Origin of the sequence: Bradyrhizobium sp. JR4.1 (assembly GCF_040548605.1) — a bacterium.
Taxonomy (GTDB): Bacteria; Pseudomonadota; Alphaproteobacteria; order Rhizobiales; family Xanthobacteraceae; genus Bradyrhizobium; species Bradyrhizobium canariense.
The window spans coordinates 55,062-109,537 of the sequence record NZ_JBEPRY010000017.1 but is presented as its reverse complement, the minus strand read 5'-3'; the positions used below and the strand labels follow the sequence as shown (position 1 = coordinate 109,537).

Below are 54,476 nucleotides of genomic sequence, written 5' to 3'. Positions count from 1 at the left end.
ACGCGTCAATGATCGCCTGATGTCGAGGGCGTCCTGAAGGTCTCGATCGCGAACGAGAAATTGACCTGCATCACGGGACCCCTGGCATCGCGAACGTCGATCGCCATCGACTGCCTAGCGCCCGCGGCAGGCGCGGAAACGATGGCGTCGCGCGCCATGTCCGCGACCGACTTGGCGGCCTCTGCCTGAACGGCGCGCGAGCTGGCCAGCTCAAGCCCTTCCTCGTCGAGCGCTACACCGGTGTCGTCGCGCAGGTCGAAATAATATCGGGGCATTGCAGCATCCTTTGCCCGTAATAGGTCCGAAGCGGACAAAGGGTTTCCGGGGCAGCGAAAAAATCTGTTGGAATCAATAGGTTCCGGGAACTCCGACGTCCCTCTGCCAGCGGCGCGGGAGCAGCTTGCCGCGCTCGCGCCCGGTTTTTCGTCAGGGAGCGAAGCGACAGGGCGAAACGACGCGGCCCCCTCACTCCTCCGCAAGCTTGCCGACGATATAGGCATCCACCGTTTCGGCGAACGAGCGCTGCACGCCGACCGCAGTGCCATGCTGGTCGAGCGCGTCGCGCTGGAGCACGCGCAGGCCGCGGCCGCGCATGCAGACCGGCGCCGTGTTCAGGTATTGGTCGATCGCGCCTGTCGCGAGCGGGATGGCCTTCGGATCGCCCCTTGCGATCAGAAGCCGCAAGAGGCTCTGGCATTCGGCCAAACCTGGCATGGGATCAGCGCCTCACGCCTGCCGCGATTTCGCCGGCCGCTTCACCGGCTGGGTGTGGGTGCCGAACAGCGCCAGCAAAAACGCGACTTCTTCCTTCGAACCGACCTGGATACCGACGTGGATACCGACTTGGATCATGATGATCTCCTTTTCGCTTGGTTGGTCGGACGCAGCCGGCGGGGCGTTCGAGACAATCTGGTTTCAGCACTGTTTCAGGCGTGTTTCGTCGCGGCGCGCCATGTCCATGGTCGCCTGAATAGGAACAGCTTTTGGGATCAAAAAGTTATTCGCGCGTCGGTCCGGATGCACGACCGGCGCCCCCCACGGCCTCAGCTCGCCCCCCGGGCTGGGGCCGTTTCTTTTCGACGCCTCAGTTTCGGTTTCGGTTTTGGTTTTGGTTTTGGTTTTGGTTTCGCCTGGGCGTCTCCCAGGACAGCTTGTTGCACCGGGAGCACCGGAAGATGGCGATCGCGCCATCCGGTGAAGCCACCGCGTCGATGAATGTCATGGGTCTGTTGCACGCAGCACAAATCGGCCGCTGCCTGGTGTCTTGATCCGTCATGCGCGCAAACGCGGGACAGAGCAGGAGGTTTCTATCGTTCTGGAGGTTCAGGGTGCCAGATCTTCGGAACGTTTTGCTGAAGCAGTGAGATCGATGCCGCAATCTGCTCCCGCGAACGGCGCAGCAATTGTCGTGTCGTTTGCCTTGCATCGAGCTGGTGCAATTTCTGCCGGTCGAGATCCGCCTCGAATTCCTCGCGGGTGAGCATGACAAGCTCCCGTGTTGCTGCCCATTCGCAGAGTACGTCGAGATACGATTGAGGACCGCTCAGAAGTGAACACACGGCGGGATGCCCGCCTGCGGGCTTTCGACCCAGCCGGTCTTCAGGGTCCGCGCTTCTGCGTAGCGAGGCGCAACGCGATGCCGTGCTGCCAGGCGCGCACTCTCACGGCGGCTTCGCTGCGACCAAGCTCGCCGGCGATCTCGTCCGGCCGCGAGCCGGCTTCGGCCAACGCCTTCAGCCGCTCGTGCTCTTCCGCTGTCCACTTCTTCAACAATGGGTAGCGTGATTGCATGGTCGTAAGCTGTCTCGCCTGCGTGGTCGATGCAGGCGACAAGCGAGCGAAACAGGCGAAGTTGCTATGCGATGCTGCTATGAGATCCGCGATGGGCGTCCCGGAGATGCGCCGACGACGGCGCTCGCTCAAATCCAGACGTCCTCCCGGCACGCGTCGCACCGATAGATCAGGATCGAGCAATCGCGCCTCACATCGAAGATCGAAGTCAGGCAGCGCGTATCCCTCTCGCATTTGGGGCAAGCCGGCCTCGGCTTGTAATGATCCGGCCTCGTTGCCGGGCCTGCTTGCTGTTCACTGCTCATCTCATTCCTCGTTGGAGGACTGAGTTCCTAAGTACCAAAGTGGACATTCGTTCCAATCACGCGGGCGGCGCTTCTCATGGAAGCGAGGGCCTAGACGCCCCATGATCGCGCGCGCTGATCATCGGCTTCGTCCTGAACCATCAAGCGGGTTTGTCCTGAACGATCAAACCGGCTTGGTGTTGGCGGCTCCCCCCCCCGCAGTTCGTCCAGGCTCTCGAGCGTGCAGATGCGCGCGGCGCGGCGCGCCAGCTCGTCGTAATTTTGCGCCACCTTGCGCAGCACGTCCCGCGTCTCGGGATATTCGCAATTGTCCGCCTTGGTGCGGAATTCTTCCGCCCGCATCCGCCAGTACCGCGGAGGGTGCATCCGCTCGGCTCCCATGGGCCACTCCCCTCAGTTGGTCCAATTGTTCCTGTTCATTAATGACGAGCACGTCCAGGAGTTCCCGCGCAGATGTTCCGGTTCCGATCACACGTCCCGATTGCGCAGGGATCGCAGCTGACGACGACAGCATCTCGCGGGAAAGATCGACTTTAGTTCAAATGCGGCAGGGCGGATTCGGCAGGATGCAACGGGTTGGCGCCATGCTGGAACATGTCCCTTGCGACAGACGCAACGGGGATAGCTCGGAGAGATCGCCGATGTATGTCGTCGCCGCCGCGTTGCTGGTGCTGTCCGGACTGTTCTACTCCGCGAGCCATCACGAGATCGGCTCGTTTGGCGTCACCATGTGCACCTATGGCGGCGCGTTCTGCGACAATCCGCTGATCGTCTTTTCCGGCGCCGCGCTGGCCGGCGCCTGGGGCATGTTCGTCAGCGTCAAATAGTCCCGACCGCACGCGCTCAGGGGACAAACGTCTCGCCGGTGTCCGTGCGCGGACTGCGCGACGGCCGGCCATGGCGGGCCGGCGCGCGCCCGGGACGCGCGCAAAGGCTGCACCGGGTATTCTTCGATGATGCACTTATACAGGTGTTTTGCCCGACGAGTCAAACGGAGATTCGCTTTATCAGAAATTGGCGAGGAGCCCGTTACGCGAAGCCCGGGAACCTTGTTCCCTCCTTGGCATTTGTGAAGGACGCGCCCCGACCGAGACCCCTCCTGCCATGACCGACAATGCTCTCGCCCCCACGAAATCCGCGCCGTCGCTGTTGCAGAGGTTGGGGCCGGGTCTCGTCACCGGGGCGGCGGACGACGATCCGTCCGGCATCGCCACCTATTCGCAGGCCGGCGCGCAATTCGGTTACGGACTGCTCTGGACGGTATTTCTGACCACGCCGTTCATGATCGCCATCCAGCTCGTCAGCGCCCGGATCGGCCGCGTCACCGGCAAGGGGCTGGCCGCCAACGTCATGCAGATCGCGCCGCGCTGGGCGGTGCTGTCGCTCGTCGCCATGCTCGTCGCCGCCAACACCTTCAACATCGCCGCCGACATCGCCGCGATGGCGGAGGCGCTCTCGCTCGTGATCGGCGGCCTCAACCACGAGCACGCGCTGATCTTCGCGGCGGGCTCGACCCTGCTGCAGGTGTTCCTGCCCTATCGGCGCTATTCGCCGGTGCTGAAATTTCTCACCTTGGCGCTGTTCGCCTATGTCGCGACCGCCTTCACGGTCGAGATCCCGTGGAGCACGGCGCTGCTCGCGGCGGTGTGGCCGAAGACGAATGTCAGCGCCGATTATTTCATGATGGTCGTCGCCGTGCTCGGCACCACGATCAGCCCGTATTTGTTCTTCTGGCAGGCCTCGCAGGAGATCGAGGAGATGAACCAGGGCAGGCGCGACAAGCCGCTGCGCGAGCTGAAGCACGGCGGCAGTCCGGAGCTGGCGCGCATCCGGGCCGACACCATCTCCGGCATGCTGCTCTCGAACGGCATCGCCTTCTTCATCATCCTCACCACCGCGTCGGTGCTGCACGCGAATGGGGTCACCAACATCAATTCGGCGACGGAGGCCGCCGAAGCGCTGCGGCCGCTCGCCGGCGACTTCACCTTCGCCCTGTTCGCGATCGGCATCATCGGCACCGGCCTGCTCGCAATTCCGGTGCTGGCGGGCTCGGCCGCTTACGGCGTGGCGGAGATCTTCGGCTGGCGCGCGACGCTGGAGGCGAAGCCCGACGAGGCGGTCGGCTTCTACACCATCATCGCCGCCGCCACCATCATCGGCTTCGGTCTAGGGTTCACCGGCATCGACTCGATCCACATGCTGGTCTGGAGCGCCGTGCTCAACGGCGTCGTCGCCGTTCCGATCATGGCCATGATGATGCTGATCGTCTCGAGCAAGGCGATCATGGGTCGCTTCAAGGGCCGGTCATGGCTCGTCGCGCTGGGCTGGCTCGGCACCGCGCTGATGGCGCTGGCCGTGCTCGCTTTGCTCGGCTCGTCATTGATCGGCTGACTAACCTTGCGACAAGGCTGCCGATATCTGCGAGGCGATGATGACGGCCGCGAACACCGCCGGCACGCCGATGAAGCGCAGGAATTGGTCGATCGAAAGCATCGCTGTCTCCCCTAAGACAAAAAATGTTTGCGCCCGCTGCGCTATTCCACCCCGTGCGCAGCGTGCTGATCGGCCGTCAGAAACTGATCGGAAATGGCGGCTCCACTCATCGTGAGCAGCGCCAGGATCGAAATCACAGCCAGAAATTTCATGGCCGGAGGGTCGATCCCGATTGTGGCCAAAAACGTCAAAGCATGGTCCCTTTTCAGGACAACCCCGGGAAAGATCATGGCTGTCCCCACCGGATTTTCCCTTAGAATGGCGGGAAGGGCCTTCCAGGCGCCCCTCGCCGGGCTTCACTGCGCAGGACCGTTCGCCTAACAATCCTGGCTGGAGCCGGGCTTGCGAGCCGGCCAAAGAAAAAAAGCGCCGCCGGGCGACAGGGAGCGACATGACCAGATCGTCGAAAGCAACAAGCCTCGAAATCCTCGCCTGCGATGCCGGCTGGAGAAACTACCATTTCGTCAAGCTGACGACCGAAGACGGCGTCGTCGGCTGGAGCGAGTTCGACGAGGGTTTTGGCTCACCCGGCGTCGGTGCTGCGATCCAGCGCCTGTCCGCCCGCGTCGTCGGGCAGAACGTTTTCCGGCACGAGCGCATCTACGCCGAGCTGTTCGCGGCCACACGTCCCGCCGCCGGCGGCGTGGTGGCGCAGGCGCTCGGCGCGATCGAGAATGCGCTGCTCGATGCCAAGGCGAAATGTCTCGGCGTGCCCTGCTACGAACTGCTCGGTGGCAAGATCCGCGACCGTGCCAGGGTCTATTGGTCGCATTGCGCAACGTGGCGGATCAATCACCCGTCCTGGTACAAGCCGCCGATCGAGAACCTCGACGGCGTCAAGGCAATGGGACGCGAGGTGCGCGAGAAGAAGTTCACCGCGCTCAAGACCAACATCTTCTCCTACGACGACGGCAAGCCAACCGGTTGGCGACCGGGTTTCGGCTCGCCCTTCGCCCCCGAGATCAACGTCGATCGCAAAATCCTGCGCGACCTGCGCATGCATCTGGAGGCGATCCGCGACGGGGCAGGCCCCGACGTCGACATCCTGCTTGATTGCAACTTCAACGCCAAGACCGAGGGCTATCTGGAGATCCTGCGCACCATCGCCGACCTCGACATGTTCTGGATCGAGATCGACAGTTTCAATCCGGAAGCGCTCGGTTACATCCGCAGGCAAAGCCCGCATCCGATCTCGTCCTGCGAGACGCTATTGGGCCTGCGCGAATTCCTGCCCTATTTCCGCGAGCAGGCCATGGACGTCGCGATCATCGACACGCCCTGGAACGGCGTCTGGCAGTCGATGAAGATTGCAGCCGCTGCGGACGCGTTCGAAGTCAACGTTGCCCCGCATAATTTCTACGGCCATCTCTGTTCGATGATGAACGCGCATTTCTGCGCCGCCGTGCCGAACCTGCGCATCATGGAGATCGACATTGATCGCCTGGCGTGGGACCGCGAGCTGTTCACGCATGAGCCGGATATTCAGAACGGCCATCTGGTCATTCCGGACCGACCCGGCTGGGGCACCGATCCGAACGAGGAAGCCCTTCGCGCGCATCCGCCGAAGACCAGCGGCGGATTGCTCAACTACGGTCGCAAGAACTAGACGTCTTACGGCGTCACTGGATTGACGGTCGGGGACGTCTTTGGCCCCGGCCGCGCCGGCTCGATCGGTGATTTCGGTTCGGTCGGGAGAATTTTGGCACCTGCGGCGCGTGCGGCCTCGCCAGTGGTCGCATACATCGCGACGTGAGCAGGCTGCGTCTTGGCCCGATTCCATGGTCCGTGATCGACGATGAGCATCGCAGCAATCGTCACCGCGGCCACAATCAACGCGATCACGCCGGGATGGCGAAGCGCCGAGGACATGGAATTTGCGAAGCGATCCGTTGCCATCGTGGAATCCATAGGTTTTTCCTCTCGCAGGTTAATGCAATTGCGTCCTGCGAGTTCCGCCCTTGCCGAGCCAAGTTCCAAGCCAATGCGGGAACCACAAGGCGCTCAGTGTTTCACATCCGGCCGCGCATCGCCGACGAACCGGTCGCGATTCGGCATCTTGACCGCCGCGAGCGATTTGGCATCGAGCGTCGCGTCCGCTCCGACCAGTCCATTCAGGTTCAGGATGTACGCGGACACCGCATAAACCTCCTCATCGCTCAGCGATTGCGGTGCGTTCTGCGGCATCGCACGGCGGATGTAATCGAACAGCGTCGGCGCATACGGCCAATAGCTGCCGACCGTGCGGATCGGCTTTGGTGTTGCGATCGTGCCCTGCCCACCGACGAGCCGGTCACCCAGCCCGCCCTCGCCCTTGTCGCCATGGCATGATGCACATTGCTGGGCGAACACCTCGCGACCACGACTGACCGAGCCACTTCCCTTCGGCAGATTGCTGCCGTCGCGTCCGACGTCGATATTCCACCCCGCGATCTCCGCAGCCGTCGCGGGGCGTCCGATGCCGTACAGGCTTTGCCCTTGCGCTCCGCTCGCGAACGTACACAGCACGATGCCGACAGCAATGCCGCAAGTCTCACGCCAGCGCATTGGTCACCTCGCCGTCGGCCGCGATGCGCCAGGGCCAGATCGCGTTGTTGTGGTAGAAATAGTTCTCGCCGCGCACCGCGAGCAACTCGGCCAGAGTCGGCTGCACATAGCCGGTTTCGTCGATGGCACGGCTCTGGATCACGGCAGGCTTGCCGTCCCACTGCCAGGGCAGGCGAAAGCGTGTCAACGCACGCGTCAGCACCGGCTCCTGCAATTGCGCGCTTTGCCAACTCTTTCCCTCGTCGACGGACAGTTCGACGCGCGCGATCTTGCCATGCCCGCTCCACGCGATGCCGGTGATCTCGTGGAAGCCGGGCGCGCCCAGGCGTTGGCCGCCGGAGGGCCTCGTGATGATCGACTTCGCCTCCATGTAGAACGAAAATTCACGCGCGGTGCCGTCTGGCAGTAGGTCGGTGTATTTCGAGGTCTCCTCGCGCGAATAAACCGGCTCAGCCGTCACATGCAGGCGCCGCAGCCACTTCACGCTCATATTGCCCTCGAAGCCCGGCAGGAACAGCCGCAGCGGATAGCCCTGCTGCGGGCGCAGCCGCTCCCCGTTCTGGCTGTAGACCAGCATGGCGTCCTCGAGGCATTTCTCGATCGGGATGCTGCGGGTCAGCGCAGCCGCGTCGGCACCTTCGGCGACGATCCATTTGGCATCCGGCTTCAATCCGGCCTCCTGGAGCACCAGCTTGAGGCTGACGCCGGTCCATTCTGCACAACTCACCAGACCTACAAGGTCCGACGCAGTCTTGCCGTAAGGCTTGCTGTAGCCGGGATTGCCGGAGCATTCGAGAAAGTGGACGCGCGATTCCGACGGGAAACGCCTGAGATCGTCCATTGTGAAGATCAGCGGACGCTCGACCAGCCCGTGCAGCATCAACCGGTGCTGGGCCGGATCGATGGTCGGAACGCCGCCATGATGACGCTCGTAAAACAGTCCGTTCGGCGTGATGATGCCATCGAGCTCCTGCAACGGCGTCCGGCTGGAGGCAGAGATGTACTGCTTGAGAGTCTTCGAGATGTTCTTGACGACGCCCTTCTCGAACGGCGATGGCGCGCCATAGAGCTGGCCCCCCGTCGGCTCGCCCGGCGCCTTCATCCATTCGGGAATGTTGGGTGGAAGGTTGTCGGTCTCGGCGGCAGCCGATGCGCCGGCGCCCAGGACAGTGCCACCCGCAGCCGCCGCGCCGGCGCGCAGAAAGCGACGGCGAGTCGTCCCCGCAGGTTTGTCGTCGGCGTCGCTCGTGCTGCTCATTTGCGGATCCTCGGCTGAAGCGCGACCCGCATGAAACATTCTGCGACGAGCATTTGCAATTCGCACCTGTTTCAAAAACAGGCGATTTCGACCTCGACTGATCTAAATCTGGCGTCCGCGACGGCAATTCTCTTCTTCGCAATGCACAAACGGCTCATCCATCACTCGCCCGGCGCGATCGCATTGCTGGGGGTTGGCCGGTCGGCGATCTGCTGGCCGAACAGGCTGCCGATCAGTTCGACCGCGGTGCGCGCGGTGCGGCCACGCTCGTCGAGGAACGGATTGAGCTCGACGATGTCGACTGAACCGACTACGCCGGAATCGTGCAGGAGCTCCATGATCAGATGCGCCTCACGATAGGTCGCTCCGCCCGGCACCGTCGTGCCCACGCCGGGTGCGACGCAGGGGTCGAGAAAATCGACGTCGAAGCTGACATGCAGTACGCCGTTGCTGGCCCTGACGCGCTCGATGACGCGACGGATCAGCACGGCGACGCCGAATTCGTCGATCTGGCGCATATCGACAACCCTGATCCGGCGCGTGCGCATCAACTCCTTTTCGAGCTTGTCGATTGAGCGCGCGCCGAACAGGTCGAGCCTGTTGGGATTGATCGAGGCGCGCGGATCATCGCCGAGCAAGCCGTCGAGGCCGGGTTCGCCGCAAAGGAATGCCGCCGACATGCCGTGCATGTTGGCGGTGATCGTCGTCTCAGGCGTGTTGTAATCGGCATGCGCATCGAGCCAGAGCACGAACAGCTCGCGTCCGCGCTCCTGCCAGTGACGGGCCATGGCATTCACCGATCCCATCGACAACGTGTGATCGCCACCGAGGAAAATCGGCAGCGCGCCGGTTTTCGCGATCTCGTAGCCTCTGCGGCTCAGCACGCGCGTCCAGCGCTGGATTTCGCGGTAGTGATTGGCTTTGTCGGGGGGCCTGTCTGCGAGGTCCCGGAGCTCGCCCACGGAGAGATCGCCGTAATCGACGACCTCGAAATCCAGGCTCTCTAGCAGTGTCGCAAGGCCGGCGGTGCGGAGCGCCGCAGGGCCCATCAGAGTACCGCGCTGCGAAGCCCCCATGTCGATGGGAGCGCCGAGCAGGGCGATGCGCCGGGCTCGATCCGTCGTGGTCCGGTCAGTCACAGCTGTCTCCTGAGATCAGCAAGATTGAGCCAGCCTAACAGAGATTCGCACCCGTCGTTTCACGGGGAAGGTCCACGCAGGGGCGCATCGTCCCGGAACAAAAGCCCGCGCGCCGAATTGCTCATCCAAGGCCGGTACCCGCCGTAAAAACCACGGCGCCTGTCGCGGATAGCCAAAGGTCATGCGACCCGCTGTTCAGAACGAGCGCTCGCGCGGATAGCCAAAGGTACCGGCCTCCGCCGCACATGATCAGCCTGGAGGTTGCGCACTTGAGCACGGAGATCCCGCAGTCCACTTCACATCCCGGCATGGCCGAGCGCGCCATCGATGCCGCGACGGACGTATCCCGCACCATCGGTGAAGTCGCAGGTGGCCTGCATGCAGCTGTCGACCGCATGACCTCCGCAATCGACGATGCGCGAAAGCCGGGCCGGCCCCTCGCGACCGTCGCTGCGATCACGCGCGAAGCGCCGCTTGCCAGCCTGTTCGTTGCTTTCCTGTTCGGCGTCGCGGTCGCGCGTCGGCGCTAAATCGTAACAGGTGTTCAGGCGGCGCTGACGGCCGCGCACTCGGACGCGAGGAATTGTCGCTCGAATGCCTCCGCCGGCATCGGACGGCCAAAGAAATAGCCCTGGCCTTCCTCGCATCCCATGCTCACCAGGAAGTCGGCCGTCGCGCGATTCTCGATGCCTTCGGCCACGACCGTGAGACCGAGCTGCTTGCTGAGACCGATGGTCGACCCGACAATCGCGGCATCGTCGGAGTTCGCGAGCAGACCGAGCACGAACGACCGGTCGATCTTGAGCCCATCGAGCGGGAACTTCTTCAAATAGCTCAGGCTCGCATAGCCAGTGCCGAAATCGTCGAACAGGACGCGGACGCCGAGCTGCTGGATGCGTTTGAACATATCGAGCACCCGGGCTTCGTCGTGTAGCAGGATGTCCTCGGTGACCTCGAGTTCGAGCAGCGACGGCGTGAGCCCCGTCGCTTCGAGCATCCCCGCAACCGAATGCGCGAGGTCGCCGGAGTGGATCTGCGAGGGCGACAAATTGATCGCGACGCGCACACTGTCGCCGGACAATTCCCAGGCGCGTGCCTGCCGGCAGGCAGTTTCCATCACCCAGTTTCCGATCCGCTCGGACAGGGCTGAGCTATTGACCACCGGCATGAACTCTCCTGGCGAAACGTAGCCGCGCACGGGATGCCGCCAGCGGATCAGCGCTTCGGCCCCGACCAGGCTGGCGTCGATCAGGCGAACCTGAGGCTGGTAGAACAGCTCGAACTCGCCGCGATCGGCGGCAAGCGCCAATTCACTCTCCAGCGTCAGCCGGTTCTCCAGCTCCTGCCGGATCGCGCTCTCGAAGACCACATAACCGCCGCGCCGCGTCAGTTTTGCCTTGGTCAACGCAAGATGGCCGTTGCTCAGGAGATCGTCGGCGTTGTGTCCGCCTTCTGGATGGACGGCGACGCCGATGCTGATCCTGACGCGATGCTGCCGCGTGCCGGTCGCAAGCGGCGCTTCGAACGCGCGCGCGATGCGCTCGGCGAACTCTGCGATCGGCTCGTCGCCATCTGCGCCTTTGCGCGCAATGGCGAATTCGTCTCCGCTGAGCCGGGCAACGACAGCGTCGTCGCCCGCTTCAGCTTTCAGGCGACCAGCGACCGCCTGCAGCACGAGATCTCCGGCGGAATGACCCAGCATGTCATTGATGCTCTGGAAGCCGTCGAGCCCGATCACGAGCAGCGCGACCTTGCAGGGGCGCTGCCCCGCATCCCCGATCATGACGACCAGTCCGGCATGCAGCGTGTTGCGGTTGACCAGACCGGTCAGCGCGTCGTACTCGGCGAGATATCTGACGCGTTCGGCCTCGCGCTTGCGGACCGAAATGTCGCGCAGGATGGCTCCGTATTGGAAGCCGTCCGTTCCCTGCCAGCCCGAGAAGCTCGCCTCGACCGGGAAAGTTTCACCGTTCTTGCGCCGCCCTTCGAACTCGACGACGACCGCCCCACCGGGGACCAGGAGTGCCTGGCGCGCGGCGTCGCGCATGGACGGCCTCGCGTCACCGTCCACTGATACGGCGCACAGCGTTTCGAACGGGCGGCCGATGATCTCGGCGGGCATATAGCCGAAGATCGCACTGGCGCCGGGATTCCACACGGCGATCAGCTGACCTTCGTCGGTGCAGACGAGGCCATCGCCGAGCGACATCGCGATACGATGAAAGCGGCTTTCGGCGATGCGCCCCAGGAGACCGCGGAAATCGATTTCGTCGAGTGCGATCGCCGTCAGATAAGCGACAATCGCGATGTGGAACAGCGATGTGTCGATGATGAAGGGCCATCTTGCCTGCACGAGGACCGCAACCAGCTCGAAGACCGCCCCGGCCGAGATCAGGATTGCAACGCGAATTCCCGGTCCGAAGCGGCGCCACGAATACACCATCAGCAGGCAGACCACAGCGAGACTCAGGATCATGCCGATATCGGAGGTCCAGCGCAGCATCCGGTTCTGCAGGATCGATTCCGCTGCCAGCGCCTGGAGCATGGGTCCGGAGATGATGCGGCCATTTGGAACGCTGAAGCGGTCCCCGAGTTCGAGCGCCGTCGCACCAATGATGACCTTCTTGTCTCTCAGCTTGTCGAGCGCGGCGGTTTCACCGCGGAGCACGTCGACATAGGAGACACTCGGAACCGAGCCCGCCCGAATACTAAAATCGATCAGGAACGGCGACCGCCGATTTGCGTCCTGCCCGGCCAATACGACTGCCATCGACGGCATCAAGGCATCGCCGAGCTTCTCGCCGAATGGATATCGGCGAACGAGCCCGTCGGATTCGATCGCGACATTGACCAGCGCCGGCCACGACTGGTTGCTGAACGGCTTTAAGGGGCGATTGATGTGAGCTGCGCCACCATTCGGCGTCGGCTGCTTGAAGGAGGGCAGGATGGTCGAGCCGCCGGCCTCACGCAGTGCGTTCACGAAGGCCTCGTCGGAGGCTGGATCGGATGGCGAGCTGAAATCGACGTCGAAGGCGACGTCCTGCGCCCCCGCGGCCTCTAACCTGTGCAACAATTCCGCGTGCAGCCGGCGCGGCCAGGGCCACACCCCGATCTGCTCGATCGAGGGCGCGTCGATGGCGACCACGACGACGTTGCCACTCGCTGCACGCGATTGCCAAGCGAACCGCAGGTCGGTCAGCGCGTTGCGAAGCGCACCATGCCACCCCGTGGACAGCACGATCGCCAGCGCGATCACGACCAGAATATGCGGACGATAGCGCTTCACTCCGATCCTCCCGCGCACCCGCTTCTGCGGTTGCGCCCCCTCATCCCCTAAGAAATCGCCTCAGTGCCTGTTGTGGCCAAAGGCATTGCCGTGGCCATCGCTGCCGTTGCCGCCGCCATTGCCGTTGCCGTTACCGTTGTTGCCCCTGCCGTTACCGGTGGCACCGTTGTTGCCATCACCGTTGCCGGAATTGCCGTTACCGGAGTTGCCCTTGCCGGGGTTGGACTTGCCATCGGAGTTTCCGCTGCCGGCGCCGGAGCCGTCGCTGGACGCACCGGCCGTGGTCGCGGCTATTGTCGTGCTCGCAGCCGAGGAGCTGGTGCTGCCAGCCGTCACGCCGCTGCTCGTGGTGACCGCAGTCTGGACGGTGCTGTTGGATGCCGTCGTGCTCGCTTTCGAGTCGCTCCAGACCGTCTCGGTGCTGGCGTGCGCGTTGCGCACCTGTCCGGGAGCACCGCCGCCGTGGGCGAGCCCGTGCGTGACCTTGTGGACGTTCAGCTTGACCTCGCCGAGCGGGCTCGAGATGCGCACGACGCCGGCCTTGGCAGCACCGCCCTTGGGCGCGCGACCGCCTGCCGCCTGTTGCGATGGCTTGAGTGCGCCGGCCGCCTTGGTGCCCTTGTCGATCGCACCGAGCGCATGGATCGCATGGCCGTTCGCCGCATTGCGCGGGGCCGACAGGCCCGATTTCGGCACGGGGACGCGCTCGATGCTCGAGGCGCGCGGCTTGCCGTGCTCGATCGGATTGAACGTTCCGGAGCCGCTCAGAGAGAGGCCGGGCTTGCCGTGCTCAAAGACGGTGGCGGCCTGCCCCGGCAGGACCTGGGCGATCTGTCCCGTCTTGAAGTCGGAGACCTCGACCTGGCCGCGAAGCACGCCGACCTTGGTGCTGCCCGCATTCACGGTGACGCTGAACTGTGTGCCCTTGACGACAGCGGCGAGATAGGGCGTCTCGACCTCGAAATGCTTGACGTTGCGCTTCTCGACTTCGAGCAGGATCGAACCTGCCTGCTGGATGATAGTGGTCGAGAGACCCTCCTTGCTCTCGGTGGGCAAGCCGACCACCGAGTTGGGAGAGATCAGGATCGTCTCCTCCCCGCGGACGAGGAGCACGCGGCCATTACGTCCGGTACGAATTGTGTCGCCGGGCTTGAGTGCCTCCTGCTGACTCAAGGACACCTGCTGAGCGCCGCTGGTGGCGACCCAGACCTCACCGGTGGCCTTGCCGACCGACCAGACGCCGTCGTCCGCGGCGGATGCGCCGGTAGCCGTTCCCAGGATCAGCGCAGCCGCGAAGGTGCACCGCATTCCAATTTTGCTCAGCATGACGATCCTCAGTCCGCGTTACAGCCAGCCTGAGGGGTATCCGAAATCACTCAACATAGGATTAGCGGGAAGCGGCCAGTGGAGCGCTCACGTTAACCGTTCATTGACCATAAAAAACTATGAAAAATCATGTGGCTAACGAACCCTCACCGCATCAGGGGCACATCTCCGTCGAACTACGGGGACGGGCGCGTCGCGCGCGCCGGGAAGCGGCATCTCATTACCACAATGGCGCTGTTGGCGCCGTTCTTCGCGGGAGTTCCTCAGGCTTTCGCGCAGCAGGCGAGCCAGCCTGGCTTCGATCCGCGCCAACCTGAGAAATATTTTGAAAACCAAACCGAGCGGGAATCGCTGAGCCGTCCTCCGGTCAGGCTACCAACAGTCGACCAGCCCAGCACCGGCGGCGATACCAAGCCTCAGTTCGTGCTGCGCGGCATCCACGTCAGCGGAGCCCGGGCCGTTTCCCCCGATCGCATCGCCGCGGTCTATCAGCCCTATGTCGGCAAGAAGGTTTCGCAGGCGGATCTCGCCGTGATCGCCGGCGCGATCAGCGATCTCTACCGTGCCGATGGTCTTCACTTGAGCCGTGCGATCGTGCCGCCGCAGGATATCGCCGATGGCCTGCTCCGGATCCAGGTGATCGAAGGCGCCATCGTCCAGGCCGAGCTGAAAGGCGATGGCGCCGAACAGTTCGGCGTGAGACCGATGCTTGGGCCGGTTCTGGCCGAGCAACCGTCGCGCCTGACGACGCTGGAACGCCAGCTCTTTCTCATTAACGGCAGACCTGGCGTCCGGATCACCGATACCGCACTGGAGGAGATCGGCGGGGCAACCGGCCGCTTCCGCCTCGTCGTCTATTTGAAGACCTGGCACGTCTTCTCGTCGTTCGGTCTGGACAATCTCGGCTCATCATCAGTCGGTCCGTGGCAGACATACGCGACCGGCGCGTTCAACTCCTATCTCACGCCCGGCGACACGCTGGCGGTCAACCTGTCGACCATCGCCAACGACCCCCGCCAGCTTGGCTTCGCACGGCTGTCCTACGATGCACCCGTCGGCATCGACGGCGTGCGCCTCGGCGGGTCCGTCCTATACAGCGCGGTCAGGCCGGGCGATGCCCGCCGCCTCGACAGCGACATCACCACAACCGAAGCGTTCGAGCTGCGTGCCAGCATCGTCCCACTGCAGTCGCGATTGTCCTCGCTGACCCTGACTGCGGCGACGACCTTCAGCAACGTGTCCGAGCATGACCTTTACGGCGCCTGGTACAACGACCACATCAGGACAGCGAGCCTGATCGCCGACTACCGGCTTCAGGATCATTTCGGCGGCACCAATTTCGCGACGCTGACCTACCGCCAGGGCCTCGACATCTTCGGTGCCTCGCATTTCGACGACGATCTGTTGTCGCGCGATGGCGCGTCATCGAACTTCTCGGTGCTAAACCTCTGGTTCACGCGCTACCAGACGCTCAACGACGTCTGGTCGCTCAAGCTTTCCGCTGCGAGCCAGACGGCGTCACGGCCGCTGTTCACCTCGCAGCAATTCTATCTCGGCGGCGCTGCCTTCGGGCGCGGCTATGGCGCAGCAGAGATCAGTGGGGACAACGGTCTTGCCGGCTCACTCGAGCTGCGCTTCGACCAGAAGCTCAATTTCCGTTACTGGACCGGCTATCAGCTCTATGCCTTCGGTGACGCCGGCGCAGTCTGGAACGACGGTTACCGCCTGAGCGACGGCCTGTCGCTGACCTCGGCCGGAGCTGGCGTGCGGTTCTTCCTGCCGGCCGATTTCCAGGCTGATCTCGGCGTGGCTGTCCCCCTGAGCTACCGGGCGCCCGACAACGAGCGCCGCAGCCCGCGCCTCCTTTTTACTTTGACTAGCGCGTTGCGGCTCTGCTCCGAACGCGGCAAGGGCGGTTGTCTGTAAATCCCTTGCCCTTCGCGCTGTGCCTCCGACATGCGGCCCTTTTTGGGGCGCGGCGCACAGGCTTGCCTAAATTTAATCCCGTAGCCTGCTCACGATCGCTCGATCCGGGAGTTCCCAATAGCCATGTTCAGTCAAAAGTGATTTGAGACGGAACCATGAAAAGGGTGTTTGCAGTTCTGGCGTTTCTCTGCGTCCTCGGCGTCGGCCAATATTTCGTGGTCAGCCGGTTCGCGATCCGCCATGAGGTTTTGACCCTGTTCGACGCCGCGCGCCAGCGGCCGATCGCGGTCGAAATCGCTGTACGGCGCGATTACGAGACCAAGGCCAATCTCGGCCTCTGGAAGCTCCCGCTCGCCATCATCAGCAACGGCAATACCGTCAAGGCCACCGAATATTCCTTCCTCGCCAACGTGCTCGCCGCACGCGGTTATCTCGTCGCCAGCATCCAGCAGGATCTGCCGAGCGATCCGCCCCTGGTGACCAAGGCCGGCCAGCAATATGTCGGCCGGCGCGAGGTCTATATCCGCTGCGAGGCCAACATCCTCTTCACCTTGGGCGAGTTGAAGCGGCGGCAGGACAACGCCGACTACGACCACATCACGCTCGTCGGCCATTCCAACGGCGGCGACGTTTCGATGTATGTCGCTCATCAGCACCCGGAGCTGGTGTCGAAAGTGATCACGCTGGACAATCTGCGGGTGCCTTTCGTGCTTAGCGACCACATGAAGATCCTGTCGTTCCGCTCGAAGGATCCGCATTTTGTAACCGATCCCGGCGTGCTGCCGACGCCGGAAGAGGCCAAGGCGCGCGGCATTGATATTATCCACACTGGCGCACAGCATACCGAGATGAGCGATCGCGGCCCCGATGCAGTCAAGGAGAAGATCCAGGCGACACTCGACCGCTTCCTGCGCGACAGTGCCAGCAGCGCGCTCGCGCCGGCCGATACAGGAAGCCCGATGATCATGAACCCCGGCGACTATTAGTCTGGCCCCTTTGCGGCAGATCAAGGCTGCCGCGAGCCGACCACGATAGAAAGAGCCTCGCCATCTCGGAGAGGCACGTGTCGCACTCCATCGAAAGCCTTGATACGAAAAGACTCGATACAACAAGCTTTGCCCTGCCTGCGGCAAGGACGCCGAGATTCGCCCGGCACCTCTATCGTTCGGCTCGCAAGCTGCTGCGGTCGATCATTGCCCGCATCGACCTCTCGCAGTATCCGGGTTCGTGCTGCGGATGAGGACGGCGTCGCGAGCCAACAACACACAGGGTTGCTCTATGCACCGGCATTTGAGACGAATTTGCCTGCTGGTTGCCGTGGCCTCGAGCGTGGGCACGTCGTCCGCTCTCGCCGCCGATGCAGATCACGGCGCCGACCTTGCGAGGCGCTGGTGCGCCAGCTGCCATGTCGTGGCGAACGGCCAAACACAGGCGAGTGCCGACGTCCCCTCTTTCGTGTCCGTTGCGCGCAGGCCTGACTTCAGTTCGGAAAGGCTCGCCTTTTTCCTGCTAGACCCGCACCCGAAAATGCCGAATTTCCCCTTGAGCCGGATCGAAGCCGGCGATATCGCGGCCTACATCGCATCGCTGCGTTAGCAGAGCGACCGATTGGTCAAAACACCTGCGACAGATGCAAATCCCTGCCTGAGAACCGACAAGGATTAGCGGAAAGGATGATGGGCGGCGAATGAGGTCCATTCGACAGCCCATCATGGACCGGCACCAGTATCGATGTGCAAATATTCACGCCGCGTAAGTCCAATCTGTGGACGCGCCGTGAACACACCGAGAATCAGGACTTGCCCTTCCCCGGCTGCATGAGACTGCCGGTCATCTGGCGCATGTGGTCTCCGGCACTGGTGAACTGGCTGCGCAGGAAATCCGATTGGATTCGCATCGCCTCCTGAAGGTCGGTGGCATGGACGAGCTTGCGAGCATGCTCGAACGCCGACTTCATGTTCTGCTCGGTGAAAGCGAGCGCTTGCTTCGACACGTCCGCCCCCGCGCCCGGAACGGTCGTCATCGATTTGGTGGCGGCTTCGAAAAACATGCCGAATGCCTTTTCCGCCTGGTCAATCGTCTTCTCGGCCAGGTCGCGCAGTTCGGCCGGAACTTCGAGCTTCGGTTCGATCATGGTCGCACTCCTCCCGTTTTCAGAACTGAATACCACACTTGCCGGATCGCCTGCCAGCGTCCAGCCGAAGGAAGACGTCGCCCGGCGGCCGGGTCTGGCAGGAAAACGAAGGGCAAGGCGTAAGGCCGGCGCGCAGGCAGGCTCAGGACAGGGGGTGTTCGGGGAGAGCTTCTTCGGTGGCGAGGTCTTCGACGAGCTTGATGACCTCGAAGCGCTGCCGCGGCGCGAGCTTCAGAAACGCGCGGAGCAGGCGCAGGCTTTCGACGGTGCCGCTTGCAGGCGCGCCGAGCTTGAGGTGCAGCTCAGCTGCGAAATTGAGGTTCTTCATCTCGCACCTATGACAAGCATCGGACTTCGTGATCCAACATCGAGATCCCAACTAAGAACCAAACGCCACACCCGGATGCCACAACCGGATGCAATGGCGACAGCTCGCTTTCGGCCGGAGGAGCCGGGTGTGTTCGCACGCCGAGCCACATGTGCAAGCAAGCACACCTAAGCAGGTTGCAACTATGTCAAGAAACAACCCCTCCGGCAAGCCTAACAGTTGGCGCAGCGATGCTCCGTCTGCATCGCACCACGGCAATTCCGGATAACAGGAATATGGCCCGCCGTCACCCACCTGCGTCAAGAAGCGTCATCGATCAGCATCCAGCCTCGATCGCCGTCAATCGACGCTGCAATTCGTGTTGTTTCGGATGTGAATGGATGTTGGTGGACGCGAATTAGTGCTTCTTCAGCGTATACACGTAATTGTTGAGTCCGGCATCGGCGGTTGTATCGTCGACGAAATAAACGTCGTGAACCGTTTTCGAGGAACAAACGACAAAGCGGTGGCGGAACAGTCACGCAGATCACGGGCGCCGTGGCCGATGCATTGATCGATTCTGGCGCCCCAGCACCAAAGGACGACGGCATGCTTTCTCGCTGCGATCTCATCAAGGGCGCCGCAGTCGCGCTTCTCACCTTCTCGATGCCAAGCGCGTGGGCGCAGGAGACCAGGATGAACCTGTTCAAGATCGTCACCATCAAGGACGAAATCGTCGTCGGATTGTCGACGGAGGAGCTTCAGGCCCTCGGCGGCAATGATGCCAGCGCCGTTGCACACGCCTTGGCGCAGAAGGGCGATCTCACCGTCTGGCAATACAACGTGCATCGCGGTCCGAACGGCGAATTGCAGCAAGCGCCGACCGCCAGAATCGGGCTTTTGGCCAACGCCTCACTGCGGGTCGAGCCCTATGCCACGACCTACCAGATCCTACCGCATCCCTAAGCAGGAGACCGGCGGGGGGGGGGGGGGGGGGGGGGGGGGGGGGGGGGGGGGGGGGGGGGGGGGGGGGGGGGGGGGGGGGGGCGGCCGGGGGGGCGGGCCGCAACCGCACACGCCCCCCCCCCCCCCCCCCCCACCACCCCCCACCCCCCCCCCCCCCCCCGCGCCCCGGCCCCCCCCCCCCCGGGGGGCCCCCCCCCCGCCGGTCTCATTTGTGTTGCCCTGAACGCCGTGTCCCCGTTTCCGTGGCAAAGCCATAGATCAGTGCCAGCCGGTCCAGACATTCACGAAAACGCCGCGCAAAATAGTCGATCCAGCGCTGCGTACGGACGGCGCGACGCTGGCCGATCTCGTCCATGGTCAGGCCCAGCACCAACACATCGTGCACTAGCGCGGCACCGTCTGTGCCGAGTTCGCGCTCGATCCGGTTCAGCCGCAGCACCGCCTCGCGTTGGCTCTCGGTGACCGGCTCGCGCGTGCGCGCCCCATCGACATATTCGCGAGTCGGGTCCATTGCCTGAAGGCCTCGTTCGGCCCTCTCCCAATCGTTCTGGAAGGCGCGCCCGCCGCGATACTGTGCCTCGTCGATCTGATGGTGCGCGTGCAGCCGGCCGAGCGGATCGCAGCGGATCGACCGCACGGCCATGATCTTCTCGCCGGGGTCGAGCGCCAGCGGATTGTCCACCTCGACTTCCGCCACCTCCGCATTGAACGGTATCTCACGTGAGCGTCGGTCGTAGACATTCGCCAATTTATAGGACCTGTTGCGTCGGACACGTGCCACTCGGATACTCCTTGCGAAATTGACGATTGAACGGGCGGGCGTCAGGTCAGGCGGCAGAGACCAGCCTCAGCACGACGGGGCCGGCGACGCGGACGGATCCAGCTCCGGCGCGGCGCGTCAGGCGCGCATGCGGCGTGCAATAGCTCGAGCCCGGGTCCCGCGGATGGCCGCAGAAGGTGATCTCCTCCCCGTCCTTGTCGCCGCCATAGGGATAGCGACAGTCCTCGCTAGCGAGTTCGACCAACGGGACCAAGCGGGGCTGGACGCCGACGCAGCGCAACTTGACGGGCGCGGCAGGCTTCATCGCGGATTTCGGCGGCAGGGTCAGCCCCGTGGGGCGGTGCGGCAGGACAAGACAGGCTCCCGACGGCAACGCCGGGACGATCGACGGGCAGGTCGTCCGTATCTGCACGACCAGCCCGAGCCGCTTGGCGCGGCCGACCACCGCGTTGCGCGTGTAAGCCGTTCCAAACCTTGCGTTAATCCGTCTTCCGATCTCCGCATAAGACATTCCCTTGAGAAAATAGTCGCGAAGCGCGTCGGAGTGCTCCGACGACCAATGGCCCGGTTCCATGCTGCTGTCCTGTGATGCGCCTCCTCCGATCGCACGATCGCGAGGCGGAGCCCACATTCCGGTATTCCGAAGTCGAAGTCAAGCGACAATTCTGATATTCATAATTGCATCAATTCCGAATTTCGGATTACAAGAGGCGGGACGATGGACAATCGAGGGAATCACCATGTTGGACGCTGCAATGATCGAACGGGGCCTGGAAAAGACGGGCAAGAGCAAGGGCGGCCTGGCGGCTGCCATGGGCGTTCGCCCCGGCGCTGTCTCGGAGATCCTCGGCGGCGAGCGCCTTGTGAAGGCTTCGGAAATCATCCCGATCATGGAATATCTCGAGCTCAATCTCGCGCCGATCATGGGCCGCGTCGGGGCCGGTGCCGTGATCGAGCCGGATTATGAGCAGGTTCCCCCGGAAGGCCTTGGCGACATCGCGCTGCCCTTTCCGATCATGGAGGAGACCATCGCATTCGAGATCGTGGGCGATTCGATGCTGCCCAAATACGAGAGCGGCGACGTGATCGTGGTCTACAAGGACCAGCGCCATCCGCTGTCGAGCTTCTACGGCGAGGAGGCCGTGGTCCGGCTCAAGACCGGCGAGCGCTATCTGAAGACTATCGAGCGGGGTAAATCCCCCTCCGTCGTCAATCTCACCAGCTTCAATGCCAAGCAGATCGTCGGCGTGAAACTGGAGTGGGTCGGCGAGATCTGCCTGTCCATGCCCAAAGGGCAGCTGGAGCGGTTGCGCGCCAAGTCGGCGCGCCCTCGCAAGCGGAGCAAGTAGGCTCTAATTCCGTTTTTTCGAAATGCACCTTGACTTGATTCCGTTTTTCGGAAATACTCTGCCGTGCCCGACCATGGGGCACGGCAGGATCGTTTCATGCAGTATTTCGTCGTGATGATCGACTATGGGCGCCGCGGCCGGGAAGCGGTCGTCGACCCTGAAATCACCAGGCGCGAGGTCATTTCCCGCGTCGCCTCAGGTGAATATCGGAATATCTCGTTCATCCAGGAGATCGTGGAGAACTCGGTCGAAGACGTGACCGAGGCGATCCTCGCCGAGGCTGCCCTGCCCCGGATCCCGCCCGAAGAAGTCGACCTCCAGGCCCTGCGCCTCGATCACGCCCGCGATCTGCGCAAGCATGAGCGGACGTGACGCAGGCCCAAGCGGCTTGCGCCACAGCCCGTTCGGAGATCACACCGTGAGAACGGTTGATCCCGTGGTCTTGCGCGCGGCGAGATCGGCATGGGCTTTGGCGGCGTCCTTCAGTGGATAGGTCTGGTGCACCTCGATCTTGACCGCGCCGGACTTGACGACGTCGAACAGCTCGCCTGCCATCGCGACCAGGCTTTCACGCTTGGCGGCGTAGGTGAACAGCGTCGGTCGGGTGACGTAGAGCGAGCCCTTCTGCGCGAGCAAACCGAGATTGAGCGGCTCGACAGCGCCGGAGGACGCACCGAACAGCGCGGCGACGCCGAGCGGCGCGAGGCAGTCGAGCGACTTCAAGAACGTATCCTTGCCGACGGAGTCATAGACCACCGGCACCTTTTTGCCGCCAGTGATTTCGTCCACGCGCTTCACGAAATCCTCGCGGCTATAGATGATGACATGGTCGCAGCCATGCGCCTTGGCGAGCTTGGCCTTCTCGTCGTTGCTGACGGTGCCGATCACGGTCGCGCCGAGATGCTTGGCCCACTGGCAGAGAATCAGGCCGACGCCACCGGCGGCCGCATGGAGCAGGATGGTGTCGCCGGCCTTCACGCGATAGGTCTGCCGGATCAGATATTGCGTGGTGAGCCCCTTCAGCATCATCGCCGCCGCGGTCTTGTCGTCGATACCGTCCGGCAGCTTCAGCAGTCGGTCGGCCGGGATCAGCCGCGCCTCGGAATAGGCGCCGAGCGGCGAGGCGCCGTAGGCGACGCGATCGCCCGGCTTCACATCGGTGACACCGGGCCCGACCTCCTCGACGACGCCAGCAGCCTCGCTACCAAGCCCGCTCGGCAGTTGCGCCGGGTAAAGGCCCGAACGGTTGTAGATATCGACGAAGTTGAGACCGACGGAGGTATGGCGGATTCGCGCCTCGCCCGGTCCGGGCTTGCCGACACTGACCTCCTCCCAGACCAGCACGTCCGGACCACCGGTCTTGTGAAAGCGAATGGCATGCGTCATGGGCGTTGCTCCCTTATCGTTGAGGTCAGAGTCCGAATACCGGATCGGGCTTTTGAAATAGGTATTTGGTCCGCCCGTCACAGTACAGAGACGTAACAAGAATGTCACAGCGAACGACAAACCTCCGCTGTTCCGCCTCTGTTCGAAAGAGTTGATGTCGGCCTTGCGCCGGCCGGCAGTAGCCTTCGCGCGGGTTTGGAGGTCGTCTGCGAAGGAGAGCCGAGATGCCAGCTTATGTACAGCATCATCAGGATATCGAGATCGCGCCTGTGATTTGCCCTGCTTGCATGGGGTTCCTTCCGATGTATGTGCGCGAGGTCGAACCGCATTGGAGTCTTGCCAAGATCGACTTCGTCTATGAATGCGCAGATTGCGGCGCCGAGGTCAGACAGACGATCCGCAAGCCGGAGTTGCTGCGGCACTGATCGCGCGGCCGGTAGCCGCCCAACTATTTGCGTTGAGCGGAAAAAACGCCCATTGGCGCCGGTCTGGCCTCTCCCAAACGAGGCTTGTTCTTTGCCGTGAACGCAGGCAGAACAAGCCTCAATCAAGACCTTTGGGAGCGCCTTCTCGTGGCTGAACAGAAGCCCTCGACAGCGATCGAGGCAGTGGAGAGCGGCCTCGCCGCGCAAGGCTACATCGCGAGCCGGCAGATCGCGACCGCCGTGTATTTGTCGCAACAGATCGAGAAGCCGATCCTGGTCGAAGGGCCCGCGGGCGTCGGCAAGACCGAGCTTGCCAAGGCGATCGCGGCCTGGCGCGGCCTGAAGATGATCCGCCTGCAATGCTACGAAGGCCTCGACGAGGCCAAGGCGCTCTATGAATGGAAATACGCCAAGCAGCTTCTCTACACGCAGATCCTCAAGGACAAGCTCGGCGAAGTCCTGGGCGGCGCGCAGACTCTGCACGCTGCACTTAATCAGCTCCACGATTTCGGCGACGTGTTCTTCTCAAAGGAGTTTGTCGAGCCGCGGCCGCTGCTGCAAGCGCTGGAGCAGCCGGGCGGCTGCGTGCTCCTGATCGACGAGATCGACAAGTCCGATGCGGAGTTCGAATCGTTGCTGCTGGAAATTCTCTCCGATTTCCAGGTCACGATCCCCGAACTCGGCACCGTCTCCGCAATCACGCCGCCAACGGTGATCCTCACCTCCAACAGCGAGCGCGATCTCGGCGATGCCCTGAAGCGGCGCTGCCTGCATCTGCACATCGGCTTCCCCAAGCAGCGGCTCGAGGAGCGCATCGTCGAGAGCCGCGTCCCCAACATCTCGCAGACGCTGCGGCGGCAGATGGTCGGCTTCATCCACGAAATCCGCTCGCTCGACCTGAAGAAGCTGCCTTCAGTCAGCGAGACCATCGACTGGGCGCGCGTGCTGGTGCTCTTGCAGGCCTCGGAGCTCGACACCGAGATCGTCAAGGACACGCTCAACGTGCTCCTGAAATACGAGGCCGACATCGAGGCGGCTCAGCCTCAGATTACGACCTTCATTGCCAAGGCAGCACGATCCAACGTCTTCGGTTGACGCCGATGCGCGAGAATATTCATCGTTTTTTCCGTGCGGCACGGGGCGCCGGCGTCCATGTCTCGCCTGCCGAAAGCATCGATGCGATGCGCGCGGTCGCGCAGGTCGGCGTTTCCGACCGGACCATCCTGCGCGATGCGCTCCTTCTGACGCTCGCCAAGTCGCAGGACGAAAAGCTCGCGCTCGGTGACTGCTTCGACCTGTTCTTCAGCCAGCCGGAGCCGCGGCAGGAACAATCTGAAGCCGACAGCAACGATGTTTCGGAGGACGCGGATCAATCTCCATCATCTGGTGAGGCCAGCGATGCAAGCGGCGGTTCGCCTCCCGCAGAATTGGGCCCCCTCGCGCAGATGCTGCTGTCGCAGGATCGCAACGCGATCACCGCCGCGATCGCCAGCGCCTCAGGTGCGGCCTCCCTGTCCGACATCCGCTACTCCACCCAGCGCGGCATCTTCTCCAGCCGCATCCTCGACGCCATGGGGCTCCAGCGGCTACGCGACGATCTCGACGAGCTGACCCCGACCAATCCCGCACTGGCCGAGCGGCTTCGCGCCGCGCTCGATGCCTTGCGCGAAGCCGTTCGCGACACCGTCGCGCAGGGGCTTGCGCTCTATGCCCGCGAGGAGGCTGAAAACCTCCGCAACGAGATTCTGCGCAACGCGCCGCTTGCCCGCATCGAGCGGCGCCATGTCGCGGAGATGCGCGCTCTCATCCGCCAGATCGCACGGCGCCTGCGCGAGCGCTATTCGAAACCACGCAAGCGCCAACGGCGCGGTCATCTCGACGTCCGCCGCACGCTGCGCCGGAACGCCGCCTGGGGCGGCATCCCCTTTCTCACAGCCTGGAAGCGCAAGCATCGCGACCGGCCGAAGATCGTGGCGCTCTGCGATGTCTCGGGCTCAGTCGCGCAGGTCTCGGATTTCTTCCTGCTCCTGATCCATTCGCTGCACGAGGTCGTCGACGACGTCCATTCCTTCGCCTTCTCCTCGCATCTGATCGAAGTCAGCGACATCCTTGAATCGAAACCGCCGGAAGAGGCGATGGCCGAGATCATGTCCAAGGTCGGCTTCGGCTCCTCCGACTACGGCTCTTCGCTGGTCGATTTCGAGAAGGAGTTCATGAGCGCGCTGACGCCGCAGACCACGGTGATCGTGCTGGGCGATGCCCGCAGCAACAATCTCGATCCGCGCGCCGACATCCTGCGCCGCATCTCGGAGCGCTCGAAACGGCTGGTGTGGCTCAATCCCGAAGGACGTCTCGCCTGGGGCTTTGGCGATTCCGAGATGCCGCGCTATGCGACCTTCTGCAGCGTGGTGCGCCAGTGCGCGACCGCGCAGCAGCTCGAGCGCGCGGTGTCCGATATTGTGGCGACTTATCAGTAGGCCTTACCCACAGCCGACGTCAGTTTCGCACCAGCTCCGTCTGAGCCACATTGCACTCCCGGAAATGATAGGCGATCTCGTCAAGCGCGCGCTGCTCCCATTCTTGAGCTTGCGCAAGCCAGAAAACCCGGCGCTGGAAATCAAGCGCGGCGCGCTCCCGGCACAGGGATTCCTGACTGCGAATTTCGACCAGTCTGTTCATGCACTCCACTCCTGCCGTGTGAAGCTATTCCCCGCGAATCAGCGTAACAAAATCTCCAACCCTTCGTCTCATGATTTCTGTGCATATTGCGACGCAGAATGGGACAGCAGCGCTTCCCGTGCAGTGCGGTTGTCCGCGGACCAACATCAAGCCCACATCATCAATATGTGATCAAGGCCCCGGACGATCCTAGTGATCGAGCGGTCTTAACTCTTGTGGCGCAATGGCGTGCAGCAATTTGTGAAGAGAAGTTCTAAACACCTCACCGAATTCCCGACTCATTGTCGTCGCACGGTCTTCATGCAGCGCCACTAACAGAGGCGCACGAACGGCACTATGGCTTGAGGCAGCATGAGCAGCGACATCGACTTCGATCTTTCGCCAGACCAATGGGAGGTCCTGAAGGCGCTTCGCAACCCGGTGTCGAACGGTCGCCTTTCCAAGGCCAATCTCATCGAGAGCCTCGTCAAGCTCGGTCTTGTCGTCGTCTGCGACGGCGTCCCGGTCATGACCCCGAATGGACGCAAGGTGCTGGTACGCGGATCGTGTCGGCTGCTAGATCTCGCGGCGTGACGCGGCCACCCGCGTGCGGAACGTGACCGTAGGACCGCAAAATCGCCTGTCCAGTGACCGACGGTACCTCGAACGGTTTCCCGGTGCCGATGCGGATGCCCGGTCGCACCGCAAAAGCGACCAAATAGACCTCCTCCTCAGCGAAAACCGCGACAATCTGGCACGCTAGTTGCTCCTTTCGACGATCGAGACGTCGTCAAAACGGGGGAGTCACCATGTCGACCATTGCCGCGGCCCCGGCCGCCGAGCCAAAGCCGCTCTACACATCGCTGTTCGTCCAGGTCCTGGCCGCGCTGATCCTCGGCATCATCCTGGGTGTGGCCGCGCCGGATTTTGCCATCTCCCTCAAGATCCTTAGCGACGCCTTCCTGAAGCTGATTTCGATGATCGTGGCGCCGATCGTGTTCTGCGTCGTCGTGCACGGCATTGCCGGCGCGGGCGACCTCAAGAAGGTCGGACGGGTCGGCGTCAAGGCGCTGGTCTATTTCGAGGTGATGACCACAGTCGCGCTCGTGGTAGGTCTCATCCTGGCCTACACTTTCGGCCCCGGCCACGGCATGAACATCGATCCCTCGACGCTGGACGCCAAGGCCCTCAATACCTATGCCGATAACGCCCACAAGCTTCAGGGCGGCGGCATCGGCTCCTTCCTCCTCAACGTAATCCCGAGCACCTCGTTCGACGCGTTGTCGCGCAACGACGTGCTCCAGGTGCTGTTCTTCGCCGTGCTGTTCGGCGTAGGCCTCGCACTGGTCGGCGGCGAGAAAGGCAAGCTCGTCACGTCGATGATCGATGCCGCCTCGACCGTGCTGTTCCGCGTCATGGGGCTTATCGTCCGCGTTGCTCCACTCGGCGTGCTCGGCGCAGTCGCCTACACCGTCGGCAAATACGGCGTCGGCTCGCTCAAGCAGCTCGTCTCACTGGTGGCGCTGTTCTACGTCTCGGTCGGCATCTTCGTGCTGGGCGTGCTCGGCGGCGTCATGGCGCTCGCCGGCATCAACATCCTCAAATTCCTCGCCTACCTGCGCGAGGAGTTGACCATCGTGCTCGCGACCGCCTCGTCCGACGCCGTGCTGCCGCAGATCATGAAGAAGCTGGAGCGGATGGGCGTGAAGGATTCCGTCGTCGGCCTCGTCATCCCGACCGGATATTCCTTCAACCTCGACGCCTTCTCGATCTATCTCACGCTCGCAGTCGTTTTCATCGCGCAGGCGACCAACACGCCGCTGTCCTTCGGCGATCTCCTGCTGGTGCTCGGCGTCTCCCTGATCACCTCGAAGGGCGCGCATGGCGTGCCGGGCTCCGCGATCGTGATTCTGGCGGCGACGCTGAACGCGGTGCCGAGCATCCCTGCGATCGGCCTCGTGCTGGTTTTGTCGGTCGACTGGTTCATCGGCATGGCTCGCGCGGTCGGCAACCTCACCGGCAATTGCGTTGCGACCGTGGTTGTGGCCGCCTGGGAAGGCGACCTCGACCGCGCCAAGGCGGCCAAGGTGCTCGACGGTGGCGAGCTTGTGGACGTGACGGCGGGGTAATGACCGCCGTTCAGTCATTCCACTGGAGGAGCGGCGTTCCATGCGCCCTCCTCCAGACGGAGAGGAAACGCGGAAACCAGGAGTGGGCCACGGCCCCCTTGTAAGCCCAGGTGCGATATTTCAGGCCCTGTTCCGAGATCAGTTCCTGATAGCCGCCGTGGACCTCGGTCGCGGTGCGAATGTCCTTCAGAATTCCCTGGGCGCAGGATCGGTAGGTATCGCTCCCCGAGAATTCGTCATAATCCAGCATGCGATCCGCGAACTCGACGTTGAACGTCGGCCAGGAGGAACGTCCCTGGTAGGCGGGAGCCGCGATCTTGTGGATCATCTTGTTCCGCGGATTATCCGCGGACACCAGGAAGTGGAATGTGCTGGGGATGCGAAAGCGCGGCTCCGCAATGATCAGATCCGCCGTGGCCGCGAACAGCGCGCGCTCGGCCGGCTCGCTCATATCCCAGAAGCCGCGATGCACACTGGCGAAATCCAGCGCGACCGAGAACACCGGCGATTCCGTGGGGCCATCCAGGGAATGCCTGATATAGCCGCCCTTGCCGAACAGGCGGAGCAGGTCCCTCTTGTATTGCGCCAGGTCACGTCCGAGCCGCCGCTTCAGCTCGTTCTCGTCAACGATTCCGAGCTGCACGCCCCACACGAATGTCGTGTAGACGCAGGCATTGGTGACGAAACGCCTGCGCTCGGCGCGGGTGTCGGTTGCCGCGGAGCGCGGAGCACTGGCGTCGCACAGCAAATACGTGGAGCCATCATCATTGAACGGCTCAAGCTCGCTTGCGAGCTGGAGGATCGCGCGCTTCAGATCACCACAATATTCGGCCAGGAGCAGGCGGCCGGCATGCGCGCATTGCGACATCGCCAGATAGGATGACGCCCTCTCCTCGGCAGAGATCATCTGCCGCAGGCCGGCCAGAATGCCGAGCAGCGTATCCGAGGGGCGCGAGAAATAGTTCACGCCAAGATACCGGGCGCGCCCGGCCGGGACGATGGTCGTCGTGACGACGTTGGCGCGAACCGCTTCCAGCAGCAGGCGGACGCTCTTGTCGAGCAGACGAGCCCGGCGCACCGCATCCTGCGAATCCATGATGGTGTCGGGATCGAGGACGTCGGGATAGAACCAGGCGAAGTCGCGCGGATAATACGCAGAGGCGTGCGGCGCGCCGGTGACGAGAAAGGACTCAGATACCGCAAAGGCACTGTCCATCGAGTGCCGGTAAAGGTCCTCGATGGACGTGAACGGATGATGCGACTTCCTCAGGAATCGATCACCGAGAAAGTTCACCGCCTGAAGCGCGTTGGCAACGAAGGTCGCCGTCAGGCCTTGGTAAAACCGGTTTCCGCGATGGGATGGAGAAGAGATGCCGCTGTTCATAGGCGCCGTCGAATGGGTCTCGTGGTCCGGCGGGAGGCCGTCGCGGCTCCAGACCTGTCTGATTCGTGTCTCTATCCGGTGACGTGCGGAACCGATTTTACCCTTGCGGCCGAAAATTCTCGATCACGCGCAGCAGCACCCGCGCGCCGGCGTCGGCATCGGCGAGCTCGACATGCTCGTCCGGGTGATGGCTGATGCCGCCGCGGCAGCGGACGAAGATCATGGCGACATCGGCAATATCGATCATGGCCATGCCGTCATGCCCGGCCCCGCTCGGCAGCTCGAAGACGGAAAAACCTTCCGCTTTGATCGCCTGCGCGATCTGCTCCTTGAGCCAGGGCGCACAAGGCGCGGTGCGGTTCTCGTGGGTGACGTCGAGCTGAAGCGTCAATTGACGCCGCTTTGCGATGGCTTCGATTTGCCTGACGGCATCGGCGACCGCGCGCTTGCGGTGCATGTCGGTCGGCGCCCGCATGTCGATGGTGAACGACACCTCGCCCGGAATGACGTTGGTCGCGCCGGGCCTCGCCTGGATGTAGCCGACGGTGCCGACCAGCCCGCCTTCGTCGGTGCGGCAAAACTGCTCGATCGCGCCGATGCATTCGGCCGCGCCCGCCAACGCATCGCGCCGGAGCGCCATCGGCACCGTGCCCGCGTGCCCCGCCATGCCGGTCAGCCGCGCAGCAAGCCGTGTCGCGCCCGCGATCGCGGTGACCACCCCGACGGGCAGGTTTTGCGCTTCCAGCACCGGCCCTTGCTCGATGTGCAGCTCGAGATAGGCAAGCAGCTCGCGCCGGGCCCGAGCGGCCGCGCCGATATGATCGGGATCGAGCCCGAACTGCACCAGCGCATCGCGCATGGCGACGCCATCGCTGTCGCGTGTGTTGAGGACGCTTTCGTCAAAAGTGCCGGCTACCGCGCGGCTGCCGAGCAGGGTCGAGGCAAAGCGCACCCCTTCCTCATCCGCAAAACCGACGATTTCGATCGCGAACGGCAGGCGCTTGCCGCGGCGGTTGAGATCGGCGACGCAGGCGATCGCCGTGATCACGCCCAGTGGCCCGTCCCATTTGCCGGCATCGCGGACGGTGTCGTAGTGCGAGCCGAGCATCAGGCAAGGCGCGCCCGGCCGCTCACCTTCGTAGCGCCCGCAGACATTGCCGATCGCGTCGAGACGCGCACTCATGCCGGCGTCGCGCATCCAGCTCAGGATGAGGTCCGCCGACTTGCGCAGCTCGCTGGTCAGATAGACGCGGGTGAGCTTGTCGCCTTCTTCCGAGATCGCCGCGAGCTCGTTGATCCCTCGCACGATCTCTTCGCCGAGCGAACCATTCTGAACGGCGTTACCAGCAGCCATCTCGGCGAGCTTTCCATCTCTTGGGACCGCGGCGACGGCGGTCCTGGCGGCAATCGATTCAAGTTCGGTGCCAGCGAAATCACGCTGCCGACGCCGGTCCAAGCAGCGCGTGGTTAGCATGGAATGCCGCCGCCGGCAGACCGCCCGGCCCTCGTCATGCACATGTTCAAGCCGGGTAAGACCTGCTTAACTCCATTGCATACAACTATAAAATAATGCCTATAATTTCATCTGCTTCTTTCATGCTCAGGTTCGGAACACATGAAATAACAATATATTTCCAATGGCTTATTCGGAAATGCTCTCTCAATAGCCTCTGGCACGAAGCTTGCGACAATTGATCCCGGGCTCCGCCAGACCGGCGCAGCGAGATGAGGCGGTGCATCCGCCAAGGGGAGCAAGCAATGGAATTTGGCAGGATCTCACGACGTCATTTGTTGCAGGGCGGTGCGGCCGTCACCCTCGGTGCGGCGACGGGCATTCGTCCCGTCTTCGCGGCCGAGACCACCATCGGATTCATCTACGTCGGCTCGCGCGACGACTATGGCTACAACCAGGCGCATGCGCAGGGCGCGGCGGCGCTGAAGAAGATTCCCGGCCTCAAAGTCGTGGAAGAAGAGAAGGTGCCCGAGACCGACGCGGTCGAGAAGACGATCGAGTCCATGATCAATCTCGACGGCGCCACCCTGCTCTTCCCGACCTCGTTCGGTTACTACAATCCGCACATGGTCAAGATGGCCAACAAATTCCCGAAGCTGCACTTCGAGCATTGTGGCGGCCTGTGGAGCGACAAGGACCCGAAGAACGCCGGCAGCTATTTCGGCTATATCGATGAAGCCCAGTACATCTCGGGCATCGTCGCCGGCTATAGCTCCAAGAGCGGCAAGCTCGGCTTCGTCGCCGCCAAGCCGATCCCGCAAGTGCTGCGCAACATCAACGCATTCGCGCTCGGCGCGAGGCTTGCCAATCCCAAGGCCACCACGCAGGTCATCTTCACCGGTGACTGGTCGATGCCGGTCAAGGAAGCCGAGGCAACCAACAGCCTGATCGATCAGGGCGTCGACGTCCTCACTTGCCATGTCGACGGTCCGAAGACCATGGTCGAGAACGCCGCGCGTCGGGGCGCCATGGTGTGCGGCTATCACGTCAACCAGTCTCCGCTCGCGCCAAAAGCGTATCTCACGGGAGCCGAGTGGAACTGGGAAGCGCTGTACCCCAAGTTCGTCAAGATGATCACCGCCGGCGAGAGCATCCCGAACTTCTATCGCGGCGGCCTCAAGGAAGAGATCGTCAAGACCTCGCCCTATGGCGAAGCGGTCTCCGCCGAGGCGCGCAAGCACGCCGACGACGTCAAGGCCAAGTTCTTGTCCGGTGACGGCTACGCCATCTTCAAGGGAGGGCTGGTCGACAACAAGGGCAAGACGGTGATCGCGGCCGGCACCGATCGCGGCCAGAAGGACCCCGAACTCGAGAAGATGGACTATCTCGTGGAGGGCGTGGTCGGGGCGACTTCGTGACGGCGGAAGCTGCGGATCCCGTTGAAGCGGTCGGGACAGTTGCCCCGGCCGCCGATCCGGGATTCCTCCAGCGTCACGGCGGAGCGATCGAATATATCCTGATCCCGGGCGCGGCGCTGGCCGGCGCGCTCGTGGTCTTCGGCATCTTCGTCGCGATGTTCGGCAAGAACCCGCTCGACCTCTATTTCTACATGTACTACGGCGCGTTCGGCACCTGGTTCTCATGGCAGAACACGCTGACGCGCGCGGCGCCGCTGATCCTCACCGCGCTCTGCACGGCGCTGCCTGCGCAGCTCGGCATGGTCATCATCGGCGGCGAAGGCGCACTCCTGATCGGCGCGCTGTCGGCAACCAGCGCAGCACTGGTACTTCAGGGCATGCCGCCGCTGATCGTTCAGATCGCCATGGTCGTCGGCGGCGTGATCGGCGGTGGCCTGTGGGTCATGCTTTCGGGCGCGCTGCGGCAATATCGCGGCGTCAACGAGACGATATCGAGCCTGTTGCTCGTCTACATCGCGCTCGCGGTCCTCAACCATCTCGTCGAAGGCGCGATGCGCGACCCCGCCAGCCTCAACAAGCCGTCGACCCGCGAGATCGGCGCGGCCAACATGATCGGATCGATACCTGGCACCGACGTGCATTGGGGTCTGGTGTTCGGCCTGATCGCCGCGATTGCCGCCTATATCCTGATCTATCACACCGTGTTCGGCTTCGCCGCGCGCGTTGCCGGCGGCAACATCCGCGCTGCGAAGATCGTGGGCCTCGGCGTCAGCAAGCTCATTTTGACGATTTGCTTCCTCGCCGGCGGCGCCGCGGGCCTTGCCGGCATGGTCGAGGTCGCCGCCGTGCAGGGGCGCACCAATGCCAACCTCGCCGCAGGCTACGGCTTCACAGGGATTCTCGTCGCCTTCCTGGCGCGGCAAAATCCGCTCGCCATTATCCCCGTCGCGATCCTGCTCGGAGGCATCAGCGCCAGCGGCGGGTTGTTGCAGCGCCGCCTCGGATTGCCGGATGCATCCGTGCTGGTGCTGCAAGGCATCATCTTCGTCTTCGTACTGGCCAGCGATGCGCTCTACGGCCGTATCGGGTTTCTGAAGGGAAAGTCCTGAAATGGCAGACGGCTCGATCGGACTCTGGACCGTCCCGCTCGCCGTGCTCGGCGGCGCCATTCGCGTCTCGACCCCGTTCCTGTTCGTGAGCCTGGGCGAATGCATCACCGAGCGCTCAGGCCGCATCAATCTCGGCCTCGAAGGCACGCTGGTGATGGGCGCGATGAGCGCCTACGGCATTTCCTATCTCACGGGATCGCCGTGGCTGGGCGTGCTCGCCGCTGGCATCACCGGTGCGCTTCTGGGCGCCCTGCATGCCGGCATCTGCTCACTGCCGCGCGTCAACGACATTGCGGTCGGCATCGCGCTGATGCTGTTCGGCACCGGCCTAGCTTTCTATCTCGGCAAACCGTTGATCGAGCCGACAGCGCCTCGACTGCCCGCAATCGATTTCGGCTGGTGGAGCGACATTCCGCAGGTACGGGCGGCCCTACGGGTCAACGTGCTGTTCCTGATCGGCGTCGCGCTCGCGCCAATTCTCTACTGGGCCTTCCGGACCACGCGCTGGGGCCTCCTGATCCGCACCGCCGGCGAGAGTTCGGACGCTGCGCGTGCGATGGGCCACTCCGTGCTGCTGATCCGCCTGCGCGCGACCATGGTCGGCGGCTTCCTCGCCGGCATCGGCGGTTCGTTCCTGTCGCTGTTCTATCCCGGAAGCTGGAACGAGGGCCTGTCCTCGGGCCAGGGCATCACGGCCGTGGCGCTCGTGATCTTCGCGCGCTGGGACCCGATGCTGTGTCTGTGGGCCTCGCTCGCCTTTGGCGGTGCTGCAGCACTGGGCCCGGCGCTGCAATCGGTCGGCGTCACCTCCGGCTATCACCTCTTCAACGCCGCCCCTTACATCCTGACGCTGGCGATCATGATCATCACCTGCTCGCCGAAACGGACGCTGACCGGAGCCCCGGCCGAATTGTCGATCACCCGCTAGAGAGCGAAATCATGCCCGAGCGCACCATCAAGTCCGAGCCCTATGCATGGCCCTATAACGGCGATCTCCGCCCCGAGAACACCGCGCTCATCATCATCGACATGCAGACCGATTTCTGCGGCGTCGGCGGCTATGTCGACAAGATGGGCTATGACCTGTCCCTGACGCGGGCACCGATCGAGCCGATCAAGAAACTGCTGACGGCCATGCGGAGCCAGGGCTTTCACATCATCCATACCCGCGAAGGCCACCGTCCCGATCTCTCGGATTTGCCCGGCAACAAGCGCTGGCGTTCCCGGCAGATCGGCGCCGGCATTGGCGATCCCGGCCCGTGCGGCCGCATCCTGGTGCGCGGCGAGCCCGGGTGGGACATCATCCCGGAGCTCGCGCCGCTGCCTGGCGAACCCATCATCGACAAACCCGGCAAGGGCTCGTTCTGCGCCACCGATCTGGAGCTGATTCTGCGCGTGCGCGGCATCGAGAACATCGTGCTCACCGGGATCACCACCGACGTTTGCGTTCACACCACCATGCGTGAGGCCAACGACCGCGGCTTCGAATGCGTGCTGTTGCATGACTGCTGCGGTGCGACCGACAAGAGCAATCACGAGCACGCGCTGAAGATGATCAAGATGCAGGGCGGCGTGTTCGGTGCGGTCTCGACCTCCGACGCTTTCATCGGAGAGATTTCGTGATCGTCGGCGAAACGCCGCCGCCCTCGGGCGCCTTCGGCATCGATGCCATCGCCATGACCATGCGCTTCGGTGATTTCCTGGCGCTGGACAATGTCGCGCTGAAAGTGCGGCCGGGTTCGTTCCATGCGCTGCTCGGCGAGAACGGCGCCGGCAAGTCGACCCTCGTCAAATGCATCATGGGCTACTATCACGCCACCGAAGGCGACATCCTCGTCGGGGGGCGCGAGCAGGCGATCGGCAATCCGAAGGACGCCCACGCCCTCGGCCTCGGCATGGTCTACCAGCATTTCACGCTGGTGCCGGCGATGACGGTCGCCGAAAATCTGGTGCTGGCGCGCGATGACGTGCCGGCCGTCGTGAACTGGCCGAAAGAGATGAAGGAGCTCGAGGCCTTTCTCGCGCGCATGCCGTTCAAGGTGCCGCTCAGCTCAAGAGTCTCCGACATCTCCGCGGGCGAACGGCAGAAATGCGAGATCCTCAAGCAGCTCTACCTGAAGCGCCGCTTCCTGATCCTGGACGAACCGACATCAGTGCTGACGCCTGCGGAAGCCGACGAAGTGCTCGGCATGCTCCGCGACATGGTCGTCAAGGGCGAGCTCACCATCCTGATGATCACGCACAAGTTCCGCGAGGTCATGGCCTTCGCCGACGACGTCACGATCCTGCGCCGCGGCAAGCTCGCCGGCGCCGGCAAGGTTTCCGAACTGACGCCGGACGCGATGGCGCGCACCATGATCGGCGCCGAGGAGCTGACGGTACAGCCGCCGCGCACCGGTGAGGCTGGCAAGGCGAGGCTGGAGCTGGCGAAGATGCGCGCGCGCGACGACGCCGGCGCCATCGCCGTGCACGACGTCTCCCTCACGGTCCGTGCCGGCGAGATCGTCGGCATCGCCGGCGTCTCCGGCAACGGCCAGCGCCAGCTCGTCGAGGTGCTGGCCGGGCAGCGCGAAGCTGAAAGTGGCGAGATCCGCGTCGCCGGCGATCCCTATCATGCCAGCCGCGAGGAGATGCGGCGGCACAATATGTCGCTCCTGCCGGAGGAGCCGCTGAAGAACGCCTGTGTCGGCGGCATGAGTGTCGCCGACAACATCGCCTTCCGCGAGTTCGACCGCGCGCCCTTCGCAAGCGGCGGCTGGTGGCTCAACCGCGGCGCCTTCCGCGTCGACGCCGGGAAGAAGATCGCCCAGTACAAGATCAAGACCCGCACGCCTGACACGCCGATCTCGGCATTGTCGGGCGGCAATGTCCAGCGCGCCGTGCTGGCCCGCGAGCTCGGCGGCGACGTCGAGGTGCTGATCGCAGCCAATCCCTGTTTCGGGCTCGATTTCGCAGCGGTGGCGCAAATCCATGCCGAGATCATGGCCGCGCGTAACCGCGGCGCCGCGGTGCTGTTGGTCAGCGAGGACCTCGACGAACTCCTTGAACTCTCCGATCGGCTGGTGGTGATGTTCCACGGCGAATTCGTGTATGAAGCACGGACCAGCGAAGCCGATCTGACCGTTGTCGGCCGGCATATGGCGGGGCATTGACCAGGGAAGAGCGATGAGCGGCGGGTCCGAGCGCGACGAGCACTTCCTCCGCCTTTCGTTTGCGGTCGCCCGCCGTTCCCTCACCCACGGCAATCATCCCTTCGGTTGCATCGTCGTCGATGCTGAAGGCAAGATGCTGATCGAGGCCGAGAACGGCTACATGCCGGATCACGACGGCACCGCGCATGCCGAGCGCCTCGCCGCCACGCAGGCCTGCCGCACGCTCGGACGCGAGGTGTTGGCGAAGGCCACGCTCTATTCCTCCGCCGAGCCCTGCGCGATGTGCGCCGGCGCGATCTACTGGGCCGGCATCGGTCGTGTCGTCTATGGGCTCAGCGAGCACCGCCTGCGCGGCATCACCGGCGATCATCCGGAGAACCCGACGCTCGACCTGCCCTGTCGCGAGGTCTTTGCCAGTGGCCAGCGGCCGACAGAGGTTGCGGGGCCGCTGCTCGAAGACGAGGCCGAAGCGCTGCACGATGGCGTGTGGACGAAGTAGCAAACACCAATTCAATTTCGTAGAGCGCGCCGACGGCTCATCCCCTACGTTCCTACCCACAAACGAAGATGACGCCGCGGAGGTTTGACGCGGCGCCATCGTCGTTCACCTGAAGCGTGTCAGGTGGCTAGAACTTCACAGTGACACCGGAGTAGAGCGAGGACTCGGTGCAGGAGCCGGTGCTCACCCTCGCGCCACCGGCCAGGGTGGTGCAGGCCACGGCGTTGTTGTGATCGAGGCCGAACTTGTTCTGCCAATAGCGGTAGGCGACCCAGACGTCCACGAAGTGCGAGTACTTCTCACCCCAAACCGCCTTCGAAGCATCGAGGGTCAGGCGGATCGGCTCGGAGTTGAACTCGACCTTGGTGGGATAGACGCCGTTGGCGACGCTGGCGGGAAGCGGCTCAGTGTCGGTGCCCTTCTTGCCGTACCACGCCGCGCGGCCGCTGATCGAGAAATACTGCATGTTCTGCGGCAGGAAGCCGAGGTCCATATAGTAGTTGGTTTCGATCGCCCAGGTCGGCTTGAACGACGTGTTGCCGTCGGCAATACACGGAGCGGACCAACCGGCGCCGCACTGCGAGAAGGAGTTGTGGTTGGCGAACTCCCAGTACACGAGCGGCGCGACGTTGAAGTAGCCCTTATAGGGAAGATCGAAGGCGAACTGCAGACCGGCGACGACGTCGCGCTTGGCGGCGCCGAAATACCGGTTCTCCGTGTTGGCATCCATGCCAACCTCGAACGAGATGTTATGCAGCGGGCCCTGCGTGAAGGCCTTGGTGTTGAAGATCTCGTTCCAGCCGAAGGTCGAGCGGAAAAGGCCGTAGATTTCTGTCGCGCCGGCACAGCTCGTCGGCGTCGCTGCGAAGCCCGCAGCCGGCGAAACGACCACGCCTGTGGCGGTACACGGGCCTGCCGGATCGTTGTGGTCCGACTTGAACATCGAGATGGTGAAGAAATTGGTGCCGTAGGTCCAGGCATCGAAGTGGGTGAAGGAGTAGACCTGCTTCGTCGTCTTGGCGTTGATCACGCCGTTGGTGTTGGTGAACGCACCGGGCTGCGAGGCATTGAAGATATAGGAGAAGGTGACGCGGTCGTCGATCACCAGGAAGAACGGAAGGTCGGCCGCTTTCTTGGCAGCCTTGACCGGCAGATCCGCCGCCTGAGCCAGGCCACTGGTAGCAACCGTAGCAAGTGACAGCGCGCCTGCTGCAATTGCCTTGAAACGAAACGACATCCTGAATACCCCCAAGTTTGGACACGTAAAAATGAACGTCCCTTGGGTGCGACACTTGCGCCGATCTCCCGGAGTGAGAAGCCTCAACTTGTTTCAAGGCATGCCGCTTGTTTGCACAGGGCGCTGCGTTTCACCGGCGGATTTGGAAGGCCAAAGTCACCGCCACGCCGTCGGGCGAGAGTGGCCATTGCCGGATATTCCCATTTGATTTCGCTCGCCTTTTCATGTCGGCCGGACAATGCAGACAAGATGGGCGGGAGCCACTGTCGAGGTGTTCGCAAATGCATACGCTCGATGGCGCGTCTCTGCTCAACTTCACGCCAAGCCTGCATAGCGGGTTCCGATTTGGCTTGAGCCGTCACAAATTTGCAACAGGCGTTACACGCAAGCCGTGACTGCCAAGGCTGCTCGGAAGGTATCTGAGGACGATCGCCACTGGCGAGAGCCGCGACTCGCCGACACCTCGTGCTGCCGAAGCGTTGAGCAAGGGATGACGCTTTTTCACACCTTACGCGGCGGTTCAAACTAGCTCAGTATTGAGGCACTTCTCCCCATGCAAGCGCATCAGCGAATGTTGGATTCAACGACTAACGGCCTGCATTCCGGCGAGTCCCCGCTCCTCAGGACGATCGGGCTTACCAAGCGCTATGGGGATTTCCTCGCCAACGATGCCATCGACATCGATATCTGGCCAACGGAAATCCACGCGCTGCTGGGCGAGAACGGCGCCGGCAAGTCGACGCTGGTCAAGGCGATTTACGGGCTGATCCAGCCCAGCGCCGGCCAGATTTGCTGGCAGGGGGAGCCGATCGTGCTGTCCGGTCCCTCGGAAGCGCGCAGCCGCGGCATTGGTATGGTGTTCCAGCATTTCTCGTTGTTCGACAATCTCACCGTCGCTGAGAACGTTGCGCTCGGCCTCGACGGGAAAGAATCTTTCAAGGACATGTCGGCGCGGCTCGAGCAGGTGTCGAAGACTTATGGATTGCCGCTCGATCCCAAACGCGAGGTCTGGCAATTGTCCGTCGGCGAGCGCCAGCGCATCGAGATCGTCCGCGCGCTGATGCAGGATCCGCAATTCCTGATCCTTGACGAGCCCACCGCGGTGCTGACGCCACAGGAAGCCGACCAGCTCTTCGTCGTGCTGGAGCGGCTCAAGGCCGAAGGTCGCGCCATCCTCTATATCAGCCACAAGCTCGAAGAGGTGAAGCGCCTGTGCGACACGGCAACGATCCTGCGCGGCGGCAAGAAGGTGGAGACCTGCAATCCCAGGCTTGAGACCGCCGCTTCGCTCGCGCGCATGATGGTCGGCGGCGAGATCAAGGAGGTGAAGGCGGCCGCCGGCCGGCAGACCACGGTGCCGCGCCTCGTCGTCAACGATCTCTCGCTCGCCCCCGGCGAGGCGCATGGCGTGCGGCTCGAGCACATCTCGTTCGAGTTGAAAGGCGGCGAGATCCTCGGCATCGCCGGGGTCGCCGGCAACGGCCAAGACGAACTGTTCGCCGCGCTGTCCGGCGAACGCCTGTCGAAGGATCCCGGCACGATCGTGATCGAAGGCCTTGCTGCCGGCCATCTCTCGATCACGCAGCGCCGCAAGCTCGGCGCGGCTTTCGTTCCCGAGGAGCGGCTCGGCCACGGCACCGCGCCGCGCATGAAACTTTCGGAGAATGCGCTGCTCACCGGGCACGCCGCCAGCGGCATGGTCCATCACGGCTTCATCGATACTGCGGCCACCCTGAAGACGGTCGACCGCGCAACCGAGACCTTCGACGTCCGCAAGGCCAAGCGCGATCCGGAAGCAGCATCCCTCTCCGGCGGCAATTTGCAAAAATTCATCGTGGGACGCGAGATCCTGCGCAATCCCGCGGTGCTGGTGGTGAGCCAACCGACCTGGGGCGTCGACGCCGGTGCAGCCGCCGTCATCCGCCAGGCGCTGCTTGATCTCGCAACCGCAGGCGCTGCCGTGCTCGTGACCAGCCAGGACCTCGACGAACTCGCGGAAATCGCCGACCGCATCGCGGTGATGTTCCATGGCCATCTGTCCGCACCGCTCGCCACCAGCGAGGCGACGCGCGAAAAACTCGGCCTGTTGATGGGCGGCAGCACGCTGGAGCCGAGGGAGGCCGCGCATGCAGTTGGTGCTTGAGAAGCGCGCCGAGCGCTCCAACACGATCGCGCTGATCTCTCCGCTGATCGCGATCGGCCTCACGATCGTGACCATGGTCATCCTGTTCGCGATCCTTGGCAAGAATCCGCTGCTCGCGCTGCACGCGTATTTCATCGCGCCTTTGACCGACAGCTATTCGCTGCAGGAAATCGCGGTGAAGGCGACACCGCTGGTGATGATCGCGATCGGGCTGTCGCTCTGCTATCTCGCCAATGCCTGGAACATCGGCGCCGAAGGGCAGTTCCTGATCGGCGCGGTCGCCGGAAGCTGGATTGCGGTGAAGACGCAGGGCACCGACGCTGGCATCTGGGTGCTGCCGGTCATGCTGGTGCTCGCCGCTGCCGCAGGCGCGCTCTACGCGCTGATCCCGGCAATCTGCAAGGTGAAGTTCGGCGCCAGCGAGATCCTGACCAGCCTGATGCTGGTCTATGTCGCCGATCTCTTCCTCGACTATCTCGTGCGCGGCCCCTGGCGCGATCCGCACGGTTTCAACTTCCCGACCACCGCCGAGTTCGATCCGGTCGCAACGGTGCCGCTGCTGATCGAAGGCGGCCGGCTGCATCTTGGCTCCATCATCGCCCTTCTTGTCGTCGCGGCGGTGGCGATCCTGCTCGGGCGAACGATCAAGGGATTCGAGATTCGCGTGGTCGGTGCGGCGCCCCGCGCCGCACGGTTCGGCGGCTTCAATTCCAACCAGTTGATCATCCTGACCTTCGCCGTCTCGGGCGCGCTGGCGGGTCTCGCCGGCATCATCGAGGTCGCAGGTCCGGTCGGGCATCTCCAGCCCGGCATCTCGCCGGGTTACGGTTTTACCGCGATCATCGTCGCCTTTCTCGGCCGGCTGAACCCGCTTGGAATATTAATTGCAGGCCTTTTTCTCGCGTTGACCTTTATCGGCGGCGAGCAGGCGCAGATCGCGATGAAGATCCCGTTGGACGTCACCAAGGTTTTTCAAGGCATCCTGCTGTTTTACGTGCTCGCCTGCGATTCCCTCATTCTCTACCGCTTCAAGCTGGTCTTCCCGAACCGACAGGTGGCTCGTGGAACTCATTGAAGCCATCATCCTCGCGGTGCTCGCCGCCTCGACGCCGCTCCTGATCGCGGCGACCGGCGAGCTCGTGACCGAGCGATCCGGCGTGCTCAATCTCGGTGTCGAGGGCATGATGATCGTCGGCGCCGCATGTGGCTTTGCAGGTGCGTGGCTGACCGGCTCGATCTTTATTGGCGCACTGTTCGGCATCGTCGCCGGCACGTTGATGTCACTGGTCTTCGCACTGATGGCGCTCGGGCTTGCGGTCAACCAGGTTGCGACAGGGCTGGCGCTGACCATCCTGGGCGTCGGACTCTCCGGCCTGATCGGCGCCGGTTTCGTCGGCGAGCGCATCACGCCGGCGCTGCATCTCAACATTCCCGGTCTCACGGATATTCCGCTGGTCGGCCGCGTGTTGTTCGGCGAGGACGCCTTCGTCTATTTCTCGCTGGCGCTGGTCGCCGGCGTCTGGTGGTTCCTGTACCGCACGCGGCCAGGATTGATCCTGCGCTCCTGCGGCGACAACCACGTGTCTGCGCATGCACTCGGCTACCCCGTGCTGCGCATCCGCACCTTCGCCGTGATGTTCGGCGGCGCCTGCGCCGGACTTGCCGGCGCTTATCTGCCGCTCGCCTATACGCCGTTCTTCATTCCGGGCATGACCGCAGGCCGCGGCTGGATCGCGCTGGCGCTGGTGGTGTTCTCGTCCTGGCGGCCGGGCCGCCTCGTGGTCGGCGCGTATCTATTCGGCGCGGTGACGATCCTGCAGCTGCACGCGCAGGGCTGGGGCGTCGGCATTCCCTCGCAGTTGATGTCGGCGCTGCCTTACCTTGCGACTGTCATCGTCCTGGTCCTGCTCTCCCGCGCGCGCACGGGCGGATCCACCGCACCGGCTGCGCTTGGCACCGTGTTCGTGCCTGACCGCTAGCGTTTCATTTCCGGGGCGGGCGCGATGGGGCGCGCACGTTGCGGATCGTGGCTTTCCCCTGATGTTTGGAGATTGATGATGAGGAAATCACTTCTTGCGCTGACTGCCGGGCTCTTGCTTGCCGGGGGCGTCAGTGCAGCCTCCGCCGCCGACAAGCTGAAAGTCGGATTTATCTACCTCGGCCCGGTCGGTGACCTCGGCTGGACCTATCAGCATGAGCTGGCACGCCAGGCCCTGGTGAAGGAGCTCGGCGACAAGATCGAGACCACTTTTCTCGAAAACGTGCCTGAGGGCCCCGACGCCGAGCGCTCCATCGAGCAGCTCGTCCGCGCCGGCAACAAGCTGATCTTCACCACCTCGTTCGGCTACATGGATCCGACGCTGAAGGTCGCGAAGAAATATCCGAACGTACATTTCGAGCACGCGACCGGATACAAGCGCAACCCGAACATGTCGACCTATTCGGCCAAATGGTTCCAGGGCCGCTACATCCAGGGCCTGATCGCGGCCAAGATGTCGAAGTCCGGCGTGCTCGGCTATATCGGCTCGTTCCCGATTCCCGAGGTCGTCTCCGGCATCAACGCGACGATCCTCGCCGCGCAGACCATCAACCCGAACATCAAGGTCAAGATCATCTGGGCCAACACCTGGTTCGACCCGGGCAAGGAGGCCGACGCCGCCAAGGCGCTGATCGACCAGGGCGCGGATGTGATCATGCAGCACACGGATTCGCCCGCGGCAATGCAGATCGCCAGCGAACGCGGCAAGCTCGCCTTCGGCCAGGATTCCGAGATGATCAAGTTCGGGCCGAAGACCCAGCTGACCTCGATCCTCGATACCTGGGGTCCCTACTACATCGCCCGGGTCAAGGCCGAGCTCGACGGAACCTGGAAATCCGAGGACAGTTGGGGCGGCCTCGACAGCCACATGTTCGCGATGGCGCCCTACACCAACATGCCTGACGACGTGAAGAAGATCGCCGAGAATGCCCAGGCCGCGATCACCGCGGGCAAGCTGCATCCGTTCAAGTGCCCGGTCCTTGGGCAGGACGGCAAGCCTGTCGAGTGCAAGGGCGGCGCCAATCTCGACGACGGCCAGATCCTCGGCATGAATTTCTATGTCAAAGGCATCGACGACAAGCTGCCGGGCAAGTAGCACGCTTCTTGCATCGCCTAAATCACCTGCTCCTCCCGGAGGAGGTTCGGAGGGGGTGGCCAGAAGCACCCGGCACTTGTGGTCGCCCCCTCTTTCTATTTTGCTGATTATCCCGCCTGCATCGCCCGCGCCGCGGAACTGTGGCGGCTGATCAGATCGGCGACATCCAGGCCCGGGATCGCTCCGTCGATCACGGCCCATTTCCCCGCCACCATGACCCGATCGGCCCGGTGGGCCCCGCACAGGACGACCGCGGCCAGGGGATCGCCATGGCCGGAGAAGCGTAGCTCGTCGAGCCGGAACAGCGCGAGATCGGCCGCCTTGCCGACGGCGATCTCACCGAGTTCCGGTCGACCGACGCAGGCCGCCGAGCCCTTGGTGGCCCAGCGCAGCGCATCCTTATGACTGACCTTCGTCACCCCGTAGCGCGCCCGCTGTAGCAGGAACGCAGCCCGGACCTCCTGCATCAGGTTCGATCCATCGTTCGAGGCCGAGCCATCGACGCCGATGCCGATGCCCACACCGGCCTCCTCCATTTCGCAGACGGGGCAGCAGCCGGAGGCCAGAAGCTGGTTGCTGCAGGCGCAATGACTGATCGTCGTCTTCGCCTTGCCGAGCCGCTTCATCTCGTCTGCATTGAAGAAGATGCCATGGGCGAGCCACGTCCGCGCATTGAGCCAGCCGCATTGTTCGAGATAGTCGAGCGGACGGCAGCCATACATCTCCTGGCAGAATTTGTTCTCGTCCTCGGTCTCGGCCAGATGGGTATGCAGGCGCACATCGAGCTTGTCTGCGAGATCGGCGGTGGCGCGCATCAGGGACGTCGTCACCGAGAACGGCGAGCAAGGTGCGAGCGCGATCTGCACCATCGCATCCGCGCCGCGCTGGTGGTGCTTGGCGACCACCCGCGCGCTGTCGGCGAGGATGGTGTCCTCATCCTGCACGACGCTATCGGGCGGCAGACCGCCGTCGCGCTGCGACAGGTTCATCGAGCCGCGCGTGAGCAGCACGCGCACGCCGAGCCGCCTGGCCACCGCCACCTCGATATCGACGGCGTCTTCGAGCCCCGCCGGAAAAACGTAGTGATGATCCGTCGTGGTGGTGCAGCCCGACAGCAGCAATTCGGACATCGCCACGGTGACGCCGAGCTCGAGAGCTTCAGGCGTCAGCTTCGCCCACACCGGATAGAGCGCCTGAAGCCAGGGAAACAGCTCGCGGTCCATCGCCGCCGGCAGCGCCCGCGTCAGCGTCTGGTAGAAATGGTGATGGGTGTTGATGAGGCCCGGCAGCACGACGTGGTCGCCAGCATCGAACACCGCGACGTCAGCGGTTGCAGGCGCAGCGCCGGCCGGCACCAGCTCGACGATCCGGCCGCCTCTCACCACGATCCCGCGCTCGGCGCCATCGGCGAGGATAGCCAGGGGATCCCTGATCCAGATCGGCTTTGCGTCGCTCATCAACCTGCTCCTCCTCACATCCGCCGACGACAGGCCTGCAAGGCAGGGGCGGGCCTGATTGCACTTTTGCTGCGACTTGTTGTTGCGACTTGGCGCTCGTCTTGCAAGACTTTCTCCTGGTTCGATTCACTCGTTGGAAGCGTTGGCGTCGCCATGGACTTGAATACCATCACAGCGGTCGCCCATCCGCAAACGCGCACGCAGCTGCCCGTTTGGACGCCAGGTGATGCTTGGCTCGCGGGCGGCACCTGGCTGTTCTCGGAGCCGCAAGTTCACCTTACTCGGCTCATCGATCTCGCCGACCTCAAGTGGCCGGCGCTGACGGTCACCGAGAGCCATTTCAGCATCGCGGCCACCTGCACCGTTGCGCAGCTCGATGGATTCGCCTGCCCACCCGACTGGTTCGCGGCGCCGCTGATCAACCAGTGCTGCCGCGCCTTCCTGGCTTCGTTCAAGATCTGGAAGACGGCGACCGTCGGCGGCAATCTCTGCATGTCGCTTCCGGCGGGACCGATGATCTCGCTCACCGCTGCGCTGGACGGCGTCTGCACCATCTGGAAGGCCGGCGGCGGCGAACAGGTGATGCCCGTCTTCGACTTCGTCAGCGGCAACCAGCTCAACCGTCTGGCGCCGGGGGACCTGCTCCGGCAGATCGATATTCCGATCGCCGCGTTGAAACGTCGTACGGCCTTCCGCCAGATCTCGCTGGCGCCGGTCGGCCGCTCGGCGGCGCTCCTGATCGGCAGTCTGGATGCCGATGGCACGCTGACGCTCACGGTCACCGCCTCGACGGTGCGGCCGATCCGGTTGTCCTTTCGCGAGGTCCCCGACACGAAAGCGCTTCGCGATTCCATCGCGCAGCAGATCACGGACGATCTCTACCATACCGACATCCACGGTAAGCCGCTCTGGCGCAAGCACATGACACTGCGGCTCGCCGAAGAGATCCGCGACGAACTCCTCGGAGCACCGCCGGCATGAGCTTCGAGGTTAATGGCACGACGTTTCCACAGGAGCCGCGCGCCGGCCAGTGCCTGCGCACGTTTCTGCGCGAGCTCGGCCATTTCGGCGTGAAGAAGGGCTGCGACGCCGGCGATTGCGGCGCCTGCACCGTGCTGCTGGACGGCGAGCCGGTGCATAGCTGTCTGATCCCGGCGTTCCGCGCCGACGGGCGCGCGGTCACGACGATCGAAGGCCTCGGCGGTGACAGCGGCGCGCATCCGATGCAGCAGGCTTTCCTCGATGCGCAGGGCTTTCAATGCGGCTTTTGCACCGCCGGCATGATCCTGACCTGTGCCTCGCTGAACCAGGCGCAGCGCACCGATCTCGGCGTCGCGCTGAAGGGCAATATCTGCCGCTGCACCGGCTATCGCGCGATCGAGGACGCGCTGCTCGGCAAGGCCAATGTCGAGGCGGGCGTCGAAGCCGGCGCCGCATTCGGCCGCAGCCTGCCGGCGCCGGCTGGCCCCGATGTCGTGCGCGGCAAGGCGCGCTACACGTTCGACACGCAGATCGACGGCCTGCTGCATATCAAGCTGCTCCGTTCGCCGCACGCCCACGCGAGGATCGTCGCGATCGACAAGTCGGAAGCGCTGCGCGTTCCCGGCGTGCACGCGGTACTGACGCATGAGGATGCGCCAACCACTCTGATGTCGACCGCGCGGCATGAGAAGGACTGGATGGATCCCGAGGATACCCGTGTTCTCGACGACATCGTCCGCTTCATCGGCCAGAAGGTCGCCGCCGTGGTCGCAGACAGCGAAGCCGCGGCCGAGGACGCATGCCGCCGGCTGAAGGTCAGTTACGAGATTTTGCCCGCGCTGGTCGATCCGGAGCAGGCGATGGCGCCCGGCGCGCCCGTCATTCATCCCGATCGCACCACCGCGAACCGCATCGCCTATGCCCAGCGCAACCTCGCTGCGGAGACGCATGGCGAATTCGGCAACGTGGCGGCTGCGCTCGCGACATCCGCCGCCACCTTCGAGGGCACCTTCCATAGTCACCGTGTGCAGCATGCCGCTTTGGAAACCCATGGCGGCCTCGCCTGGCTCGATGCTTCCGGCGTGCTCAATGTCCGCACCTCGACGCAGGTGCCGTTCCTGACCCGACGCGCGCTGTCTGATATCTTCGAACTTCCCATGGACAAGGTCCGCGTCTTCTGCGAGCGCGTCGGCGGCGGCTTTGGTGGCAAGCAGGAGATGTTCGTCGAAGACATTCTGGCGCTCGCCGCGCTCAAGACCGGACGGCCGGTGAAGCTGGAGCTCACCCGCGAGGAGCAGTTCATCGCAACCTCGACGCGGCATCCGATGCGGGTCCACGTCAGGGCCGGTGCCGACGCGAACGGCAAGCTCACGGCGCTCCAGCTCGACGTGCTCTCCAACACCGGCGCCTACGGCAATCACGCCGGCCCAGTGATGTTCCACTCGCTGGCCGAATCCATCAGCGTCTACAATTGCCCGAACAAGCGGGTCGACGGCTACGCGGTCTACACCAATACGGTGCCAGCAGGCGCGTTTCGCGGTTATGGTCTGCCGCAAACACTCATCGCGGTCGAGGCCGCGATCGACGAATTGGCCAAGCAGCTCGGCATCAACCCTTACGAGATGCGCCGGCGCAACGTCATCAAGCCCGGCGATCCCATGGTGTCGCCGCCGCCGTCGGAATTCCACGACGTGCACTACGGCTCCTACGGGCTCGACCAGTGCCTCGACCTCGTCGAGCGCGCGATGCAGGCTGATGGTCCACAGCCGGACCTGTCGCCGGAGTGGCTGATCGGCGACGGCGTCGCGCTGACCATGATCGACACGGTGCCCCCGGCGGGCCATCTCGCGGATGCGATGGTCACGCTCAACGACGACGCCAGCTTCGACCTCACCGTCGGCACCGCCGAATTCGGCAACGGCACCAGCACCGTGCACCGGCAGATCGCGGCGACCACGCTTGCGACCACCGTCGACCGGATCCGCCTGCGCCAGTCCGACACCGCCCATGGCGGCCACGACACCGGCGCCTATGGCAGCGCCGGCATGTTCGTGGCAGGCAAGGCGACGCATGCCGCAGCCATGCAGCTTGCGACCGAGCTGAAGGCGGCCGCCGCCGGCGCATGGCTCTGCGACGTCGGCAGTTGCACGCTCGATAGCGAAGCCGTCGTCAGTGGCGTGCGGCGCATGTCCTTTGTGGAGCTGGCAAGGCTCGCGCGCGAACGCGGACAGCCGTTCGCAGGCGCCGGCAATTCCGGCGGCACGCCGCGTTCGGTCGGCTTCAACGTGCAGGGTTTTCGCGTCGCCGTGAACAAGGCCACTGGCGAGCTCCGGATTCTCAGGAGCGTGCATGCAGCGGACGCCGGCGTCGTGGCCAATCCCATGCAGTGCCGTGGTCAGGTCGAAGGCGGTGTCGCGCAGGCGCTCGGTGCCGCGCTCTACGAGGAGATGGTGATCGATGCGGATGGCCGCGTCGCCAACCCCAAATTCCGAGACTACCACCTGCCCTCCTTCGCCGATGTGCCCCGCACCGAGGTCTTCTTCGCCGAGACCTCCGACACGATCGGCCCGCTGGGGGCGAAGTCGATGAGCGAGAGTCCGTACAATCCGGTCGCCGCCGCTCTCGGCAACGCGATTGCCGATGCCACCGGCATCCGCTTCACTGCGCCGCCATTCAAGCCGGACCGGCTGTTTCCGGCGCTGCACGATAAGTTTGGATAGGCATATTTCGGGGGATTAATCCATGAGCAGCGAAGTGCATCCCGTCGACGAGGTCCTGCCGGTCCCGCGCCTGCTGGCGCTCGGGCTTCAGCATGTGCTGGTGATGTATGCCGGCGCGGTCGCGGTGCCCCTGATCATCGGGCGCGCGCTGAAGCTGCCGCCGGAGGATGTCGCCTTCCTGATCAGCGCCGACCTGTTCGCCTGCGGACTTGCGACGCTGGTGCAATGCCTCGGTCTTCCCGGTGTCGGCATCCGCCTGCCTGTGATGATGGGCGTGACGTTCGCATCCGTCGGTCCGATGCTGTCGATGGCGGCTTCACCTGAGATCGGCCTGCTCGGCATCTACGGTTCAGTGATCGCCGCCGGCCTGTTCGGCATCGTCGCGGCGCCGTTCGTCAGCCGGCTGCTACCGCTGTTCCCGCCCGTCGTCACCGGCAGCATCATTCTCGTCATCGGCATCTCCCTGATGCGGGTCGGCATCAACTGGGCCGGCGGCGGTCTGCCGACGCTGACCAGGATGGTCGACGGCGTCGCCGGCAGCTTTCCCAATCCGGCCTACGGACAGTTGAAGGGGCTCGGCATCTCGCTGTTCGTGTTGCTGTTCATTCTCGGCTTGATCAAATGGGGCACCGGCTTCCTCGCCAACGTCGCCGTGCTGCTTGGCATCATCGCCGGCGCCGTGCTCGCGACCATTCTGGGCGTGATGCATTTCGACAAGGTCGCTGCGGCCTCCTGGGGCGCGGTCGTGATCCCGTTCCGCTTCGGCATGCCGCAATTCCATCTGGTACCAGTTATCACCATGTGCGTCGTCATGATCGTGGTGATGATCGAATCACTCGGCATGTTCCTGGCGCTCGGCGACATCACCGGCAAGACGGTCGACCGCGAAGCCCTGAGCCGAGGCCTGCGCGCCGACGGCGTCGGCACGCTGCTCGGCGGCATCTTCAACACCTTCCCGTACACGTCGTTCTCGCAGAATGTCGGTCTCGTCTCGGTCACGGGCGTGCGTTCGCGATGGGTGACGGTCACGGGCGGCTGCATCATGCTCGTGGTCGGCCTGTTGCCGAAGCTCGCCGCATTGGTCGAGGCCGTGCCGCTGGTCGTGCTCGGCGGCGCCGGCCTCGTGATGTTCGGCATGGTCGCGGCGACAGGCGCACGTATCCTCACCTCGGTCGACTTCCGCACCAATCGCTACAATCTCTTCATCGTCGCGATCTCGATCGGCTTCGGCCTGATCCCGCTCGCCGCACCCGGCTTCTTCAGGAATTTGCCGCATGATCTGCAGCCGCTGCTGGAGTCCGGCATCCTGCTGTGTGCAATCGTCTCGGTGCTGCTCAACGCCTTCTTCAACGGGTTGAGCGGCGGCGCACCGGCGGAAGCGGATGCAGCAGCGGTCGCCTCATCCGCGCAACATGTTTAACTGCCGCGATAGGTCGAATAGCTCCACGGCGTGACCAGCAGCGGCACGTGGTAGTGGCTTTCCGGCTCGCTGATCGCAAAGCGTAGCGGGATCTCGTCGAGGAACGGCGGGTCGGAGAGCTGCACGTTGCGCTCGGCGTAATATTTGGCCACGCTAAACCGGAGCTCGTAGCGGCCGATCGGCAGCGGGCGGCCGCCGATCAGCGGCTGGTCGGTGCGGCCGTCTGCGTTGGTGACGGTGCGCGCGATGACGCGGCTTTCCCCGAGCGCGGCGAGCTCGACCAGCTCGACCGGAATACCCGGCGCGGGCTTGCCGGCGTGATTGTCCAGTACATGGGTCGAAAGCCGGCCGTGCACCTTGAGCTTGTCATCGGCGATGACGAGCTGATCGAGACGCAGAGCAGCGATACGAGAGATTTCCTCAAGCGCGCGGCGTGTCTCGGTCTTGGCGATGTTCTGCAGCCGCGCCTCGAAGTCCCGCAGGATGGAATCCCTGGTATGCCGGCGCGCGCAGACGATATAGGGGATACCAAATTTTTCGCGATATGCATTGTTCGCCCGCTCGAAGGCCGCGTATTCGGCGTCCGACAGACGGTCGAGGCCGGCGCTATTCTGCTCGGCACTCGAGTCAGGCGTGAGTCCCGCTGCGCGCTGAGTCTTGTTGGCAAGGTCGGGGTGCGCACGTATCAGCGCCAGTTGCACCTCGGGCTCAGCGCTCGCGATCGCCGCCTTGATCGCGTCGAGCAGTGGATTGATGCCGGCAAACGGACGGCGCGCCGCGGCTTCTTGGGCAATCCAAGGCGAGTACTCGACCACGTTTTCAAGTACTGCGACGAAATCGTCGAAGCTCGCGACATTGAGATCGGACAGCGGTATCTGCGACATCGCCCTCACCCGATCTCGAATGCGTCGGCCGCAAGGTGCGCGAGCTTGTCGTGCCAATGCTGTGCGATCTGCAAACGCGTCGGCACCCAGACGCGCTCGTGCTTGCCGATGTAGTCGAGGAAGCGGATCAGCCCCGCCGCGCGGCCGGGGCGACCGGCGAGACGGCAGTGCAGGCCTACCGACATCATCTTCGGCGCGCTCTCGCCTTCGGCATAGAGCACGTCGAAGGCATCTTTCAGGTAGGTGAAGAACTGCTCGCCTTCGGCAAAGCCTTGTGGATTGATGAAGCGCATGTCGTTGGCGTCGAGCGTGTAGGGAATGACGAGCTGCTTGCCGCTCGCGCCCTTGACCCAATAGGGCAGATCATCTGCGTAGGAATCGCTGAGATAGAGGAAGCCGCCCTCCTCCATCACCAAACGGTTGGTGTTGATCGAGGAGCGTCCGGTGTACCAGCCGAGCGGCCGCGAGCCGGTCGCCGCGGTGTGGACGCGGATCGCTTCCGCGATCTCCGCGCGCTCCTGCGCCTCGGTCATGTCCTTGTGCTCGATCCATTTCAGGCTGTGGCTGGCGATGTCCCAGCCCGCCTCCTTCATGGCAGCAACGATTTCCGGATTGCGCTTCAGCGCTGTGGCGACGCCGAACACGGTGGTCGGCCACTTCCGCTGGCTGAATATCCGCCACAGCCGCCAGAAGCCGGCGCGCGAGCCATATTCGAACATCGATTCGATATTGGCGTGGCGCTGGCCGGGCCAAGGCTGTGCGCCGAGCACGTCGGACAGGAACGCTTCCGAGGCAGGGTCGCCATGCAGGATGTTGTTTTCGCTGCCCTCCTCGAAATTAACGACGAACTGCACCGCGACCCGCGCGTTGCCGGGCCATTGCGGGTGCGGCGGGTTGCGGCCGTAACCGCGGAGATCGCGCGGGTAGCGGGTACCAGTCACTCAGACTTCCTCGAAGCGGATCGGCAGCGCGCCCTTCCACAGCACGCTCTTGCCGAGCGTCGCCAGATTCTCCAGGCCGGACGTCAAGGTGATGAAATGGTTGCCGGCGAGCTGGCCCATCTTGCTCGCGAAGTGCACGCCGCCATAGGCCATCAGGATCTCCGTCTCGCTGATGCCGCCGGGATAGAGGATGATCTGGCCGGGCGCAGGATAGCTGGTGTGGTTCTCGTAGCCGACACCGAAATCGAGGTCGCCAAGCGGCATCCACACGCCCTCGCCGCTCCAGCGCACGTGGATGATGTGGCTTTCGAACGGCAGCGCCTTGCGGAACGCGGCGACAGTCTTGGGCGCCGCTTGCTCCTCGAAACGGGCATCGAAGGTGAAGTCGCCGGCGCGGATCACGAGTTTGGTCATCTCATCTCTCTGGATCGGGGGCGGTGGCCCCACGGGGAATTTTCAGGCAAAGAGCACTCCGTCGGGCTTCGCGCAAGGGGCGCGGCCGGTTACCTGCGGTCGTAGGACCAGCCGAAAACGCCGCTCCGCCGCGTCTCGGGCTCCGGCTCGGCGGCGGGCTGCGGCGCCTCCCTCAGTTCCGCCTGCGGCGGCGGAGGCGGCACCGGCAAATTCTCGCATTTCATGGAGTAGACCAGCTTGCCGTCCGCGGTCCGTCCGATCGGCGCGCAGGGGTCCGGATGCGCCGCCGAGGTTTTTGGGGTCAGCTTGACCTGCGCCACGGCCGGCGAGGCGATCAGCAGAAGGACCAGCAGATATTTCGACATCATTGTCGCCCAGAAACCAGATTTGGCCCATTGAACCGGATTGCGCAGGTCAAGTCCATCGGGGCTGCGGGCGCGATTGCCGAATATTTAGCCGAGGCTAGAAAATTGGCTCGCCCCAATGTGATGTCGCGAACGCTGATATCGGCTGGGCGCATCGCCATGTCAGCCGCAACGGCGACCACACAAACATCTCACAGCCGGGCGCCGTTACGGGAGAAAGTAACGATGCAAAAGACCTTTATCATTCTCGGCGCGACGCTGATTGCCGCCGCCATCATCCAGACTGCCGCGGCGAACGACCGCCGTCATGTCCGCAAGGCGCAACCCCATCCCATCACCCAGTCGGTGCGCGACTCCAACGCCGCGCTGTGGCCGTCGCAGCCGACCGAGCCCGACTGGTCGCGCTATTCCAACGGCGCGATGTCTGCACCAGCGGGACGGTGATGCGGGAAGCCTAGCGCGATCAAGCGAAACTGCCTCCACGTCGTCATTGCGAGGAGCTCTTGCGACGAAGCAATCCAGACATTTTCCACGGATGCATTTCTGGATTGCTTCGCTGCGCTCGCAATGACGGAGTATGACGCGGTAACGCGACGCTTCCAGCTCGCATTTTTGAATTGCAGACACAGCTTCGCAGCCTCGCGGCTGATCTCGCCCGAGCTTTGCTTGGTCATTCCACCCTCTTGTCCAAGAGGGCGCAGGGAAGGCCGGGTGCTGACCTGGCACCCGCGGTCCGCTGCGCGAAAAGCACACGCAGGAAAACCGCACAGCGGCATACAGGTGTAGCCAATCACTCGGCCTTCCCTGCGCGATGGTTGGACGGCTTATGCCGTGCTCTCCCGGGAGCCGAGTTCGTTCTGGCCTCCCTCACCCCAGCGAAAGTCACCGACACCGCGCCGGTTGACGCAGATGCCGCATTCGTCAGGGCTTGACCGTAGCAACGACGGCCAGGACCACACGTCTATATTTTGGCATTCGGTGAAACACGCCGAAACTAACAAAAGACTTTAAAATAAGGGCTTTTCGACTACCCTGATGCAGGCTGTTTCAGCGGGCTTCACCAACTTAAGGGCCCGGCCCTAAGTCTTTCAGCGTCCGCACGACAAACTGAAAGCCTTCAAGCCGAGCCCTTTGGTCCCAAGCCTTAGGAGCCGAAACCACATGGATAGTAGCATCGCCCCCTCCCCCGTCGGCAAGCGCGGCCGCAACAGCAGCGTCATCCTGACCGACCGCCTGTGCGAGAAGCGGGTTGCCAAGCGTACCAAGTTCTACGACCGCAAATGCGCCGGCCTCTATGTCAGTATCACTGCGGTTGGCGCAGCAACCTTCTCGTTCAAGTTCACCGACAGGCAGACCGGGAAGCAGCGCACCGGCTGGCTCGGCGTCTACAATGCGGAGACCTTCACGGTCGAGGACGCGCGCAGCAGGGTCTATGGCCTCAAGGCAAGGGGTGGCGAGGCTCTCGCCCAGACCTTCCGGGACCAGAAGGCCAACAATGCAAAGCGCGGCAAGACCGTCGCCGAGATCATCGAGGAGCGGATCGACTGGATGAAGAAGCCAGT

At 63.7% G+C, this 54,476-nt stretch carries 60 protein-coding genes (2 of these 60 cut by a window edge); 32 read left to right on the top strand and 28 right to left on the bottom strand.

The annotated features are described in order from the left end of the window. Nucleotides 1-12: the 3' portion of a hypothetical protein gene (locus tag ABIB90_RS28225; RefSeq protein WP_007601533.1), read on the top strand. The gene continues 195 nt to the left of window position 1, outside the view; the window shows 12 of its 207 coding nt (coding positions 196-207); the start codon falls outside the window, past its left edge; it ends in the stop codon at nt 10-12. Here the strand turns inward: ABIB90_RS28225 and ABIB90_RS28220 are convergent. From ABIB90_RS28220 to ABIB90_RS28195, 6 genes are all read right to left on the bottom strand, one after another. Further along, entirely contained in the window at nt 6-275 is a 270-nt protein-coding gene (locus ABIB90_RS28220) for a DUF6894 family protein (protein WP_219682389.1), read from the bottom strand. The genes ABIB90_RS28225 and ABIB90_RS28220 overlap by 7 nt on opposite strands. Before the next feature lie 190 nt (nt 276-465). Further along, nucleotides 466-714 carry a hypothetical protein gene (locus ABIB90_RS28215; protein WP_085350655.1) on the bottom strand — a complete coding sequence of 83 codons (249 nt, stop codon included), beginning with the start codon at nt 712-714 and terminating at the stop codon, nt 466-468. A 12-nt stretch (nt 715-726) separates the two neighbouring features. After that, on the bottom strand, nt 727-852 hold the full coding sequence (locus ABIB90_RS28210; RefSeq protein ID WP_354164755.1) for a hypothetical protein: 126 nt from the start codon (nt 850-852) through the stop codon (nt 727-729). 455 nt (nt 853-1,307) lie between these two features. Further along, nucleotides 1,308-1,484 (bottom strand): hypothetical protein, encoded by a 177-nt coding sequence (locus tag ABIB90_RS28205; RefSeq protein WP_007601513.1) that lies wholly within the window; start codon nt 1,482-1,484, stop codon nt 1,308-1,310. A 115-nt stretch (nt 1,485-1,599) separates the two neighbouring features. Next, nucleotides 1,600-1,791, bottom strand: coding sequence for an SANT/Myb-like DNA-binding domain-containing protein (locus ABIB90_RS28200; protein WP_354201732.1), 192 nt, complete (start codon nt 1,789-1,791; stop codon nt 1,600-1,602). Nucleotides 1,792-2,186: 395 nt separating this feature from the next. Then, nucleotides 2,187-2,462: a hypothetical protein gene (locus tag ABIB90_RS28195; protein WP_354201731.1), complete on the bottom strand. Its 276-nt coding sequence runs from the start codon at nt 2,460-2,462 to the stop codon at nt 2,187-2,189. A 275-nt stretch (nt 2,463-2,737) separates the two neighbouring features. Between ABIB90_RS28195 and ABIB90_RS28190 the strand changes: the two genes are divergently transcribed. After that, complete coding sequence (locus ABIB90_RS28190) at nt 2,738-2,923, top strand: hypothetical protein (protein WP_007601510.1); 186 nt, start codon at nt 2,738-2,740, stop codon at nt 2,921-2,923. 277 nt (nt 2,924-3,200) lie between these two features. Beyond that, the gene (locus ABIB90_RS28185) at nt 3,201-4,487 is read left to right on the top strand and encodes an NRAMP family divalent metal transporter (RefSeq protein WP_354201730.1); all 1,287 of its coding nucleotides are present in this window, start codon (nt 3,201-3,203) and stop codon (nt 4,485-4,487) included. Nucleotides 4,488-4,630: 143 nt separating this feature from the next. Here the strand turns inward: ABIB90_RS28185 and ABIB90_RS28180 are convergent, their stop codons facing one another. Beyond that, nucleotides 4,631-4,819, bottom strand: a complete 189-nt coding sequence (locus tag ABIB90_RS28180) for a hypothetical protein (RefSeq protein WP_219682386.1) — start codon at nt 4,817-4,819, stop codon at nt 4,631-4,633. A gap of 161 nt (nt 4,820-4,980) precedes the next feature. Here ABIB90_RS28180 and ABIB90_RS28175 point away from each other — a divergent pair, with 161 nt between their 5' ends. Next, nucleotides 4,981-6,195, top strand: coding sequence for a mandelate racemase/muconate lactonizing enzyme family protein (locus ABIB90_RS28175; protein ID WP_354201729.1), 1,215 nt, complete (start codon nt 4,981-4,983; stop codon nt 6,193-6,195). 5 nt (nt 6,196-6,200) lie between these two features. On the opposite strand, the gene ABIB90_RS28170 is transcribed toward ABIB90_RS28175, so the two are convergent. From ABIB90_RS28170 to rocF, 4 genes are all read right to left on the bottom strand, one after another. Continuing rightward, on the bottom strand, nt 6,201-6,497 hold the full coding sequence (locus tag ABIB90_RS28170) for a hypothetical protein (protein ID WP_007601505.1): 297 nt from the start codon (nt 6,495-6,497) through the stop codon (nt 6,201-6,203). A 93-nt stretch (nt 6,498-6,590) separates the two neighbouring features. Next, nucleotides 6,591-7,133 (bottom strand): c-type cytochrome, encoded by a 543-nt coding sequence (locus ABIB90_RS28165; RefSeq protein WP_354201728.1) that lies wholly within the window; start codon nt 7,131-7,133, stop codon nt 6,591-6,593. Beyond that, the gene (soxC, locus tag ABIB90_RS28160) at nt 7,120-8,391 is read right to left on the bottom strand and encodes a sulfite dehydrogenase (RefSeq protein WP_354201727.1); all 1,272 of its coding nucleotides are present in this window, start codon (nt 8,389-8,391) and stop codon (nt 7,120-7,122) included. The genes ABIB90_RS28165 and soxC overlap by 14 nt, the downstream gene beginning before the upstream one ends. 161 nt (nt 8,392-8,552) lie before the next feature. Next, nucleotides 8,553-9,530 (bottom strand): arginase, encoded by a 978-nt coding sequence (gene rocF / locus ABIB90_RS28155; RefSeq protein ID WP_007601502.1) that lies wholly within the window; start codon nt 9,528-9,530, stop codon nt 8,553-8,555. 245 nt (nt 9,531-9,775) lie between these two features. Between rocF and ABIB90_RS28150 the strand changes: the two genes are divergently transcribed. Further along, the gene (locus tag ABIB90_RS28150; protein WP_007601501.1) at nt 9,776-10,060 is read left to right on the top strand and encodes a hypothetical protein; all 285 of its coding nucleotides are present in this window, start codon (nt 9,776-9,778) and stop codon (nt 10,058-10,060) included. Nucleotides 10,061-10,074: 14 nt separating this feature from the next. Here the strand turns inward: ABIB90_RS28150 and ABIB90_RS28145 are convergent, their stop codons facing one another. After that, the gene (locus tag ABIB90_RS28145) at nt 10,075-12,816 is read right to left on the bottom strand and encodes an EAL domain-containing protein (RefSeq protein WP_354201726.1); all 2,742 of its coding nucleotides are present in this window, start codon (nt 12,814-12,816) and stop codon (nt 10,075-10,077) included. A 60-nt stretch (nt 12,817-12,876) separates the two neighbouring features. Continuing rightward, complete coding sequence (locus ABIB90_RS28140) at nt 12,877-14,142, bottom strand: FecR family protein (RefSeq protein WP_354201725.1); 1,266 nt, start codon at nt 14,140-14,142, stop codon at nt 12,877-12,879. 129 nt (nt 14,143-14,271) lie between these two features. On the opposite strand from ABIB90_RS28140, the gene ABIB90_RS28135 reads away from it, so the two are divergent. The 4 genes from ABIB90_RS28135 (at nt 14,272) to ABIB90_RS28120 (ending at nt 17,664) form a co-directional block, all read left to right on the top strand. Then, on the top strand, nt 14,272-16,068 hold the full coding sequence (locus ABIB90_RS28135; RefSeq protein ID WP_354201724.1) for a ShlB/FhaC/HecB family hemolysin secretion/activation protein: 1,797 nt from the start codon (nt 14,272-14,274) through the stop codon (nt 16,066-16,068). Between the two features lie 155 nt (nt 16,069-16,223). After that, nucleotides 16,224-17,054 (top strand): alpha/beta fold hydrolase, encoded by an 831-nt coding sequence (locus ABIB90_RS28130; RefSeq protein WP_354201723.1) that lies wholly within the window; start codon nt 16,224-16,226, stop codon nt 17,052-17,054. A gap of 77 nt (nt 17,055-17,131) precedes the next feature. Further along, entirely contained in the window at nt 17,132-17,308 is a 177-nt protein-coding gene (locus ABIB90_RS28125; protein WP_157158661.1) for a hypothetical protein, read from the top strand. Nucleotides 17,309-17,346: 38 nt separating this feature from the next. Beyond that, nucleotides 17,347-17,664 carry a c-type cytochrome gene (locus ABIB90_RS28120; protein ID WP_007601492.1) on the top strand — a complete coding sequence of 106 codons (318 nt, stop codon included), beginning with the start codon at nt 17,347-17,349 and terminating at the stop codon, nt 17,662-17,664. A gap of 196 nt (nt 17,665-17,860) precedes the next feature. Here the strand turns inward: ABIB90_RS28120 and ABIB90_RS28115 are convergent, their stop codons facing one another. Both ABIB90_RS28115 and ABIB90_RS28110 read right to left on the bottom strand, forming a co-directional pair. Beyond that, nucleotides 17,861-18,202, bottom strand: a complete 342-nt coding sequence (locus ABIB90_RS28115) for a phasin (RefSeq protein WP_007601491.1) — start codon at nt 18,200-18,202, stop codon at nt 17,861-17,863. A 142-nt stretch (nt 18,203-18,344) separates the two neighbouring features. Next, nucleotides 18,345-18,530, bottom strand: coding sequence for a hypothetical protein (locus tag ABIB90_RS28110; protein WP_007601490.1), 186 nt, complete (start codon nt 18,528-18,530; stop codon nt 18,345-18,347). A gap of 588 nt (nt 18,531-19,118) precedes the next feature. On the opposite strand from ABIB90_RS28110, the gene ABIB90_RS28105 reads away from it, so the two are divergent. Next, nucleotides 19,119-19,475, top strand: a complete 357-nt coding sequence (locus tag ABIB90_RS28105; RefSeq protein WP_354201722.1) for a hypothetical protein — start codon at nt 19,119-19,121, stop codon at nt 19,473-19,475. A 205-nt stretch (nt 19,476-19,680) separates the two neighbouring features. Here ABIB90_RS28105 and ABIB90_RS28100 read toward each other — a convergent pair whose 3' ends face one another. Together ABIB90_RS28100 and ABIB90_RS28095 are read right to left on the bottom strand one after the other, a co-directional pair. Beyond that, entirely contained in the window at nt 19,681-20,256 is a 576-nt protein-coding gene (locus ABIB90_RS28100) for a hypothetical protein (protein WP_007601488.1), read from the bottom strand. A 46-nt stretch (nt 20,257-20,302) separates the two neighbouring features. Further along, nucleotides 20,303-20,830 carry a GcrA family cell cycle regulator gene (locus ABIB90_RS28095; RefSeq protein ID WP_354201721.1) on the bottom strand — a complete coding sequence of 176 codons (528 nt, stop codon included), beginning with the start codon at nt 20,828-20,830 and terminating at the stop codon, nt 20,303-20,305. Nucleotides 20,831-20,996: 166 nt separating this feature from the next. Between ABIB90_RS28095 and ABIB90_RS28090 the strand changes: the two genes are divergently transcribed. Together ABIB90_RS28090 and ABIB90_RS28085 are read left to right on the top strand one after the other, a co-directional pair. Next, nucleotides 20,997-21,605: a S24 family peptidase gene (locus ABIB90_RS28090; protein ID WP_007601486.1), complete on the top strand. Its 609-nt coding sequence runs from the start codon at nt 20,997-20,999 to the stop codon at nt 21,603-21,605. Nucleotides 21,606-21,701: 96 nt separating this feature from the next. Further along, nucleotides 21,702-21,977 carry a hypothetical protein gene (locus ABIB90_RS28085; protein WP_085395314.1) on the top strand — a complete coding sequence of 92 codons (276 nt, stop codon included), beginning with the start codon at nt 21,702-21,704 and terminating at the stop codon, nt 21,975-21,977. Nucleotides 21,978-22,016: 39 nt separating this feature from the next. Here ABIB90_RS28085 and ABIB90_RS28080 read toward each other — a convergent pair whose 3' ends face one another. Then, on the bottom strand, nt 22,017-22,991 hold the full coding sequence (locus tag ABIB90_RS28080) for a quinone oxidoreductase family protein (protein WP_354201720.1): 975 nt from the start codon (nt 22,989-22,991) through the stop codon (nt 22,017-22,019). Between the two features lie 224 nt (nt 22,992-23,215). Here ABIB90_RS28080 and ABIB90_RS28075 point away from each other — a divergent pair, with 224 nt between their 5' ends. The 3 genes from ABIB90_RS28075 (at nt 23,216) to ABIB90_RS28065 (ending at nt 25,893) form a co-directional block, all read left to right on the top strand. Then, the gene (locus ABIB90_RS28075; protein ID WP_007612817.1) at nt 23,216-23,416 is read left to right on the top strand and encodes a hypothetical protein; all 201 of its coding nucleotides are present in this window, start codon (nt 23,216-23,218) and stop codon (nt 23,414-23,416) included. Between the two features lie 147 nt (nt 23,417-23,563). Further along, entirely contained in the window at nt 23,564-24,511 is a 948-nt protein-coding gene (locus tag ABIB90_RS28070; protein ID WP_354201719.1) for an AAA family ATPase, read from the top strand. 5 nt (nt 24,512-24,516) lie between these two features. Next, nucleotides 24,517-25,893: a vWA domain-containing protein gene (locus tag ABIB90_RS28065; RefSeq protein WP_007601481.1), complete on the top strand. Its 1,377-nt coding sequence runs from the start codon at nt 24,517-24,519 to the stop codon at nt 25,891-25,893. A 19-nt stretch (nt 25,894-25,912) separates the two neighbouring features. Here the strand turns inward: ABIB90_RS28065 and ABIB90_RS28060 are convergent, their stop codons facing one another. Further along, nucleotides 25,913-26,095: a hypothetical protein gene (locus tag ABIB90_RS28060; RefSeq protein WP_007601478.1), complete on the bottom strand. Its 183-nt coding sequence runs from the start codon at nt 26,093-26,095 to the stop codon at nt 25,913-25,915. A 351-nt stretch (nt 26,096-26,446) separates the two neighbouring features. Between ABIB90_RS28060 and ABIB90_RS28055 the strand changes: the two genes are divergently transcribed. Both ABIB90_RS28055 and ABIB90_RS28050 read left to right on the top strand, forming a co-directional pair. Next, a complete protein-coding gene (locus ABIB90_RS28055) occupies nt 26,447-26,668 on the top strand; it encodes a hypothetical protein (protein ID WP_219685288.1) in 222 nt (73 codons plus the stop codon). Between the two features lie 215 nt (nt 26,669-26,883). Further along, nucleotides 26,884-28,203, top strand: a complete 1,320-nt coding sequence (locus ABIB90_RS28050) for a dicarboxylate/amino acid:cation symporter (protein ID WP_018456682.1) — start codon at nt 26,884-26,886, stop codon at nt 28,201-28,203. 10 nt (nt 28,204-28,213) lie between these two features. On the opposite strand, the gene ABIB90_RS28045 is transcribed toward ABIB90_RS28050, so the two are convergent. Together ABIB90_RS28045 and ABIB90_RS28040 are read right to left on the bottom strand one after the other, a co-directional pair. Continuing rightward, entirely contained in the window at nt 28,214-29,587 is a 1,374-nt protein-coding gene (locus ABIB90_RS28045) for a hypothetical protein (protein WP_354201718.1), read from the bottom strand. A 97-nt stretch (nt 29,588-29,684) separates the two neighbouring features. Next, the gene (locus ABIB90_RS28040; protein WP_354201717.1) at nt 29,685-30,941 is read right to left on the bottom strand and encodes an allantoate amidohydrolase; all 1,257 of its coding nucleotides are present in this window, start codon (nt 30,939-30,941) and stop codon (nt 29,685-29,687) included. A 404-nt stretch (nt 30,942-31,345) separates the two neighbouring features. On the opposite strand from ABIB90_RS28040, the gene ABIB90_RS28035 reads away from it, so the two are divergent. From ABIB90_RS28035 to ABIB90_RS28010, 6 genes are read left to right on the top strand one after another with little or no spacing between them, the layout of a single operon-like run. After that, the gene (locus tag ABIB90_RS28035) at nt 31,346-32,458 is read left to right on the top strand and encodes a BMP family ABC transporter substrate-binding protein (protein WP_354201716.1); all 1,113 of its coding nucleotides are present in this window, start codon (nt 31,346-31,348) and stop codon (nt 32,456-32,458) included. Beyond that, on the top strand, nt 32,455-33,567 hold the full coding sequence (locus ABIB90_RS28030; RefSeq protein WP_354201715.1) for an ABC transporter permease: 1,113 nt from the start codon (nt 32,455-32,457) through the stop codon (nt 33,565-33,567). Before ABIB90_RS28035 ends, ABIB90_RS28030 begins: the two co-directional genes overlap by 4 nt. A gap of 1 nt (nt 33,568) precedes the next feature. Beyond that, nucleotides 33,569-34,495, top strand: a complete 927-nt coding sequence (locus ABIB90_RS28025; RefSeq protein ID WP_282524256.1) for an ABC transporter permease — start codon at nt 33,569-33,571, stop codon at nt 34,493-34,495. An 11-nt stretch (nt 34,496-34,506) separates the two neighbouring features. Then, a complete protein-coding gene (gene biuH / locus ABIB90_RS28020; protein WP_354201714.1) occupies nt 34,507-35,190 on the top strand; it encodes a biuret amidohydrolase in 684 nt (227 codons plus the stop codon). Continuing rightward, the gene (locus ABIB90_RS28015) at nt 35,187-36,719 is read left to right on the top strand and encodes an ABC transporter ATP-binding protein (RefSeq protein WP_354172164.1); all 1,533 of its coding nucleotides are present in this window, start codon (nt 35,187-35,189) and stop codon (nt 36,717-36,719) included. Before biuH ends, ABIB90_RS28015 begins: the two co-directional genes overlap by 4 nt. A 13-nt stretch (nt 36,720-36,732) precedes the next feature. Then, nucleotides 36,733-37,218, top strand: coding sequence for a nucleoside deaminase (locus tag ABIB90_RS28010; RefSeq protein ID WP_007601465.1), 486 nt, complete (start codon nt 36,733-36,735; stop codon nt 37,216-37,218). Nucleotides 37,219-37,345: 127 nt separating this feature from the next. On the opposite strand, the gene ABIB90_RS28005 is transcribed toward ABIB90_RS28010, so the two are convergent. Further along, a complete protein-coding gene (locus ABIB90_RS28005; RefSeq protein ID WP_007601464.1) occupies nt 37,346-38,455 on the bottom strand; it encodes a hypothetical protein in 1,110 nt (369 codons plus the stop codon). 571 nt (nt 38,456-39,026) lie between these two features. Between ABIB90_RS28005 and ABIB90_RS28000 the strand changes: the two genes are divergently transcribed. The 4 genes from ABIB90_RS28000 (at nt 39,027) to ABIB90_RS27985 (ending at nt 43,732) form a co-directional block, all read left to right on the top strand. Further along, nucleotides 39,027-40,598 carry an ABC transporter ATP-binding protein gene (locus tag ABIB90_RS28000; RefSeq protein ID WP_354172161.1) on the top strand — a complete coding sequence of 524 codons (1,572 nt, stop codon included), beginning with the start codon at nt 39,027-39,029 and terminating at the stop codon, nt 40,596-40,598. Beyond that, complete coding sequence (locus ABIB90_RS27995; RefSeq protein WP_354172159.1) at nt 40,582-41,673, top strand: ABC transporter permease; 1,092 nt, start codon at nt 40,582-40,584, stop codon at nt 41,671-41,673. The genes ABIB90_RS28000 and ABIB90_RS27995 overlap by 17 nt, the downstream gene beginning before the upstream one ends. Next, nucleotides 41,660-42,577: an ABC transporter permease gene (locus tag ABIB90_RS27990; protein WP_354172157.1), complete on the top strand. Its 918-nt coding sequence runs from the start codon at nt 41,660-41,662 to the stop codon at nt 42,575-42,577. The genes ABIB90_RS27995 and ABIB90_RS27990 overlap by 14 nt, the downstream gene beginning before the upstream one ends. 78 nt (nt 42,578-42,655) lie before the next feature. Continuing rightward, nucleotides 42,656-43,732 carry a BMP family ABC transporter substrate-binding protein gene (locus ABIB90_RS27985; RefSeq protein WP_354172155.1) on the top strand — a complete coding sequence of 359 codons (1,077 nt, stop codon included), beginning with the start codon at nt 42,656-42,658 and terminating at the stop codon, nt 43,730-43,732. A 107-nt stretch (nt 43,733-43,839) separates the two neighbouring features. Here the strand turns inward: ABIB90_RS27985 and ABIB90_RS27980 are convergent, their stop codons facing one another. Next, nucleotides 43,840-45,189, bottom strand: a complete 1,350-nt coding sequence (locus ABIB90_RS27980) for an 8-oxoguanine deaminase (RefSeq protein ID WP_354172153.1) — start codon at nt 45,187-45,189, stop codon at nt 43,840-43,842. Nucleotides 45,190-45,342: 153 nt separating this feature from the next. On the opposite strand from ABIB90_RS27980, the gene ABIB90_RS27975 reads away from it, so the two are divergent. From ABIB90_RS27975 to ABIB90_RS27965, 3 genes are read left to right on the top strand one after another with little or no spacing between them, the layout of a single operon-like run. Then, nucleotides 45,343-46,170, top strand: a complete 828-nt coding sequence (locus ABIB90_RS27975; protein WP_354172151.1) for an FAD binding domain-containing protein — start codon at nt 45,343-45,345, stop codon at nt 46,168-46,170. Beyond that, the gene (locus tag ABIB90_RS27970; protein ID WP_354172149.1) at nt 46,167-48,890 is read left to right on the top strand and encodes a molybdopterin-dependent oxidoreductase; all 2,724 of its coding nucleotides are present in this window, start codon (nt 46,167-46,169) and stop codon (nt 48,888-48,890) included. The genes ABIB90_RS27975 and ABIB90_RS27970 overlap by 4 nt, the downstream gene beginning before the upstream one ends. A gap of 22 nt (nt 48,891-48,912) precedes the next feature. Beyond that, nucleotides 48,913-50,310: a nucleobase:cation symporter-2 family protein gene (locus tag ABIB90_RS27965; RefSeq protein ID WP_354201713.1), complete on the top strand. Its 1,398-nt coding sequence runs from the start codon at nt 48,913-48,915 to the stop codon at nt 50,308-50,310. On the opposite strand, the gene uraD is transcribed toward ABIB90_RS27965, so the two are convergent. From uraD to ABIB90_RS27945, 4 genes are all read right to left on the bottom strand, one after another. Continuing rightward, nucleotides 50,307-51,194, bottom strand: coding sequence for a 2-oxo-4-hydroxy-4-carboxy-5-ureidoimidazoline decarboxylase (gene uraD, locus ABIB90_RS27960; protein ID WP_219685274.1), 888 nt, complete (start codon nt 51,192-51,194; stop codon nt 50,307-50,309). The two genes, ABIB90_RS27965 and uraD, sit on opposite strands and share 4 nt — an antisense overlap. Before the next feature lie 5 nt (nt 51,195-51,199). Then, on the bottom strand, nt 51,200-52,135 hold the full coding sequence (gene puuE / locus ABIB90_RS27955) for an allantoinase PuuE (protein ID WP_354172144.1): 936 nt from the start codon (nt 52,133-52,135) through the stop codon (nt 51,200-51,202). Next, the gene (locus ABIB90_RS27950) at nt 52,136-52,549 is read right to left on the bottom strand and encodes a DUF3830 family protein (protein ID WP_007601448.1); all 414 of its coding nucleotides are present in this window, start codon (nt 52,547-52,549) and stop codon (nt 52,136-52,138) included. It lies immediately after the preceding gene. An 89-nt stretch (nt 52,550-52,638) separates the two neighbouring features. Continuing rightward, nucleotides 52,639-52,917: a hypothetical protein gene (locus ABIB90_RS27945; RefSeq protein ID WP_007601447.1), complete on the bottom strand. Its 279-nt coding sequence runs from the start codon at nt 52,915-52,917 to the stop codon at nt 52,639-52,641. Between the two features lie 222 nt (nt 52,918-53,139). On the opposite strand from ABIB90_RS27945, the gene ABIB90_RS27940 reads away from it, so the two are divergent. Continuing rightward, nucleotides 53,140-53,358: a hypothetical protein gene (locus ABIB90_RS27940; RefSeq protein ID WP_354129194.1), complete on the top strand. Its 219-nt coding sequence runs from the start codon at nt 53,140-53,142 to the stop codon at nt 53,356-53,358. Here ABIB90_RS27940 and ABIB90_RS27935 read toward each other — a convergent pair. Continuing rightward, nucleotides 53,319-53,588 (bottom strand): hypothetical protein, encoded by a 270-nt coding sequence (locus ABIB90_RS27935; RefSeq protein ID WP_007601443.1) that lies wholly within the window; start codon nt 53,586-53,588, stop codon nt 53,319-53,321. The two genes, ABIB90_RS27940 and ABIB90_RS27935, sit on opposite strands and share 40 nt — an antisense overlap. 487 nt (nt 53,589-54,075) lie before the next feature. Here ABIB90_RS27935 and ABIB90_RS27930 point away from each other — a divergent pair, with 487 nt between their 5' ends. Beyond that, nucleotides 54,076-54,476, top strand: the 5' end (the start) of a protein-coding gene (locus ABIB90_RS27930; RefSeq protein ID WP_354172141.1) for a tyrosine-type recombinase/integrase. 1,006 nt of this gene lie beyond the right edge of the window; 401 of the gene's 1,407 nt are visible here — the first part of the coding sequence; the start codon lies at nt 54,076-54,078; its stop codon lies beyond the right edge, outside the window.

Bases quoted from the DNA above. Each gene is read 5' to 3' on its own strand.
- ABIB90_RS28110 (WP_007601490.1), bottom strand. From the start codon at position 18,530: ATGAAGAACCTCAATTTCGCAGCTGAGCTGCACCTCAAGCTCGGCGCG.
- ABIB90_RS27940 (WP_354129194.1), top strand. From the start codon at position 53,140: ATGCAAAAGACCTTTATCATTCTCGGCGCGACGCTGATTGCCGCCGCC.
- ABIB90_RS28010 (WP_007601465.1), top strand. From the start codon at position 36,733: ATGAGCGGCGGGTCCGAGCGCGACGAGCACTTCCTCCGCCTTTCGTTT.
- ABIB90_RS28170 (WP_007601505.1), bottom strand. From the start codon at position 6,497: ATGGATTCCACGATGGCAACGGATCGCTTCGCAAATTCCATGTCCTCG.
- ABIB90_RS28035 (WP_354201716.1), top strand. From the start codon at position 31,346: ATGGAATTTGGCAGGATCTCACGACGTCATTTGTTGCAGGGCGGTGCG.
- ABIB90_RS28060 (WP_007601478.1), bottom strand. From the start codon at position 26,095: ATGAACAGACTGGTCGAAATTCGCAGTCAGGAATCCCTGTGCCGGGAG.
- ABIB90_RS28195 (WP_354201731.1), bottom strand. From the start codon at position 2,462: ATGCACCCTCCGCGGTACTGGCGGATGCGGGCGGAAGAATTCCGCACC.
- ABIB90_RS28180 (WP_219682386.1), bottom strand. From the start codon at position 4,819: ATGATCTTTCCCGGGGTTGTCCTGAAAAGGGACCATGCTTTGACGTTT.
- ABIB90_RS28190 (WP_007601510.1), top strand. From the start codon at position 2,738: ATGTATGTCGTCGCCGCCGCGTTGCTGGTGCTGTCCGGACTGTTCTAC.
- ABIB90_RS28175 (WP_354201729.1), top strand. From the start codon at position 4,981: ATGACCAGATCGTCGAAAGCAACAAGCCTCGAAATCCTCGCCTGCGAT.
- ABIB90_RS28140 (WP_354201725.1), bottom strand. From the start codon at position 14,142: ATGCTGAGCAAAATTGGAATGCGGTGCACCTTCGCGGCTGCGCTGATC.
- ABIB90_RS28220 (WP_219682389.1), bottom strand. From the start codon at position 275: ATGCCCCGATATTATTTCGACCTGCGCGACGACACCGGTGTAGCGCTC.
- ABIB90_RS28120 (WP_007601492.1), top strand. From the start codon at position 17,347: ATGCACCGGCATTTGAGACGAATTTGCCTGCTGGTTGCCGTGGCCTCG.
- ABIB90_RS28025 (WP_282524256.1), top strand. From the start codon at position 33,569: ATGGCAGACGGCTCGATCGGACTCTGGACCGTCCCGCTCGCCGTGCTC.
- biuH (WP_354201714.1), top strand. From the start codon at position 34,507: ATGCCCGAGCGCACCATCAAGTCCGAGCCCTATGCATGGCCCTATAAC.
- ABIB90_RS27985 (WP_354172155.1), top strand. From the start codon at position 42,656: ATGAGGAAATCACTTCTTGCGCTGACTGCCGGGCTCTTGCTTGCCGGG.
- ABIB90_RS27945 (WP_007601447.1), bottom strand. From the start codon at position 52,917: ATGATGTCGAAATATCTGCTGGTCCTTCTGCTGATCGCCTCGCCGGCC.
- ABIB90_RS28185 (WP_354201730.1), top strand. From the start codon at position 3,201: ATGACCGACAATGCTCTCGCCCCCACGAAATCCGCGCCGTCGCTGTTG.
- soxC (WP_354201727.1), bottom strand. From the start codon at position 8,391: ATGAGCAGCACGAGCGACGCCGACGACAAACCTGCGGGGACGACTCGC.
- ABIB90_RS28095 (WP_354201721.1), bottom strand. From the start codon at position 20,830: ATGGAACCGGGCCATTGGTCGTCGGAGCACTCCGACGCGCTTCGCGAC.
- ABIB90_RS28055 (WP_219685288.1), top strand. From the start codon at position 26,447: ATGAGCAGCGACATCGACTTCGATCTTTCGCCAGACCAATGGGAGGTC.
- ABIB90_RS27950 (WP_007601448.1), bottom strand. From the start codon at position 52,549: ATGACCAAACTCGTGATCCGCGCCGGCGACTTCACCTTCGATGCCCGT.
- ABIB90_RS28000 (WP_354172161.1), top strand. From the start codon at position 39,027: ATGTTGGATTCAACGACTAACGGCCTGCATTCCGGCGAGTCCCCGCTC.
- uraD (WP_219685274.1), bottom strand. From the start codon at position 51,194: ATGTCGCAGATACCGCTGTCCGATCTCAATGTCGCGAGCTTCGACGAT.
- ABIB90_RS28075 (WP_007612817.1), top strand. From the start codon at position 23,216: ATGCCAGCTTATGTACAGCATCATCAGGATATCGAGATCGCGCCTGTG.
- ABIB90_RS28040 (WP_354201717.1), bottom strand. From the start codon at position 30,941: ATGGCTGCTGGTAACGCCGTTCAGAATGGTTCGCTCGGCGAAGAGATC.
- ABIB90_RS27995 (WP_354172159.1), top strand. From the start codon at position 40,582: ATGCAGTTGGTGCTTGAGAAGCGCGCCGAGCGCTCCAACACGATCGCG.
- ABIB90_RS28115 (WP_007601491.1), bottom strand. From the start codon at position 18,202: ATGATCGAACCGAAGCTCGAAGTTCCGGCCGAACTGCGCGACCTGGCC.
- ABIB90_RS28090 (WP_007601486.1), top strand. From the start codon at position 20,997: ATGTTGGACGCTGCAATGATCGAACGGGGCCTGGAAAAGACGGGCAAG.
- ABIB90_RS28165 (WP_354201728.1), bottom strand. From the start codon at position 7,133: ATGCGCTGGCGTGAGACTTGCGGCATTGCTGTCGGCATCGTGCTGTGT.
- ABIB90_RS28005 (WP_007601464.1), bottom strand. From the start codon at position 38,455: ATGTCGTTTCGTTTCAAGGCAATTGCAGCAGGCGCGCTGTCACTTGCT.
- ABIB90_RS28085 (WP_085395314.1), top strand. From the start codon at position 21,702: ATGCAGTATTTCGTCGTGATGATCGACTATGGGCGCCGCGGCCGGGAA.
- ABIB90_RS28050 (WP_018456682.1), top strand. From the start codon at position 26,884: ATGTCGACCATTGCCGCGGCCCCGGCCGCCGAGCCAAAGCCGCTCTAC.
- ABIB90_RS27980 (WP_354172153.1), bottom strand. From the start codon at position 45,189: ATGAGCGACGCAAAGCCGATCTGGATCAGGGATCCCCTGGCTATCCTC.
- ABIB90_RS28045 (WP_354201718.1), bottom strand. From the start codon at position 29,587: ATGAACAGCGGCATCTCTTCTCCATCCCATCGCGGAAACCGGTTTTAC.
- ABIB90_RS28205 (WP_007601513.1), bottom strand. From the start codon at position 1,484: ATGCTCACCCGCGAGGAATTCGAGGCGGATCTCGACCGGCAGAAATTG.
- ABIB90_RS28210 (WP_354164755.1), bottom strand. From the start codon at position 852: ATGATCCAAGTCGGTATCCACGTCGGTATCCAGGTCGGTTCGAAGGAA.
- ABIB90_RS28105 (WP_354201722.1), top strand. From the start codon at position 19,119: ATGCTTTCTCGCTGCGATCTCATCAAGGGCGCCGCAGTCGCGCTTCTC.
- ABIB90_RS27970 (WP_354172149.1), top strand. From the start codon at position 46,167: ATGAGCTTCGAGGTTAATGGCACGACGTTTCCACAGGAGCCGCGCGCC.
- ABIB90_RS27965 (WP_354201713.1), top strand. From the start codon at position 48,913: ATGAGCAGCGAAGTGCATCCCGTCGACGAGGTCCTGCCGGTCCCGCGC.
- ABIB90_RS28080 (WP_354201720.1), bottom strand. From the start codon at position 22,991: ATGACGCATGCCATTCGCTTTCACAAGACCGGTGGTCCGGACGTGCTG.
- ABIB90_RS28150 (WP_007601501.1), top strand. From the start codon at position 9,776: ATGATCAGCCTGGAGGTTGCGCACTTGAGCACGGAGATCCCGCAGTCC.
- ABIB90_RS28135 (WP_354201724.1), top strand. From the start codon at position 14,272: ATGTGGCTAACGAACCCTCACCGCATCAGGGGCACATCTCCGTCGAAC.
- ABIB90_RS27935 (WP_007601443.1), bottom strand. From the start codon at position 53,588: ATGACCAAGCAAAGCTCGGGCGAGATCAGCCGCGAGGCTGCGAAGCTG.
- ABIB90_RS28130 (WP_354201723.1), top strand. From the start codon at position 16,224: ATGAAAAGGGTGTTTGCAGTTCTGGCGTTTCTCTGCGTCCTCGGCGTC.
- ABIB90_RS28065 (WP_007601481.1), top strand. From the start codon at position 24,517: ATGCGCGAGAATATTCATCGTTTTTTCCGTGCGGCACGGGGCGCCGGC.
- ABIB90_RS27975 (WP_354172151.1), top strand. From the start codon at position 45,343: ATGGACTTGAATACCATCACAGCGGTCGCCCATCCGCAAACGCGCACG.
- ABIB90_RS28200 (WP_354201732.1), bottom strand. From the start codon at position 1,791: ATGCAATCACGCTACCCATTGTTGAAGAAGTGGACAGCGGAAGAGCAC.
- ABIB90_RS28215 (WP_085350655.1), bottom strand. From the start codon at position 714: ATGCCAGGTTTGGCCGAATGCCAGAGCCTCTTGCGGCTTCTGATCGCA.